Raw genomic sequence first — 56,479 nt, 5'->3', positions numbered from 1 at the left:
GGGGACCTCGGGGTCACCGTACTCGGCGATCCAGGACGAACCCGCGAGCAGCCGGTGGAAGCGGAGCATGTCCAGCAGCGGCACCTCGGCGACGACCGCGCCGAACAGTTCGGGACGGCGGTTGAGCATGACACCCATCAGCAGGCCGCCATTACTGCCGCCCGTGATACCGAGCCGGTCCGGCGTGGTGATGCCCCGCGCGGTCAGGTCCCGGGCGACGGCAGCGAAGTCGTCGAAGGCCCGGTCCCGGTCGGCGCCGAGCGCCGCGCGGTGCCAGGCGGGACCGTACTCGCCGCCGCCGCGGATGTTCGCCACCACGTAACAGCCGCCGCGCTGGAGCCAGGCCCTGCCGGTCACGGCGGAGTAGGACGGGGTGAGGGACACCTCGAACCCGCCGTACCCGTTCAGCAGCGTGGGGATCGGCCCCTCAGGCCGCTCCGGCCCGACGACGAAGTACGGGACCCGGGTGCCGTCCGCCGAGAGGGCGAAGTGCTGGCGTACGCGCAGGCCCTCGGCGGCGAAGCGGTCCGGCGCCTGCTTCAGCGTCTCCAGCTCGCCCGGCACGTCGGCCACCGCGCGGCGCAGGGTCGCAGGCTGGAGGAATCCGCTCACGTCGAACAGGACTTCTTCCGCGTTCTCGCCCTCCTCGGCCGGAGCTGTCGCTGCCACGGTCGCCGTGGACAGCGGCGGCACCTCGCCGAGCGGACTGCGCGACCAGCCGCCACCGGCGTTCGGGGTGAGCAGATGGAGGCGTGAGGAGACATCGGTGAGGGTCTCCAGGACGACGTGGCGGCGGGTGGTGGCACAGCTTTCGAGAACGGTGTTCGCGTCAGGTGTGAACAGCACATCGTGCGTCCGGTCGCCCCGCAGGAAGTCCTCGAAGGCGAAGGCCAGCAGCGCTCCGGCGGGCCGGTCCAGCCAGGGGGAGCGCAACTGGACCAGCAGCCACTCCCGGTGCACCGTGACCTCCGCGTCGTCGGGCACCTCGATCCGTACCGCCGCGCCATCCGGCCCGAGCAGAAAGTGTTCGCTGTGCCAGAAGTCCCGGTTCCGTACGGCCAGATCCCGCTCGAACCCGGGGGTCGGATCGTGCCAGGCGGCGACGGACACGTCCTCGTGCCGCCCCTCGAAGACGACCGGCGCCTCCGTGAGCGGCGTACCGCGCCGCCAGCGCCGCACCGTGCGGGGGTAGCCGGAGGCGGTGAGCGACCCGGGGCCGGTGTCGGTACCGACGAAAATGTGGTCCTCGTCGATCCAGCTGACGGAGCTCTTGGCCTCGGGCAGGCGGAAGCCGTCCTCGCCGTCCGCCACGAACGAGCGCCCTTCCACGTCGTACTCCCGTACGACGGTGGCATCCGCACCGTTCCGGGACAGCTCCACCAGCGCCCGCTTCAGGCCCGGCCGCAGCACCGAGGCGCCCGCCCACACCCAGGGCACGTCCTCCGCCGCGGCCAGCGCGTCGACGTCGAGCACCGTCTCCCAGCGCGGGCTCGGCCGCCGGTACTCCTCCAGGGTGGTGCGCCGCCACACCCCTCTGAGGTGGTCGGCATCGCGCCAGAAGTTGTACAGATGCGGGCCGCGCCGCACGACGTACGGAATCCGGGCGGGATCGCTCAGGACCTCCCGTACCTCCTGCCGCAGCGCCTCGAAGCCGGGGTCGGCGGTCAGCTCGGCCTCGGTCTCCGCGTTCCGCTCACGCACCCAGGCGAGCGCCGCCTCGCCCTCGGTCTCTTCCAGCCACAGATACGGGTCGTCCTCTTCCACCAGACGATTGTCCCCCGGACGGTTTCGCCCTGCGGCCCAGGGCCGGTCAGGCGCCGTCGCCGGGGTGGCGGGCGGTGACGACGTAGTAGTCGAGAAGGCCGTCGTGGTAGGCGGTCAGGAAGTTGCGGGGCCAGGTCACGGGCAGGTCGACGCCGGAGAGGTAGTGGTCGAACCCGGGCCAGACATGGGCGCCGATGGACTCGGCCCGTACGTCGGTCAGGCCGGCGTCGCGGAGGGCGGCGAGCAGGGTGCCGAGCGGGTGGGCGAGGTCGAGGCCGTCGGCGAAGCTGTCCAGCCGCGCGGCCAGGGCCTCGGCCGCTCCGTCCGCGCCGTCGGGCAGGAAGAAGCTGGTGACCGCCAGCTGCCCGCCGGGGCGCAGGACGCGGGCGCTCTCCCGGGCGAAGGCCGCCAGGTCGGCGAAGTGCTGTGCGGCCTCCACGGTGTAGAGCGCTTCGAACTCGCCGTCGGGGAACGGCATCCGTTCGGCGGCCCCCGGCACGAAGCGCAGCCGCTCCGGGGCGCGGGCCAGGATCCGCGCGTTGGCACGGCGGGCCCGCTCCAGCTGCTCGGGGTGGATGTCCATCCCGGTCACGGACTCGAAGCCGAATTCCTCCAGCGCCAGCGTGCCGCCCAGCCCCAGCCCGCAGCCCACCTCCACGGCACGGCTGCCTCCCGGCAGCGTCCGCAGCACCCGGCGGTAGAGAGCGCGCTCACTGCGCACCCGGTCCTCGGCGGTGAGGGGGCGGTCGAGCGGAATCCCCTCCCAGTAGCCGAAGTTGATGAACCCGCCGGAGAACGCCGGCACCGAGCTGAGGTCCTCCGGCCCGTAGACCGCCTGTACGCGGGGCGAGGCCCCAGGTGCCGTCCCGTCCGTCCCCGCATCCTCGTGAGTGGTCACGTGCGCAGGGTAGTTGAAGGGGTGCCGTGGGTCAGCAGGGCGACGGGCGAGGGCAGGCAGCGCCCGCCGCGACGCGCGGGCCGGGCCCGGCGCGGAGGCGGCGGGATGATCGGTGCGATCGTGGGTGATGGCCCGGCACATCCAGGACGCGAGCCAGTGGGAATCGGTCGACAGGGGAGTCGCGCGTGGAGGCGGAGCTGGTCGTCGTCGGTGCAGGACCGGCAGGTGTCGCGGCGGTGCTGATGGCGGCGAGCCTGGGCCTGCGCACCGTCCTGGTCGAGGCCGCCAGGGTCGGCGGCAGGACATGGGAGATCGGCGCACTGGAGAACGTCCCCGGAGGCTGGTTGGACGGCCCCCCCGCTCGCGGAAGCGCTGGCCGCGGACGTCGCCCGGCTGCGGGAGACCGACCGGTGCACGCTCGTCGGCGCGCGTGCCGTACGGGTGAGCGCGTACGAGGACCGCGCCGAGACGGTCCTGGACGACGGACGTACGCTCGCCGCGGGTGCCGTGGTGGTGGCCACCGGCGTCACGGCGCTGACGCCCGAGCACGTGACCTGGATCGACGCGCCGGAGGGCCTGTGCCCGCCGCCGCTGTGGCGCGCGCGGCCCCAGGACGTGGCTGGCGGGGACGCCGGGCATGCGGGTGTCGGGCGCGGGGCTCCGGCGGTGGTGCTCGGCGGGGACCGTCCGCTCGGCACCTGGCTGCGGGCCCACCCGGACGCTGCCGTACACCTCGATGTGCTGCACCCGCCGGGTGACGCCTACAAGACCGCGGAGTTGGCGGGCGACAGCAGAGTGCGGCTGTACGAGGTCGACCACGTCACCGTGACCCCGGAGGGAGACGGCTACCGCGTCGCGGGGCGGGGCTCCGGCGGAGGGGTCCACGAGGTGACGACGTCCGCGCTGTTCGGCAACATCGGCTCCCGCCCCGCCGTGCTCGACGGCGCCCTCGTGTCCGGGCCCGACGGCTACTGCCCGCCCGCCGCCCAGCGCCCCCGCGTCCTGGTCGCGGGCGACCTCCGCTCGGCACGCCACCAGCGCATCGTCACCGCCCAGGGCTCCGGCGCCGAGGCGGTGCTCACCCACTACTACGCGGCGCGGGGCCTGCGCGGCTGATCCCGTGGCCGGCTGGGAAATACCGTTCGCGGCGCGGTCCCCGGCGTTCCTAAGGTGGTGCCGTGGACGACGACGTGAACCGGGAAGCCGCCGAACCGACCCTCGCCGAGCGCGCGGAGCTGCTGCTGGGCGCGCCGCTGGGGCGGGACTTCCTCGGCACGTTCGTCGACTTCGACCTGGACGACACCCTGTTCGCCGCGCTCGGTCTCGGAACCGTGCCGGGGACGTTGACGTTCGTCGTCGAGGACGACGGGCCCGGCTCCGCTCCCCGTAGCCGTACCGTCCGGCGGCGCAAGCGCAGGGACTGGCGCGAGGTTCCCGCAGGGGAGGCGCGGGCCGTGCTGCGGGAGGTCGTCGGCCGGGGGGAGTGGCGCGGTCCGGGCGAGCTGCCCGAGGCCGAGCTGATGGACCGGCTGTCCGGGGTCACCGAGGGATTCGGTTTCGGCGGCGGCGACACGGAGGTGTGGGGTCTGACCGCGCTCGCGGCCGAGGAACTGCGGCCGGTCGCGGCGGCGCTCGTCGCGTCACCGGCCGCGTCCTGGTGGTGGGATCCGGTCGACCGGTCGGACCAGCGGCAGCTGGTCTGGGGCGGCCCGGATCAGGACAAGGGGCGCAGGCGCAAGCGGAAGAAGGCCGACAGGGCCGAGGACAGCGCCGGCGACAGTACCGACGTCGCCGCAGGTGGGCTGACCGGCGTGGCGGAGGCGATGCGGCGCGACATGGCGCAGGAGCGCGCCGCCAACAAGAGGGGCCTGCGTCGGCGTCCGCGGCGCGGCGAGCGCTCCCTCGGCGCCACCTGGTGGTCGGCCCCTGACTTCGCGGAAGGCACCTGGACCACCGGCCCCCGTGGCGGACTGCCCGCACTCGAACTCGGCCACTTCATCGACACGTTCACGCCCTTCGAGGAGGAGGCGACGGCGACTGTCGCCGTCCTCACGGTCGACGAACGGGCCCGAGTGGCCGAGATCCGCCGCCCGCACGACTGGCTGGACCTGGTGTCCCGCTTCCCCCGCGACGTATCGGGCACCCACGACGGGGAGTGGCGCGACTGGGGCGACGTCGACGGCCCCTGGTACCTGCCCGACTGGGAGGCCCTGGCCGAGCACTACGACGGGGTGCACGTCACCGTGGGCGGCTGTCTGTCGTCCTTCGGCCTGGCCCAGCCCGTTCACGACGGCTACACCATGCTCGCCGGCTGGCTGCCCGACGCGACGGTCTGGCTGCGGGACGTCGCCACCGACCACCGGCCCCTCGGCATATGGCGCGGCGACCCGCAGGAGGGCGGCGAGTGGGAGGACATCCTCGCCGGCTGGGAGCCCCACGCCCGGGAGTGACGCATTTCCGCGTCAGTGCCGCCCCAGCCTCGGCCCACGGCTCGCGCCCACGCCGAACAGCTCGACGGGGCCGAGGACTCGCTCCCGGCCGCGGTGGACGACGCCTTCTACGCCGTCGTGGACGACTTCACCGTCCGCGACTACTGAGTCCGCTGAGTCCGCCCGCCCGCACGCCGATCAACGGGCGCCCTGAGCAGGAGCCAGCGTTTCCTCGGGCGCCCGGCACAGGAGTCGGGTGCCCGGCTAGGCGAGAGAGATGAGCGCGATCGCTGCCGCCGCGCACACCAGACCCGTCCCCTGAGCCCGCGTGAGGCGCTCGCGGAGGACGGTGACGCCGAGCAGGACCGGGATCGCCGGGTAGAGCGCGGTCAGGACGACGGCGAGGGAGAGCAGCTGTTCCCGGGTGGCCAGTGTGTAGAGGGCGATCGCGAGCGTCCCCAGACCGCCGGCCCCCAGACAGCTCCAGCCGAGCCGAGGGGGCAGGCGCAGGCGGCCGGGATGGTGGGCGATCTGCGGCAGGAGCGTCAGTACGGAGGCGGCGCGGCTGGCGACCAGGGGCCACAGGCCGGCAGCCGCGTCGGCCTGGGCGAGGGCGATGAACTGCATTGCGAAGCCGGCGCCCGCGACGAGCCCGTCGTGGGCGCCCAACGCCGTTGTGCCGCCGCCGCGTTCGTCGTCGCCCCGCCCCGAGCGGGTGATCAGCCAGAGCGCGGCCGGGGCGGCGGCGATACCGCACCAGGCCGGCAGCGGAGGGCGGTCGCCCAGGAGTACGACGCCGGTCAGCACGGGCAGCGCGACGGCAGCCACATCGCTGAGCGGCACCACCACGCTGAAGCGTCCATTGCTCATTCCGCGGTAGAGGAAGGCCACGCCGATGCCGGTGCCGATGCCCGACAGGGCGCCCCAGCCCAGTGCGCTGCCGCTGACGTGGGGTGCGGCGAATAAGGGAGCGGCGAGCAGCACGAGGACGGTACCGCCGAGCTGACCGATCAGGGCGACGGTGGCACTGTCGAGGCGGCGTGCGAGGAGGCCGTTGAGGAAATGGGCGGTGCCGAAGAACAGAGCCGACACCAGCGCCAGGGCCTCACCCACCGTCCTGGTCCGCCCGAACCCGGCGCTCCGGCTCGGCGTGCTCCCGGTCGCGCTCGGCGTGCTCCCGGTCGGCCCGGCCCACCGGGCATATCGCGTCGTTGCGGACGCAGACCCCCCGGTCGCAGAGGCGGCAGAGCCGCTCGGCGTCGCCCGGCTGCCGGTAGAGGCCGGCCAGCAGCTTGCTCAGCAGCGCGTCCAGCTGGGCCTGTTCGTCCTCGTCCAAGTGGTGCAGTGCGCCGCGGAGGGTGTCGCCCCGTGAGGTCAGCAGGCTGCGCGCGGCCTGCTTGCCCGCGCTGGTGGGATGGATGGCCACCCAGCGCCCCCAGGTCGACTCCCTGCGAATCAGTCCCTGCTTCTCCAGGCCGTCGACCATGCGGGCCGCCGCCGACTGGGTCAGGCCGACCCGCCGCCCCAGCTCGGTCACGCTGAGCCCCGGGTCGGTGGAGAGCACCACCAGGGCAGCGGCACCGCTGCTGCTGGTGCCGGCCGCGGTGGTGACCCCGGCCAGCAGCAGGTCGCTCAGCGCGAGTGAGGCCGCACCGAGCAGGTTCGCTGTACGAATCTCATCATGCATGACTCATGCATAACGTGTGTGGGCTGATATGAAAACCCCTGCGGCTCCGTAAACTGTGCTCCCCGTACCGGCGTTGGACGTGTGCGCTCGCGCCCCCGTTAGGCTCCGGTTCATGACCACCACCACCGCCTCGCTGGCCGTCGCCCAGCGGTCCCTGGGTGATCCCGAGATCCGCTATCCGCTGTGGCCGCCGCTGACCCGCGGCTGCCCGCAGTCGAGTTCGGACACCATGACGTACCCGGTGGAGGTGGACTACGACTACGCGCGCGTGCCCGACGGCTTCCTGACCGCACCGGGCCCGCGCGGCACCGGCCTGGACCGCTGGGCGCCGTTGCTGCCGCCACTCGCCGCGCCGGGACTCGGCGAAGGCGGCACCCCGCTGGTGGAGATCGGCAGCGGTGTGTACGTCAAGGACGAGTCACGCAACCCCACATGGAGCCACAAGGACCGGCTCAACCGCTGCGGAGTCGGCGCCGCCGTGGCTGTCGGCGCACCCGGCATCGTGGTGGCGTCGTCCGGCAACCACGGCGCGTCCGCCGCGGCGTACGCGGCACGGGCCGGACTGCGCTGTGTGGTGCTCACCTCGACCGGGCTGCCGCCCGCCGTCGGCTCGTTCCTCACCGCGTACGGGGCCGTGGTGCTGCCCGTTCCGGTCGACGAGCGCTGGCCGCTGACCGAGCGGATCGCCGAGGAGTTCGGCTTCCACCCGGTCAGCAATCTGACCAGGTTCCACACGGGCCACGCGTTCGGTCCTGAGGGCTATAAGACGGTCGCGTACGAGATCGCGGCCGAACTCGGCGTACCGAGAGCCGTGTTCGTGCCCACCGGCTACGGCGAGCTGCTGTTCGGCGTATGGAAGGGCTTCGACGAGCTGCACCGGCTGGGCCTGACCGACCGCGTTCCGCGTCTGTTCGCGTGCGAGCCCGCGGCGGGCGGTCCGCTGACAGCGGCGCTGCGCGCGGACGTGCCCGCAACCCGCGTCGAGGTGGGCGGCACGGACGCGTACGGCATCGACTGCCGGGTGAACAGCTACCGGGGCGTCCTCGCCGTCAGAAACAGCAACGGCCGTGCCCTGCGCGTCGACGACACGGCAATGCGCCGTGCGCAGGCCGAACTCGCCGGGCAGGGAATGTGGGTGGAGCTCTCCGCGGCGGCCAGCCTCGCGGGACTGCGCACCCTGCCGGACCTCGCGGAGGACGAGGAAGTCGAGGGGCTTGACGGGCCGGTGGTGTGCATCACCACCTCCAGCGGCTTCAAGGACGCCCGTACGGGCACGGACGGACCGGCACCCGCAGACCCGTCCTGGGACGCGGTCAAGGCCGTACTGCGAACGGCGGGCATCGGGAGCTGAGTCCCTGTCCCCGCCCTCACTCGGGGCGGCCGAACCTGGACGCGGCCCAGCACAGCGCGGCGACTCCCACCGCCGCCAGCAGCCCCCATTCCAGCAGAACGGGAGGCCGCCAGCCCGCCCAGTCCAGGCCGCCGGGTGCCGCGACCCCTGGCACCTGACCGGCGATGCAGCGCCGCATCGCGTCGACGGCGTAGGACAGCGGATTCAGCGCGGCGGGGATGGTCATCCACTGCGGAAGCGCGGTGAGGGGGAAAAAGACCCCGGAGAGGAAGAGCAGCGGCATGGCCACCAGCCCGAGCAGCGTGTTGAAGGTCTCGACGCTGCGGATGTGCACCGCGAGCGCCAGGGTGAGCGTGGTGTAGGCGAAGGCGGTCAGCACCATGCCCACTGCCAGCAGGAGGAACAGCAGCGACTGGTAGGGCACGCCGACCGCGCCGGAGGCCAGCAGCAGCATGCACCCCTGGGCGGTGGCCATCAGCGTGCCGCCCAGGCAGTGTCCGCACAGCAGCGTCGAGCGGCGCACCGGGGCCATCAGCGTCTCCCGCAGATAGCCGCTCTCGCGGTCCATGATGAGGCGGATGCCGACGGACATGGCGGGAGCCTGCACCGTGATGGCGAGCATGCCGGGGAAGAGGAACGTCGTGTAGCCGCCGCCCACGGTGTCCGAGCGCACCAGGGCGGAGAGCCCGCTCCCGAGGGCCAGCAGATACAGCGCCGGCTCCAGCACGATGAGCACCGTATGGAGGCGCAGCGACAGCAGCCGCAGGCACTCCCGGTACACCAGGGCGTGCGCCGCACGCAGTTCGCGGCGCAGTGCCGAGCCGGGCAGCGGGTCCTGGACGGTGACAGACTCGACGGAGTCCCCGCCGGCCGGGGCGGGGGTGTGCGCAGCAGGCGTGCGGGCCACGGGCTCGGTGCTCATGGGCGCTCCTGACTTCCGACCGCAGCCGGTGCGTCCGCTGTGCCCACGCCGATGGTGCGGCCCGTGTGGTGGAAGAACACGTCGTCCAGCGTCGGCGGCGCCGAGGTGGCCGCGTACACGGTGACGCCGCGCCGGGCGAGGGATTCGCACAGCCGGGGGATCCAGGCACTCGCCTCACGGACGCGGAGGGTGACCCCCTCGCCGTCGGCCGGGCCGCCGAGACCGGTGCGCGCTTCGCAGGCGGTGCGGGCGTCGCGCAGCTCCGGGATTTCCCGCGCCACCGCCCACACCGCCGCGTCATCGCTGGTCCGCAGATGCAGGTGATCCTGCCCGATCGCGGCCTTCAGCCGGGCCGGAGCTCCCGAGACCACGATGCGGCCCTTGTCGATGATGGCGATGCGGTCGCAGTGCTCGGCTTCTTCGAGGTAGTGCGTGGTGACGAACAAGGTGGTGCGGTGGCGCACGCGCAGCGAGTTGAGGTGGTCCCAGATCTGGACGCGGGCGTGCGGGTCGAGTCCGACGGTGGGCTCGTCCAGGAACAGCACCCGGGGCCGGTGCAACAGCCCCCTCGCGATCTCCAGGCGCCGCCGCATGCCCCCGGAGTAGGTGCGTACGGGCTGCCGGGCCCGCTCCGCCACTCCGGCCAGCTCCAGCAGTTCGGCCACACGCTGCCGTGCGTACCGTCGGGAGAGCCCGTACAGACGCGCGTGCACATAGAGGTTCTGCCGCGCCGTCATACCGTCGTCCAGCGAGCTGGTTTGGAAGATGTAGCCCACTCGCTGCCGTACGAGCCGGGTCTCGGCCGCCACGTCGGCGCCGTGCACCCAGGCCCGGCCCGCCGTGGGGACGGCGAGGGCGCACAGCATGGCGATGGTGGTCGTCTTCCCCGCACCGTTGGGCCCCAGGAACGCGAAGGTCTCGCCGACGCCGACATCCAGGTCCACTCCGCGCACCGCCTCGACAGGCGTGCCGCCGCTGCCCCTGTCCGCGTACGTCTTCGCCAGCCCGCGAGCCTGCACGGCATACGAGCTGTCGCCCACCGTGCCCGTGCGAACCAGCTGCATCCCGTTCCCGCCTCCGCTTCCGTTCCCTGACGGAACGAGGACTGCCCGTGGAGGCCGGGGACATCCCAGCAGCCGTGCAAACGCACTCGTCATGGTCATACGGAAGTGACGTGTCGATGCACACGGCGCTCTTGCGACTGTCCTACTTCGCCTCCAGTCCACCCCGCACGCCTGCCTCGTGCTGTCTCGTCACCGGCGTGGCAGGGCACTTCCTTCGATACGGCCTGCCGGGCGGGTCCGCGGAAGCGGAGCCGCCGCGGCAGCGGCGCGACCCATCGACAACGAAAAGGGGAAGGAGGTGAGCGAGATGCGCCGTGCATACGAGCGCCCCACCCTGATGCTTGTCGGTTCCTTCCGGCGGGTCACCGGCGCCAAGTCCAAGGCATCGCCCGACTTGCTCGGGCAGCACAGCCTGCTGCGCTGACCGCGAGGCCACGCACGGCCGGGTGAACTCCGGCTTGAGTAAGGGGTGGTGGGCGGCGAGAACCGCCCGCCACCGTCCAGAGGCCGTCGTCGGCCGGCCGGAACGCGGAGCCGGACGGTCAGCCATGACGCGGGGCAGGAAGGGGAGGGGTGCAGATGGTTCGGGAGCCGGCCGGTTTCGCCGCGGCCCCGCTGTGGTTCGCGGTGCTTCCCGACTGCGCGTCGGCCGCTCCGGCCGCCGCACACCTGCGACGCTTCGCCGTTCGCTGCCTGCCTCATCCCTCGGGCCGCCCCCTGCTGTTGGGACGCTGGCCGGGCCCGCACGAGCCCAGCGCCGAGACGGTGCGCTCGGCACGGGCCGGTGAAACGGTGCTGGCGCTCGTCGGACAACACGCTGTCACCGCTGCCGTCTTGGACGACGCCGCGGCCCGCGTCCGCACCACCGAGGAGGCGGCGGCGTACGCGTCCGGTGTTCCCGGCAGCTTCCACCTGGTGGCTTCCGTGGCCGGGCGGGTGCGGGTACAGGGCACGCTGAGCGGGCTGCGCCGGGTGTACGAGGCGGAGGTGGAAGGCGTCACCATCGCCGCGGACCGGGCCGACGTCCTGGCGTATCTCACCGGTGCCGACCTCGACGCGGGTCACCTCGCCCTCCACCTCCTCTCCCCGGCGCTGCTTCCTCCACTGACCGACCGGCCGGTATGGCGCGGGGTGCGGTACGTCCCGCCGGGCCACTGCCTGCTGCACGACCAGCGGGGCCGCGCCCGCCAAGTGCGCTACTGGTCACCGCCCGACGCCCGCCTCCCGCTCCATGAGGGCGCCCCCGCGCTGCGCACCGCGCTGAGCGCCGCCGTCGCGGCCCGGACCACGGGGCGGACGGTGGTCAGCTCGGACCTCAGCGGCCTCGACTCGACGTCACTGTGCTGCCTGGCCGCCCAGCAGGCGGGAACACGCGTGGTGGCCGTCACCGCGGCTTCCCCCGACCCCCTCGACGACGACGTGATGTGGGCGTTCCGCACCGCGGCGGCCGTGCCCGGCATCGAGCACCACCTCGTACCGCACAAGGACATGCCGACGATCTACGAGGGACTGCCGGACATGCGGGAGCCGTTCGACGAGCCGTGTGCCGTCATCGCGGACCACGCCCGCTGGCTGTCGCTCACCCGCCGGGCCGCGGCAGCCGGTTCGGCCCTGCACCTGGCAGGCTTCGGAGGGGACGAGCTGCTCATCGCCAGCGCGGCCCATCTGCGCACCCTGCTGCGCCGCCGCCCATGGACAGCGACGCGAATGCTGCGCACCTACGCGGCCACCAACCGCTGGCGCCGCGGGCATGTACTGCGCCGGCTGTGTGCCCAGGACCCCTACCGCCGCTGGTTCGACTCGGTGGCCGGATCGCTCACCGATCCGCCGCCTCCCTCGGACCGGCCCCCGCTGAGCTGGGGCGAGCCACCACGCCTGGTCCCCTGGGCCACAGCGGACGCCGCCGACGCGGTACGCCGGCTGATCCACGACGCGGCACCCCAGGCGGAGCCGGTCGCGGCCAACCCCGGGGGCCACGACGATGTGACCGGCCTGCGCTACGCGGCACGCCCGCTCCGCCAGATCGGCCAGCTCGCGCTCCGCGAGGGGACGGCACTGGCCGCCCCGTACTGCGACGACGCCGTACTCGACGCCGTACTGGCGGTCCGGCCCGAACACAGACGGACTCCGGACAGCTACAAGCCGCTCCTGGTGGCAGCCGTCCGCGGCACCGTCCCCGACGAGAGCCTCATCGGGCGGACCAAATCGGTCACCAACAGCAACCCGGACGCGGCCCTCCGCGCCCATCGCGCCCAACTGGCCACCCTGTGGGAGGACTCCCGGTTGGCCCGCAGTGGGCTGATCGACACGGCGGCACTGCGCAAGATGTGCGCAGGCTCCCTCCGGCACCATCCCCACGATCTGCACGGCGGGCTCTACCAGACGCTGGCCTGCGAGCTGTGGCTGCGCTCCCTGGAACAGCGGCCCGCCACCCTCGACCAGCCATGGGGGCACCCCCTGCTCGAAGAGCTTGGGGGAACACCCGCCACCGATGAGGAAGCGAGCCACTGATGCTCAAGCTGCGATCCGGCGTGTCCTGCGCCGACACCGACGACGGCATCGCCCTTCTCGACGAGGACAGCGGCCAGTACTGGAATCTCAATCCCACCGCCGCCCTCGTCCTCCGCACCCTGCTGGACGGCGGCAGTCCGCAGCTCGCGGCACGGCGGCTGAGCGAGACGTACGAGGTGGACAGCGACACCGCGCACGAGGACGTACAAGAACTGGTCACGGCCCTCACCTCCACAGGACTGGCGGAGCGGTGACACCGCAACCGGCGGACACGACCCGGACCGACTCTCCGTCAGTGCCCTGGCGGCACCGCGCCCTCGCCCGCCTCGCGGTCCGCTGCGCTCTGCTGCTGGCCCGTATGCCCCCTCGCCGTATCCGCACCGTCCTCGACGTCGTACGGCGCGGCGCCCGGCCCGCCCGGTACGCCGAGACCCTGGCCGCGCGGAACGCGGTGAACGCCGTCAGCCGCGCCTGCGCCGGTCCGGAAGGCTGTCTGCCCCGCTCGCTGGCCACCGCGCTGCTGTGCCGGGTACAGGGTCGCTGGCCGGTCTGGTGCGTAGGGGCACGCCGACTGCCGCCCTTCGCTGCGCACGCCTGGGTGGAGGCGGAGGACTTGCCGGTCGGCGAGCACCATCCACCGGACTATTTCCGCACCTTCTTCACGGTCGGACTGGAGAAGTAACGCGAAGGAGCGGGTGGGAGGGTGTGTGCCTCCCACCCGCTCCTGTTCGCATGCGCGGGGGTGTGGTGCGCGTGTGTGGTGTCGCTGCCGGTCAGTAGGCGGAGTCGACGTTGTCCATGGTGCCGTAGCGGTCGGCGGCGTAGTTGCAGGCCGCGACGATGTTGGCCACCGGGTCGGTCAGCTCATCCGGGGTGCCCTCGACGTGGTAGGCGTCGAAGGTGGGCTGGATCACCTGGAGCAGGCCCTTGGAGGGCGTGCCCTTCTTGGCGTTGATGTCCCAGTCGTTGACCGCGTTGGGGTCACCGGCCGACTCACGGATGATGTTCCGCTTGATGCCCTCATACGAGCCGGGGATGTCGTGCTTGGCCATGATCGCGCGGGCCTCACGGATCCAGCCGTCCAGATTGTCCGCGTACTTCTGGCCACCGGCCTCGTCCTCGGCCTTGGCGGCCTGAGCCTTCTGAGCGTGCGCGGCCTGCGCGCTGACGTGCTGCGCGGTGGAGGCGGCGCTCTCGATGGCGGCGGGCTTGGCCGTCGGCTTGGCCGGGGCCTCGGCGTGGGCGGTGCCGGCCAGCGTGGTGGCGGCGATACCGGCGGTGCCGAGGACGGTCAGGGCGGTGGTGGTCAGGCGGCGGGTGGGCTTGAGGGTACGCAGGGCGTTACGCATGCGAGCGGAGAGCCTTTCGTGGGGGGACGTTCCGGCCACGCGCCCCCGGGGGCTGTGCCCCGGTCTCGTCGCGACCTGGCACCCACCCTGGAAACCGGCTCCCCGGCCCCGCAAATATGTGACGTACGATCCAGAATCGTCGCAAATCCCCGACGGGCCCGGCGACTCCCCGCCCCCGCTCAGGGGCAGGGCAATTCGGACATACGAAGCCGCCTCGTATGTGATCTGGACCCTATGGGCGCCCTCACAGCCGGCGCCTCCGCGCGCTGCTTGCCGGATACGTATCCGCACCGACTCCCTGCACAGGGTTACGGATTTTCGCGGCCTGCAGGCCTCTCGTCGCGAGTGGGCACCGGGGGCGGGATCGGGTCGGGGGCCGGTCCGGGTTCGGGCCCTGGCGTGGGGGGCTGCGGGTTCGGCGGCGGGGGATCGGGCTCGGGCCGCGGCGGTGCGGGCGGCACCGGGTCAGGCCCGGAAGGAGGTGCCGGTCCCGGCACGGGTCCCGGCCCTGGTCCCGGCGATCCCGGGCCAGGTCCCGGAGTGGGCGGCTCGGGTTCCTTGCCGGTCGGCTGGAGCGTTTCGAATGGGGCGGACATGGTGGTCTCGCAAGCAATCACTGAGCGGACACATAACGTGAACGGCCCCGGCCCGGAAATCCACTGTCCCGGCCGCGGGCCTGGGGAACAGCATCGATATCTCCTGTTCCTTTTCGGGTAGCCGGGGAGCCGTACGTGGAAACCGGCTCGCGTGCGGGCGCGCGTTCCGCCGGGGCATGTTCCTGCCCGGGGTGGTAACTCCGTGGGGCTGTCGAGGTCGCGCCGACGCGGGCCCGGGGGGATCGACAGGCCGGTCTGGAGGCCGCGATGGAGTATGTGCAGGAGCGCCCCTACCGCTTCCGGCTGGAGCCGCGGGACGGCATGCGGGCTCCCGGGGTGGTGTTCGCGTCCCCGGAGCTGGTGCGGGACGCCGAGAAGTCGCTGGAGCAGGTCGTCAACGTGGCGACACTCCCCGGCATCGTCGGCGCCTCCTACGCCATGCCGGACATCCACTGGGGCTATGGCTTCCCCATCGGCGGAGTGGCCGCCACCGACGTCGCCGACGGTGGGGTGATCTCACCCGGCGGCGTGGGCTTCGACATCTCCTGCGGAGTGCGGCTGCTGGCCGCCGACTGCGACCGGCAGACCCTCGAACCCGCGCTGCAAGCGGTCATGGACGGGCTGGGCCATGCGATCCCCCGGGGCGCGGGGCCTGGCGGAGTCTGGAAGCCCGACGGCCGGGCGGAACTGGAATCCGTGCTGGAGGGCGGCTCCCGGTACGCCGTGGAGCAGGGCCACGGCGACGAGCGGGACCTGTGGCGCTGCGAGGACGGCGGCGCTGTGGCCGACGCGGACATCGGCCAGGTCAGCGAGCGGGCCCACGAGCGCGGACTGGTGCAGGTCGGCAGCCTCGGTTCGGGCAATCACTTCCTGGAGGTCCAGCAGGTCGCCGAGGTCTACGACGAGCAGGTCGCCGCCGCGTTCGGACTGGCCCCGGACCAGGTGTGCGTGATGATCCACTGTGGTTCGCGCGGGCTCGGTCACCAGATCTGCACCGACCATGTGCGGGCGATGGACAACGTCATGGCCCGGTACGGCATCCAGGTTCCGGACCGGCAACTGGCCTGCGTTCCGGTCGACTCACCGGAGGGCCGCGACTACTTGGGAGCGATGGCCGCCGCGGCGAACTACGGTCGCGCCAACCGGCAGTTGCTGGCCCAGGCGGCGCGCCGGGTCTTCCGCCGTACGGCGGGCGCCGGTCTCAGCCTCGTCTACGACGTGTCGCACAACCTCGCCAAGATCGAGAAGCATGCCGTGGACGGTGAGGAGCGGCGGCTCTGCGTGCACCGCAAGGGCGCCACCCGGGCCTTTCCGCCCGGTCACCCGGAGCTTCCCGAGGATCTGCGCGGCGTCGGCCAGCCGGTGCTCATCCCCGGCACGATGGGCACCTCCTCCTACGTCCTCACCGGCGTCACCGAGGGCGACGCCTTCCACTCGACCTGCCACGGCGCGGGCCGCTCCCTCAGCCGGCACCAGGCCGCACGGACCATCGGCGGCAAAGAACTGCGGGCACGGTTGGAGGCGGACGGCATCGCGGTCCGCCCGCTGTCCCCCCGCAGCCTGGCCGAGGAGACGCCGGAGGCCTACAAGGACGTCGCCGCGGTGGTGGAGGCGAGCGAGGGCGCCGGGCTGTGCCGCAAGGTGGCCCGCCTGGTTCCGCTCGGCGTGGTCAAGGGGTGAGGGCTGGCCCGCAAGGCCATCAGGTCCGCAACGGTCGGTAACCCTGCTCATCGCCGACGGCGCCCGCCGACGCCCCCTCAGACGTCGACCGTCACCGCACACGACCACCCGGACGGACCGGGCTCCAGCTGAAGTTCGTTCCACGAGACGGCTTTCGGCGGCGCACCGGTGATCGGCACGGACGCCAGGTCCCTCACCGCCAGCCGAACCTCCACCTCGTTCCCACCGGATGCGGCCGCGGCCGAGGCACGGTCAGTAGGCGCCGTCTCGACAGTTTCCGTCTCGACGGCCACCGGCACCTCGCCGTGCACCTCCACCCGGAAGACGATCTCGTCCAGCAGCGTGGCCAGCAGATCCGCGTCACTGTTACCCGTCACGCGCAGGTGCCGCACCGAGTGCGCCTCGGCCTCGGAGAGGCCGGTCAGGTCCGCGAAGCACTCGACCATGCCGAGTACCGCCTCCGCCAGGCACTGTTCCCGGCTGCCGCCCCATGCCTCGATGCGTACATCGGCGGTGTGCGGCACCGTGCGATGACCGCGCTCCTCCCGCTGCGGGGACCGCGTGTCCTCACCCGTCTCGTCGGCCATGGGCATCGTCGTCCGTCCTCTCAGCGGCCGTGTCCGGCAGAAGGTTCTTGGCTGCCTGCGCGTCCCGTACCGATACCGCGATACGGGCGAACGGGGCCCGGCCGTACGTCTCGACGACCACGACCGGTTTCCAGGGATGCACCGCGACGAAGTCCTGCCCGTCCGCGTGCCGCCACACGCCGAGGTGCGACATGCCGGGAAGGTAACTGGTGCGCTTCGGCTCGCCCCGCAACGGCCGCCACCAGGAGCCCTCCGCGTCGACTCGGGCCACCGCGGACAGCGGCACCCGGATCTGCCGGTGCCCGGTGGCGAGCTTCTCCCACCAGGACGGCCGGACGATCAGGTCGTCCCCCTTGATCAGCAGCCGTGCCATCGCCTCGGTCCCGTCCCGTCCTCTGCCATGCGCCTGTGCGCCTCTTCGTGCGGGCTTCTCTCTCCAGGCTGAGCTCTGTGCGCCGGCTCCGCACTCCGTAGCCGGTCCGGAGCCGGACCGACGCCGGTCCGTAGCCGGTGGGGGAGCATTCGAGAGGCGCGATCAGGTGTAGGACCCCGCCCCGCTGGCAACGCACGGGGGGCGAAGACGGCCTTGTGGCGGCAGCACGCCGCCGCGCACCGTAGCGCAAGCAGTCAGGAGAAGATCATGGCCCAGCGAATCAGCGAGATCATGACGGCCGATCCGATCACCGTCACTCCGCAGACCGAGATCAGCGAGATAGCCCGTCTGATGCGGGACGAGGACTTCGGCGAGGTGCTGGTCAGCGAGCAGGACCACCTTCGTGGTGTGGTCACCGACCGGGACCTCGTCGTCCGCGCGATGGCCGACGACCGTGACGCACACTCCACCAGGGCGCAGGACGTGTGCAGCAGCGACGTGGTCACCTGCTCGCCGGACGCGGAGATCGACGAGGCCGTGCGGCTGATGCGCGAGAACGCGGTCCGCCGCCTGCCCATCGTGGACGGTGACGAACTCGTGGGCACGGTCTCCATCGGTGACATCGCCCTCGAGCGCGATCCCAACTCCGCGCTCGCCGATGTGAGCTCCGCCCAGCCGAACCGCTGACAGCGCACCGGTAGGCCGGGCCGTCTGCGGGGCTGCTGAGGACGGCCCTTAGAGTGCGGCGCCATGGACTCCCTCATGGTGCCGCAGAGGCTTCCCGGCCGGCTGTACGCCACCTTCCGCGCTGTCGGCCTGGAGTGGCCGGACCTACCACTGGAGCGGTACGCGGCCCTCGCGCGCACCGCACGGGAGGCCGCTTCCCGTACAGGGGACGAGATGGCGGCGCGCCATCTCGCCGCCCAGGTCCGGGTCCTGGAGACCTTCGTCCGGGTCATGACCGAGGCGGAGAACGCCTTCCATGAGGATCTGGAGGAGCTGACCGAGGAACTCGGCGGGCCGTTCGGCACCGCCAGGCACCGGGACGGCCCTCAGGTGGCCCAGGTGCGCGAACGCTGGCGCGAGCACGCCGCCGCGACCGCCCAGCATGCCGCTCGTGTGCGTACGGAGCATGTGCCGCTGGCCGTGGAGCTCCTGGAGCGCACGGGCGCGGTGCCGCTGGTGCCCGACTATGCGGACGCGGACGCCTGCTCCTGGCTTCCCCGCCTCGCGGCAGTGGACGCGCACGACGGTGTACTGCCCCTCACGGCAGGGCGGGTGCCCGCGGCGGAGGCTCTGCTGCGCTGGAGCGGGGATGTGTGCGGGCCTTCCGTCTGCGCGCTGACGGGCGCTTCGGGGGCGGGGAAGACGTATCTGCTGTCGTGGTTCACGGACTCCACCTCCAAGGAGTGGTCTTCCGCCATCGGGGGGTCGGCGCGTGCGGCTGCCGTCTCGGCCGCCGGTCGTGACGTGACCGAGTGCGCCCGTGTCCTGCGCGCCCAGTTCGCCGGGAACGGCCGCACCGGCGCCGGGCCCGAACCCGAGGGCACCGAGGACACCGAGGGCGCCGAGGGTGCCGACTGCCGGGCGCTGCTCGCCACGGCGGCCGGGCGCGGCGAGCCCCTCACGGTCACGGTCGCCGAACTGGACGCCTGCCCCGAACCCGCGCGGCTGGTCGAGGAGTTGATCCGCCCGCTCGCGCAGCTGCCCGAGATACGGGTGCTGGTGGAGACCCGTGACCCCGACCTCCTGGCACCGACCCGACACGCGGTCCTGGACCTGGACGATCCGCGCCTCACCGACCGCGCGTCCTTCACCGCTTGGTACGAGACGGAAGCCGCTGCCCTGCCCGGCACTTCGCCCTTCGCCCCCGCCGAGACGTACCCGAACGTGGGACTGGCCGCCATTGCCGCCCGGGCGCGGGGCTCCGCGGCCGGTGCCCCGTCCGCCGCCGTGGCTCAGCGGGTGTGCGCGGCGTGGCTCGACGGGCTCGGCGCACCGGCCCGTGGCGCTGCGGCCACACTCTCCCTCGCCCAGGGGCCGATGACCGGGTCCGTGTGGCGGCTGTTGCACTGCGGGCGGCATCCGGACGACCCCGAGGCGGCTTCCGCAGCGGTGGACACGGCTGCCGCAGCCCTGCCCACCGCGGAGCCGGGCATCCCGGCGTACGCACTGCGACCCGCCTGCCTCGCGGAAGCGGCGGCCGGAGCTCTGCCGGCACTTCCAGGTGGTGGCGCCGCGCACCACCGTGACGCCGTCGCCGTCATGGCGGGCTGGCCGGTGTCCGAACGGCTCGGACCGGCTGACTATGTGACGGAACATCTGCACACCCATGTGCGGCTCGCCGGGCTGACCGGCCCCGGCGACGTACCACCCCGGACGCCCTGTCATCCCCGGGTGCGGCTGACGCGCACAATGCTGGAGGAAGTCTTCGGCGAGGACGGACTGCTGAGACTCCCTCCCCATCTGCTCCACCCCCGGATGACGCACGGGCCGACCCGGCGCTTCCTGACCGAGGTGGGGATACCGGCCGGCGGCATGGACCCGCACTACTGGGAGGGCACACCGCTGCGCTGCCACATCCCGATCGCCGAGGATCCGTCCTGGGAGGAGACGGCAGCGGAACTGCGCACGGCCGAGGGCCTGCCGGGCCCGCTCGAAGACCTCTTCCACCTGGACTTCCTGGGGTACGGCGATCTGCTTCTCGACGGCCGTACGGGCATCGTGCACGAGGTCAACGAGTGGCACGAGGGAATGCTGCCGGCACATCGCGATCTGGAGTCGTACACATATCTGCTGTACGCACTCCACCGCGGCCTGCGCCGTTGGCGCGTCCATGCGAAGGACGCGCACCGGGACGCCCAGTACTGGGTCGCCGACGATCTCGTACTGGACCTTCGTACGTACGATCCACTGCCGTTCGCGGACCCGGAACGGGTCTGGGCGGGCCACTTCGACGATCTGGCCTCGGGTATCTGGAGTCCCGGGAAGTCGGGGTGAGCCGCTGCCCCGCGTGGGTCACCGGGGGCGAAGCCCCTCGGTGACCGAGCGGGTGGCGCTCTCGGCCGCGTCGCCCGCTGCCACGGCGAAGTCCCGCAGCATGCCGAAGAGCACTTGGTCGGGGGAGTGTTCGCCGATGATGTACCCGGCGCGGGTGAGCTGGGCCAGGCCGTGCATCTGGCTGAAGAGCTGCCGCGCCAGCAGGTCCGGATCCACGTTCCGGCGGAAGCGGTGCTCCTCGGCGCAGCGCTGGATGGCGTCACGCGGCAGCCGCAGCAGATAGGAGCCCATCCGCCGGTCCTCCTCGTCGAGTTCGAAGCGCGCCAGTGTCGAGGCGCCGAACATGACGGCGTACACATCCGGTTCGGCGCGTGCGAACTCCTGGTAGCCGCGGCACAGGCCGGCGAGCCAGCTGACCGGGTCGGGTCCCGGTTCGACGGCTTCGGCATGTGCGTAGAACCGCTGGAATCCTTCGCGGATCACCTCGCGTACGAGGCCGGGCATCGAACCGAAGTGGGTGTAGACAGCCATCGTGGAGGCACCCACCGCCTTGACCAGGCGCCGTGCACTGAGCGCGGCCGGGCCCTGTTCGGCCAGGACACGCGCTGCCTCGTCCAGGAGGAGCCGCCGCAGAGCGGTCGCCTCCTTCTTGTCGCGCCTCTCCGTCGGCACCGGCTTGTTTCCCGTCGGTACGGGCTTTCCGCTTGACACCGGCCCAGCATAACGCTGTTATCGTGCGTAGTGCTGCCGATAACGCTGTTATGGCGGTGCGGTGGACCGTCCCAGGGAGGCCAGTAGTGAGTGCGCAGTCAGCAGAGAAATCCCACTCCGCGACCGGAGATCCCGACTCCGCCACACCCGAACCCGCACGCCGGTCCGGCCGTTCGAAACGGCCGCCGAAACGACGCGGCCCCCGCACCCTCCGGCTACCGGCCGCAGCCGGCGACACCCACGGAACAGCGTCGGCCCCCGCACAAGACGGACCGCCGTTGCGGCTCGCCGTCATCGGCGACTCCCTCGCCGCCGGCGTCGGTACGACCAGCCACCACGAGGCACTCTCGGGCCAACTCGCCCAAGCCCTCTCCGGTATGACAGGGCGTCCCGTCTCCTGGCGGGTCGCCGCCAAACCCGGCGCCACCCTCACCTCGGTACGCCGCAGCCTCCTGTCGGGACTGACCGATCCGACCAGCCGTTGGCGCCCCGACATCGTTCTGGTGGCGGCGGGCTCGAACGACGCGCTGCGGATGCGCCGGCCCCGCGCCTTCCGGCAGGACGCCGACCGCCTGGTCCGCGACATCCGGTTGCGGCTGGGCGGGGACATCCCGCTCGCGTTCGTCGGCCTGCCGAGCCTGGACCGCGTCGAAGGACTGCCACGCCGCGTGAAGATCCCCGGGAACGTCTACATCCGCCTGCTGGAACGCCAGTTGAGAAGCTTGCCCTCCCGCCACCCCCAGGTCTTCCACCTGCCGACCGACGGTCCCCCACCCCTCCCCGGCGAGTGGTTCGCGGCGGACCGCTTCCACCCCTCGCCGGCCGGATACCGCGTGTGGGGCCGCGAACTGGCAGCGGGAATCGCCACCTTGACCGAACTCCCCGACCCGCTGCCCATGGCACGATGGACGTCATGACGACGTCGCGCACTGACTGGATCTCCGTCGCAGGCTACGAGAACGTGCGGGGCTGCCCCCGCCCGTTGGCGGCCGTGCGCGCTTGACTGCGCGACCGGGGCATCGACTGGATGCCCTTCGGCCAGGACGAGATCAGCTGGAGCCTCATCTGCGGAATCGGCCCTGACGGCCATTGGCACGGCTGGGTGGACGTGCGCGTCCACCCGGGCGCCCTGCGTCGACTGGGCCTCCACCCCGACCAGCCGACCTCCCTGATCACCACTCCCTCCCCACCCGCCTGGTGGCACGCCGCAGCCGAGCGCCGCCCCGCGTTCCCGCCTGACGCGGACCACCGGGAGTGACGTCCAGGTGGCCGGTCCCTGGCGCGGGGCACCGATGGCGTTGAGTGAGACGAGCCAACTCCGCCTGCCGGAGGCTGACGTGGCCGGACGCGGGCCGACGTGGTCGGGGATGCCGACGGCGTTGAGTGAGACGAACCAACTCCGGCTGCCGCAGGCTGATATGGCCGGACGTGGCCGGACGTGGCGCCTGGCGTGGCCGGACGTGGTCGGGGATGCGGACGGCGTTGAGCGAGACGAATCAACCACGCCTGCCGAAGGGTGGTGGCGTGGCCCGACGTAGGCGCCTGACGTGGGCCCGACGTCGCGCCCGGCCTGGTCGGGGATGCGGACGGCGAGGACGGGAGGGCTGAGGGGATGGCAGGGCTGCGGCCCCGGCTGGTCGTCGCGCACCGCGACTTGACCGCCGCCCGGCGCGGATCCGCCTATGCGGACCGGCGGTTCCGAGCCGGGCCCCTCGGCCTCGGACGTGGCCGAGGTCGCCGCGCCCGGAAGCACGCACCTGCCGCCTGCTCGTCTTCCCAGCTCCGCGTCGGCCGGACTGGACGGCCGAGCCGGGCGGATGTGAAGTTCCCCCCGGGAGGTAGGTCGACGCCAGGTTGTCCCCGTGTCGCTCCGAGCCCACCCTTCTGCGAGTCCCTGCAGCCCAGCCGGGGCTACGGGCGGCAGCCCGACTCCCATCGGCCGTCCGCAGGCCGAGCGCGCTCATCACAAGACGCGCGGACAGCGCAGCACGCACAGCGCGCGCCGTACTCACGGGCGTCCTGCCGCGCATGTCCGCCGGTGCGCGGCCCTTCCGGCGCGGTCAATGACGCCATGCGGGCCGCGAGTTGTCGTAGGACAGACCGACCGGGAGGTATGTACGGCGTCTCATTGCCGCTGCCCCCTGAGGTGCTGTCCACCCCGAGTCCCTGTGGCGGGCCGAGCGTTCGGAACGACCCCGGCCGCCCGGTGAATTGGCGCAGTGATCTGTCTACCGGTGGGTAGTGGAGGGACATACGCTGTCCGGCCATGACGGACGCACGGAGGCGCCATGGCAGGGCCGCGCTCGCCTTCAGCTTCTTCGCTCAGGGCGTCGCCTTCGCGCTGCTGGTGACCCGCATCCCGGCCGTACAGGACCGGTACCGGATATCGGATGCCTTGCTGCCCGTTTTTCTCGCGGCGGTACCGGTGCTCGCGGGGGCCGGGAGCGTGGCGGCGGAGTACCTCGTGAAGCGCGTACGGCCGAGCCTGGTACTCCGGTGGTCGCAACCGGTGGTGCTGTTGTCGCTGCTGGGCGTCGGTGCGGGCGACGGGGTGGTGCAACTCGCGGTCGCGCTCGGCGCCTTCGGGCTCGCCGTCGGTGCGCTGGACGCGTCGATGAACATGCTCGGGGTGAGCCTGCAGCACACGTACGGGCGCAGCATCATGCTGGGCTTCCACGCCGCGTACAGCCTGGGCGGGATCCTCGGGGCGACGCTGGCCTGGGTGGGAGCACACGGGCATCTGCCGCTCTTCGTGTCGTATCTGCCGGTGGCCGGGGTGCTGCTGCCCGCCGTGCTGGTGGGCAGCAGATGGTATGTGGACGCGGCGGCCCCGGGCCCGGCAGACGTGGGGGAGGGGGCGGCGAAGGCCGGGGAGGCGGCGGTGGGGTTCCGGTTGCTGCTGCCGCTGTGCCTGGTGATGACGTTCGCGTACATCGGGGACTCCACCGTCTCCAACTGGAGCGCGAAGTATCTCCAGGACGTACTGGGCAGTTCGGAGCAGCTGGCCACCGTTCCGTACAACGTCTATATGGCGACCACGCTGATCGGCCGCTCGCTGGGGGATCTGGGGGTACGACGGTTCGGCGCCGTGGCGGTCGTCCGGGCGGGAACCCTGCTGGCGGCCCTCGGGTTCGCCACGGTTGCGGCAGCCCCCGGGGCGTGGACCGGCATGCTCGGCTTCACCCTGCTCGGGCTCGGCCTCTGCGTTCTGGTACCGCAGACCTTCGCGGCGGCGGGCCGGCTCTTCCCGGGCGCCTCGGACGCCGCCGTCGCCCGGCTCAACATCTTCAACTACGTCGGTTTCCTCGTCGGATCACCGCTGGTGGGCGCGCTCGGCGACGCCTGGACCTACCGCGGCGCCATGCTGGTGCCGATGGCGTTGGTGCTGATCACCCTGGTGTACGCGCCCTCGTTCGCGCCCCGGCCGTCGGCCCCGACCGATTCCCGCCCGCGCCACGCCTGATCCGTCGCGTCAGCCGGCCTGGAGCGTTTCGGAGAACAGCGACAGCAGCCGGTCCCAGTGCCGTTCCAGCGCCGCCGGGTTGAACGCGGCGGTGTCGGCCATCGTGAAGCCGTGGACCGTACCCGGATAGACCTCGGACGTGTAGTCGACACCGCCCTCGTCCAGCGCCTTGTTCAGCGTGGTCACGTCTTCGCGCGTCATGGAGGCGTCGTTCTCGGCGTGCGCGAGGTACAGCGGGGCCGTGATCCGTGCGACGACGCGGTGCGGGCTGTCCGGCGCCTCGGTGACGAGGTGGCCCGCGTGGAAGCTGCCCACGGCGCCGACCCGGTCCGGGTACGCCGCGGCCGTACGCAGCGCGAGCATGCCGCCCATGCAGTAGCCGGTCACACCCGCCTTCCCGTCCCGCACCTGCGGCTGCCCGGCGAGAAAGTCCAGGTAGGCGCCGGCATCCCGGACGGTCTTCTCGGCCGTCTGGGATTCGAGCATGGGGAAGACCTGGCCCAGGAACGCCTCCCGGTCCTCGGTCCTGCTCAGGTCGGGCACCTCGACCACGGGGGCGCGGCCGTGCCGGTAGAAGACGTTGGGGGCCAGCACGTAATAGCCGTGCGAGGCCAGCTCGGTCACCATCGCCCTGATCACCGGCCGCAGTCCGATGATGTCCATGTAGAGGAGCACACCGGGGTAGGTCCCGTCTTTCTCCGGGCAGGCGGCGTAGGCGTCGGCCGTGCCGTCCGGGGTGGGGATGTCGACGGTCCGGAGATGCATGAGAGGCGGCCCTTCATCGGGGTGGACAGATCGGTGCCTTGAACAGTTGTCGTTTGCCGTCCTATCACCGCGGACCGAGAGTGCGCAGTTCAGGGTCGAGTTCGATAAGGAGAGCTCGGTTCCACCGGCTCCTGGGAGCTGGTGACGCAGATGTAGGCGTAGTCCTCGTTTCCCCGAGGGTCCTGTTGCGCTTGCCGCCGGGCTTCTTCCGCTTCGTCTTCGCAGCCTTCCGGTACGGCCGTGTCCTGGAACGCAGGCGAGGGCGACGACTGCCCGCCACGTGAGTCGCCGTCCGGCTCGGGGCTGGCGGGTTCGAGCACGAGCGTGGCTGTCCCACCTGCGACGACCAAGGCCAGCCAGATCCCACCGGCCCACTGCCACGCGCGCCGCTTCCGCGTCATACCCGATCCCCGCGCTCCCGATTCGAAACTTCGGGCGAAGTCTGCCATCACCGCGGCCAACTCACCGGAGAATCCCCGATCTTGATGCGTATGTCGCGGCTCGTCAGACGTCGGCCTGGTGTGCCTGGAGTTCCTGGTGCCGATAGTCGCTGGGGGTGATGCCGTAGGCGGCGCGGAAGGTGCGGGTGAAGTCCGCGGGCCGCGGGAACCCCCAGCGGGCCGCGATGGCGTGGATGGGTGTCCGGCGCTTTCGCGGATCGGCGAGGTCGTGGAGACAGCGTTCCAGGCGCTGGCCGCGGATCCACGCGCCGATGCTCGTCCCGTGCTGCTGGAACAGCCGGTGCAAGGAGCGGAGCGAGATGTGGTGGGCTGCCGCGACCTCGCCGGGCGTGAGGGCGGGGTCGCCCAGACGGTGCTGGACGAAAGCGGTGATGCGCAGATACAGGGCGCGTTGCCGGGAGTCCGGGTGGACGTCCGCGGCGCGGTCCAGCTGGTCCGCGAGGACAGCGGCGGCCAGGTCGAGGGCGACGGTGCCGAGCTGGGTCGCGTCCTGCTCCGTACGGTTGCCGCCTCCCGCGACAGAGGCCAGGAAGTCGGACAACAGCCGGGCCGTCCCCTGTCTGCCCGGGATGGGGCGGGAGATGACCGGGTCGAGCCGACGGGTGCGCAGGGGGAGCAGCCGACGGGGGAACTGGAGGAGAAGGGCCTCACCGTCGGCGTACGAGTCGAAGGGCCGCGAACTGTCGAACAGCAGCAACTCGCCCGGTCTGGCGGGGGCGTTGCGCCGGTTCTGTTCGATGACGTGCGGGCCGGACCGGACGAGGGCGAACTGGAGGCATTCCGGGTCCGAGACGCGGATCAGTTTCGGCGTCCGGATCGAGCAGAACGAGGAGTACGCCATGCCCGAGACCTGCACAGGACCCAGCGACGTCGTGGTGAGGGATCCGCTGAAGGTCTTGACGCCGACGAGCCGGAAGTCGGTCGGCATGACGGTGTCCCGGGTGGTCTCCGCCCATGCGGACAGCGCGTCTGCCTTCGGGAAGTCCTTGCTGTCGAAGACCTTCTCCACGGTCCCTCCGTCCCGCGCTCGTCCGATCGGATCCGGAACCATGCCCGGCTCGCCGCCTTCCGGCCTGGCCAAGGATCGGCCGGGCCCTCGTGCGGCGTCCAGCCTGGATGATCCCCGCGACGGCCGCGCTCCACTTTGCGTCCCGCAGCGCTTGTCCGGAACCGGTCAGCGCGGTGGCGCGATCCCAACGGATCGCAACGGACCCCAATGGATCCCAACGGATCGCAGCGGGTTCCAACGGGACGAAGTGACCGCCGGTGGTCGTGGGGCAGCCAGAGCCGACCGCCCGGGGGCGGTGATCCGGTCCTGAAGCTGTCAATTCCGTAAGGACTGCGGTCAATTGCGAAGCGGTATTGATCAATTCCCCTATGGTCTTGGCATGTTCCGCGGGAAAATGCCGGAACGCACACTACCCCGACAGGCATATGCGTAGTCTTAGGTTCACTGTCCGTGGCCGGGGTGGAGCCGGTGGCGATGCGGTGTGCCGCGCAGGGGAGGGGAGTGCAGCGTGCCCGGAATCGACGAGTGCCTCCTGGAGGCGATGCGATTGCCCGGTGCCCGCAGTGCCGCTGTCGTCGACTGGGTCAGCGGGCTGGCGTTGGGCGTCGCCGGAGACCCGCCCGGCGACGACCCCGAGGCGACTGCCTGTGAAACCGCCGAGCTGGCCAGGATGGTCGCCGAGTACCGCTCACTCGGCCCGCTCTCCGCAGCGGACGCCCCGGCCGGAGCCACGGCGACAGCAACGGACCGGCACGCCAGGACGGCACCGGGCGTCGAGGACATCATCGCCACCAACAGCGACAGCTACCACCTGCTGCGGTACGTGACCGGCGCACTCGACGGCACCCTCTTCCTGCACCTCTGGCTCGCCCGCGACGAGGGCAACCTCGCGCTGGCACGGATCCGGCTCGCGGAGATAGCGGGGCGGATGGTGCTCTGATGCGATACACCGCTCCCGTCCCCGGGGCCTCCGAGCGTCCGTTATCCGCCCCGCCCGAACCGCCACCACCCGGCACCGAGCGCCCCGCGCCGCACCGGGCCCCGTCGATGCTGCACCGGCTGGCCGCGGAGCGTGCCACCGGCGCCTTCACCCGGGCAGGCGGCACCCTCTTCCTCGTCGACGGCCGCATCGTGCACGCGGAGAGCCCGGCGGCGACGGACCTGGAGCTGTTGCTGACCCGCGGTTGCGCACTGTCGCAGGCGTGCTGGGACGCCGCGGTGACACAGGCGGGGCGGGACGGATGTGTGGCGCGGCATCTCGTGGCATCCGGCCAGGTGCCCGTGGGGATGCTGGAACTGTGCCGACGCACAGCCCTGTACGACGCGGCGTTCTTCGTCCTGGCACCCGGTGGTGGAGCGGGCCGCTTCCGGCGAAAGGTGCGGGACTGGCTGGGCGCCCCCGGGGGCGTCACACCGACCGCCGTGGAAGCTGAGACAGTTCGCCGCCTGGCCCTGTTGGACCGTATCTGGCCGGACGCCCGCCTCGATGTGCTGCCCCCGGCGCCGGCAGCACCCTGCGGTCGGGAGCCGACGATGCCGACGGTGCCGGAGAGGCAACTGCGGCTCCTGGAGCTGGCCGACGGGACGCGTACCGCCACCGACATCGCCAGGACACTGGGCCGGCCCGCCTTCCACACCCTTGTCGAACTGCGCCGGCTGGCGGCAGCCGGACTGGTCGTCCCGGCACAGCCCGCCCGCCCGGCGGCGGACGCGGCGGAGGCCACCGAGGGCGGACCGCCCCACGCGGGGCCGGCGGGACATGAGTTCGCGGATCCGGACGTCGCCCTGCTGCGCCGGCTCAGGGACGCGCTGGAGGCGCTGTGATCAGAGGATTCCGTCAGCGTGCCGAGAGGAGAGTACTGATGGCCGCGGAGACGGGTGTGGTCGAGGAACTGCGCGGGTTACGGGCCAGGGTTCCGCAGATCGGCGGGGCGTTGGCGGCGACCGTCGACGGGCTGGTCCTGGCCGAGGACATTCCACCGACGCAGGCCGGGCAGCAGCGGCAGCGGCCGGAGGCCGAGCCGCTGGCCGCCCTCACCGCCGCCGCGCTCGGGCTCGCTTTCCGGATGAACGAGGCGACGGGGCGCGGCGCCTTCCGTGAACTGCTGATCCACGGGGAGCTGGGCTACGTCGCCACCTACGCGGCCGGCCCGGCCGCCGTGCTCACGCTGCTCGCGGACGACCGCATCAACGTCGGCCGACTGCACCTGGAGGGGCGCCGTACGGCCGGTCGTATCGGCGAACTCGTGGCCGAGGCCCAGCGCTCCGCGACTTCGCACCCCGCTCCCGAGGTTCCGCCGCCCGAGCGCAGGCCCCCGCTGGAACGCCGCCGGCTGCCGCTCGAACGGCGCCGCCGCGGCTCACCCGCTCCGGAGTGAGCCGGTCGGCCCCGAGGCGAGCTCGCCGCCCGCAGCAACGGTCACCGCACGACGCACACGAGGCCGAACAACGCACCGACGAAAGGACGCACGCCACCATGTCGAACACCGACGCCTCCCTCAAAGAAGCAATGAGCAGCATCGACGGCACGATCGGGGTCGCCCTGGTCGACTACACCAGCGGTATGGCGCTGGGGACGCTCGGCGGCGGCAAGGATTTCGATCTGGAGGTCGCCGCAGCAGGGAACACCGACGTCGTACGGGCCAAGCTGCGCACCATGGAGCACCTGGGCATCAAGGACGAGATCGAGGACATCCTGATCACCCTGGGCAGGCAGTACCACCTGATCCGCCTGCTGCGCGCCAAGAGCGGCAACGGCCTGTTCCTCTACATCGCGTTGGACTCCACCAAGGCGAACCTCGCCATGGCACGGCACCAACTGCGCCGGATCGAGGCGAACCTGGAAGTCTGAGACCGGCCGGCCGGGCCGTGCGGCGCGTCGCCCGACGGCCCCGGGTCGCCGGGCGACGCGCCCTCGTACCGCGGCTACTCCGACACCACGCCCACCGTCTCCAGAATCCCGTAGACGCCGACGCCGAGGATGGCGATGCTGCTGAGGACCAGCGCGGCGGTCAGCCAGGGGTTGCCGCGGAAGCGCTTCGGTACGCCCGTGTAGCGCAGCCGCCAGACGGCGACGACGACGGCGAGCAGGAAGACGCCACCGCCGATACCGCCGATCTGCACCATCAGTACGGGCGACTGGACCCACAGGAAGAAGCAGGTCCACACCAGCGGCAGAGTCCAGGTGAGGATGCGGATCGTGCGGGTGCGGGAGCGTACGTCGGACCAGTCGATCACGCCGAGCAGTCCGAGGGTGTTGGTCCACAGCCGCGGTACGGAGGCGGTGGAGCCGATGAGAGTGGAGAAGAGGACGGCGAAGGCGCCTATGAGGAAGAGGTATTCGGCCCAGGGGCCCATGGTGTCGGTGTAGATCCGCGACAGCGTCGTGATCATCTGGTTGCCCTCGGGGACTAGGTCCTGCGGGTGCAGCACGGCCGCGCCGATGACGTAGAAGGACAGGGTGCACAGTACGCACACGGCCAGCCCGGTCAGCGCGTCCATCCGCATCACCTTGATCCAGCCGGTGGCCCGCCGGGCACGCTCCTCGCTGCCGTCGTCGGGGCCGGTCCAGCGGGCGTAGCCCTTCTCCAGGCACCAGTAGGTGTAGGTCGTCATCTCGTCAGCGCCGACGCCGGTGATACCGAAGACGGCGAGGGCGATACCGACGGTGCCGGCCGGGATCTCGAAGCTGAAGCCACTGCCGAGGTCCCCCGCGCCGTAGCCGAACTCCGTGCCGGGCAGGCCGACCGCGAGGCCGACCGTGACCACGGTGAAGATGATGACGGAGACCACACAGGCGCGTTCGACGAGGCTGTACTTGCCGGACTGGAGCAGGCCGATGGCGATGAGGGTGACGACGAAGGCCCACAGCGTGAGGGAGGCGGTGCCGAGCGGTTCCCCGACGACCGGCCACAGCACCGAACACACCGCGGCCGTACCACCGATGATGCCGCCGCGCTGGAACATCTTGGCGAAGTCCATACCGATCCAGAGCCAGTTGATCCAGCCCAGACGGCCGATACGGGGGCCGACCTCGCGATAACCCTCCAGCGCCGTAAGCCCGTTGAGGATGGTCCAGCGGGCGAGCTCCATCTGCACCCAGACCTTGACCGCGGTCGACACCACCACCAGCCAGAGCAGCGCGAAGCCGGCCTTGGCGCCGAGCGAGGTGGTGGTGATCAGTTCGCCGGAGCCGACGACGGCGGCGGACAGCACGAATCCGGGGCCGAGATGGCGTAGCCGGCCGCCGAGGGTGGTGGGCGCGGGCCGGGCGTCCTCGGCGCGCAGGGCGTACGGATCGGCCTGCGTGGGCGCCGCTGCGGGCGCGGGAGCGGTGGTGGACAAGGCGTTGTTCCTTTGCTGGATCCGGCGCCGTCGCCGGAGCGGAAGGGAAACGAGGGGGAGGTGGGGAGAGGGGGACGAGGAGGAGAGGCGGGGTGGAATGGGGCAGAGGGTGCGGGATCAGCCGGCCGCGTGGTGCGGAGGCTCACCGTCGAGGACCCGGAGGATGTCCTCGGCGATCATCAGCCCCATCGCGTGGTTGGCCTCCGGGGTGCAGGCGGCCATATGGGAGGTGAGGGTCACATGGGGTGCCGTGCGCAGGGGGTGTCCCGCCGGGAGCGGCTCGATCGCGAAGGCGTCGAGCGCGGCGGCGGCCGGCCGGCCGGAGCGCAGTGCCCCGGCCAGCGCGTCGTCGTCGACGAGACCGCCGCGCGCGGCGTTGACCAGGACCGCGCCGGGCTTCATGGCGGCCAGCCGTGCGGCGCCCAGCAAGGGCTCGGGCGCGGGCGGGAGATGCAGCGTGACGACATCGGCGCGGGGGAGCAGCGCGTCGAGCGGGGCCGGTTCGGCGCCTGCCGCACGGACCGCGTCGTCGGCCACGTAGGGGTCGTGCGCGAGCACCCGCATGCCGAACGCCTGCGCGTAGCCGGCGACGAGGCGGCCGATCCGCCCGAAGCCGACGACGCCGAGCGTCCTGCCGTGCAGCTCCGGGCCGAAGAGCTTGGGCCAGCGGCCCTCGGCGACCGCGGTGTGCGAGGCGGTGATCCGCCGGGTGGCGTCGAGGATGAGACCGAAGGTGTACTCGGCCACGGCACGGGAGTTGGAGCCGGGCGCGCAGACGACGGGGATGCCCCGGTCACGCGCTGCGGCGAGGTCGATGGTGTCGGTGCCCACGCCGTGCTTGGCGATGACCTTCAGCCGCGGAGCCGCGTCCATCACCTCGGCGGTGACCGGGTCCATCCCGGCGATCAGCGCGTCGGCGCCGGATATCCGCTCCAGCAGCTCCGCGTACGGCAGCGCTCCGTCGTCGTACGGCCGGACGGGGCCCGCTCCGCGCTCGGCGAGCAGGGCCCATGGCGCCGGCGAGTGCCGGGCGAAGGTCGGCGTGGTGATGAGGGTGGTGAAGCCCGGCGCGCTCATGTGCCGCTGCTCCGCGCTGCGGCGAGGTGCGCGGCGGCGGCCTGCTGGAGGTGGACCACATCCGACGAGACGGTGGCGAAGGTGAAGCCCTCGCCGAGGCGGCGGGCTGCGCTCGCGCCGTCGGCGTTGTGGATCCCGGCGGCGATCCCCGCGGCCTCGGCGGCCTTGCGGATCCGCGCGAGTGCCGCCTCGAACTCCGCGGCGACATCCGGGTCGGTCGAGGTCCGGCCGCCGATGGCCAGCCGCAGGTCGGAGGGGCCGACGTAGATGCCGTCGAGGCCGGGGGTGGCACAGATCTCCTCGACGCAGGCGAGCGCGTCGGCGGTTTCGATCATGGCGAGAACCGCGGTCTGCGCATGGGTGTCGGCCGGATCGGGGCCGATGCGCAGCTGCGCCCGCATCGGCCCGTACGAGCGGCGGCCGTGCGGCGGATACCGTACGGCGGCGACCGCGTCGGCGGCGTCCTGCGCGGTGTTGACGAGCGGCACGATGACGGCGGCGGCACCGGCGTCCAGGGCGCGCCCTATACAGGTGAGGTCGTTGGCCTCGACGCGGACGATGGCGACCGCGGTGGAGCCCCGGGTGTCGGTGGCGATCAGATTGTTGAGCAGCCCCTGGTAGCCGAAGAGGCCGTGCTGGGCGTCGAAGGCGAGATAGTCGTACCCGACCCGGGCCAGGCGCTCGGCGGCGACGGGGGAGTCGAGCAACGACCAGTAGCCGATGAGGCGCTGGCGGTTGCGCAGGGCGGTGGTGAACTGCGCGGCGGTGGTCATGGCGGAGTCTCCGGACGGAAGAGGAAAGCCTTGGGGCCCTGGATCAGCGGTTGTACGCGGGCATCGGTCCGCGCAGCGCGGCGCCGACGGCGTCGCAGGCGGCGGTCACATCGGCGGGCAGCGGACCGGCCTGCGCGGCGGCGATGTTGGCCCGCAGCTGCTCGGGCTTGGAGCCGCCGAGCAGCAGCGCATCGGTGGAGGGCCGGTCCAGCAGCCAGCGCAGGGCGAGTTCGGTGAGCGGGATACCGGCCTCGTCGGCGACGGCGATGAGCTGCGCGACGGCGGCGAACAGCTCCTCGTTCCAGTAGCGCTGCTTGTACATCGCCGCCAGGTTCGAGTCGCCGAAGCGGCCGGTGGCGGGGTCCGTGCCGAAGCGGTGCCGGCCGGTGAGGAGTCCGCCGCCCAGGGGGTTGTAGACCATGGTGCGCAGACCGCTGACGGCCGCGTACTCGACGTACTCCTCCTCGATCCGGCGGGCGAGCAGATTGTGCAGCTGCTGTGCGACGACCGGCCGCGGGGCGCCGACCTCGTCGGCGGTACGGGTCAGCTCCGCGATCTGCCAGGCGGCGAAGTTGGAGACACCCAGCGCGCGGATCTTCCCCTCGGCGACGAACTCCGCGACGGTCGCCAGGGTTTCGGCCAGTGGCGTACCGCGGTCCGGCTGGTGGAGATAGAAGAGGTCCACGTGATCGGTGCCCAGCCGCTTGAGGCTGCCGTCGAGCGCCGCGCGCAGTCCAGCGGGGGAGAGGGGAGCGTGTTCGCCCTGGTCGGGGTGGGGGATGCCGGCCTTGGTGGCGAGCACGATCCGGTCCCGCCGCCCTGGCAGCAGCTCGGCGAGTATCCGCTCGCTCTCCCCGCCCGCGTACCCGTTGGCGGTGTCGACGCCGGTGATACCGGCGTCGAGGGCGGCGTCCAGCATTCCGGCCGCACCGGCGCGGTCGACGGTGTCGCCGAACGTCATGGTGCCCAGGACCAGTCGGGACAGCGGTACGGGGACGGAGGGGAGGGCGATCTCCTGCCGGCCGGGGCGGGGGCCGGGGCCGGGGTCAGAGCCGGGGCTGGTGCCGGTGCTCACGAGCGGTTCCTTCCGATACGGGCCGATGCGGGGCCGTGCCGTGCGCCGCCCGTATCCGGGGTGGTTGGCGACGGCCGTTGTCGCGTGGAGGGCACGCTCGCACGCCTGCGCGTTTCACGCAAGAGTCTCGCGCGAATCGCGCACACTGTGCCATTATCGACGCGCACGGCGCAGTTGACCCCAGGCTTTCTGCGTGCGGTGCGCACATCCCGTGCGGAGCTGTGAAGGAGGTTCCCGTGTGCCGTTGGACTGGCGAGGCGTCGGTCGTGGCGCTCGCCGACGACCTGTCAGGGGCGGCCGAGGTGGCCGCGCTGCTCCGGCTGCCCGCACGGCTGGTCCTCGACCCGTCGGGCATCCGCGCACCCGAGGGCGGCCGCGCCGCAGTGGTCGCGGACCTCGACTCGCGGCAGGCGGAGAGCGGCACCGCGGCACGGGCCGTACAGACGGCGCTGGCCGGGGCACGCGCTGCCCGCACGCCCCGGCACGGGCAGACCCTCTGGTACAAGAAATCCGACTCGCTGCTGCGCGGAAACCCGGGAGCCGAGGCCGTCGCCTTCGCAGAGGGGGCCGAGGCCGTGGTGGTGGCCATGGCGCTGCCCGGCGCCGGACGGGTGGTGCGCGAAGGCGTGCTGTACGTCGACGGCGTACCGCTGCACGAGAGCGGCGCCTGGCGTGCCGAAGGGCGCACACCACCCCGGTCCGTCACCGAGGCATTCGCACCGCTGCCCACCGCCCAAGTACCGGTCGACGCCGTACGGCAGGGAGCCGGCGGCCTCGCCGTCCGGCTGGAAGCCGTGGCCGCGGACGGCCTGCACCCCCTGTGCGACGCCGAGACTGAAGCAGACCTGGCAGCGATCACCGAAGCCGCGTTGTCACTCGGACCGGGCTACCGGCTGCTGGGCAGCGGCGGACTGGCGGCAGCCCTCGGCAGGCACCTCGGAACCGGGGGGCCAGGACAGCAGGCCGGAGCAGGGCTCGGGCCTCTGACCGGGGCGGACGCCGGAGGTGCCGCCGGAGGTGCCGCCGGAGGTGCCGTCGGACAGCAGGAGCGCGCCCCGGCCACTCCTGGCCCGCTCCTTGTCGTCGCCGGGAGTGCGGAGCCCGTGGTGGGTACGCAGATCGCCCGGCTGGTGGCGGCCGGGGCACGGCATCTGCCGCTGGCGCTCCGGGCGCTGGCAGCCGGTGGGCCCGTACCGCTGCCGCCGCTCTCGTCCGGCGCCGTCACCGTCGTCTCCGTCGACGGGTCCCGCGGAGTCCGGCCCGACCAGGCGCGGTTGCTGGTGGCCGGGCTGGCGCGTACGGTCGCGGCGCTTCCCGGCCGGCCGGATCTGGTGCTGACCGGGGGAGAGACCGCCCGCCGGGTGCTCGATGCCGTGGGTGTCACGGCATTGCGGCCGGTCGGCGAGATCCACCACGGCGCCGTCCACTCCCGGACCGACGACGGGCGGTCGGTCGTCACCCGGCCCGGCAGCTTCGGCGGCCCCGACTCCCTCCACCGGATCGCCGCCGCGCTCCGCCCCCGGCTCCTGTCCCCGCCCGGGCCACCACCCTCACCGTCCCCGTCCGCACCGATGCCCAGCCCCTCGGCCGCACCGCCCCGTCAAGGAGTTACCCAGTGAACGCGCAGCAGCCCCTCCCTCTGATCGGCCTCACCATGGGTGACGGCGCCGGCGTCGGACCCGAGGTGATCGTGCCGGCGGCGCTGGACACCGGGACACTGCGCCGGTGCCGGCCCGTGGTGATCGGCGATGCCGTACGGCTGCGGGAGGCGGCCGGGATCCTCGGCGCCGACTGCGAGATCGTGGCCGTACGGACCCCGGCCGAGGCCGAGTTCACGCCGGGCCGGATCAACGTCGTCGACCTCGGGCTGCTGCCCGCGGGCCTGCCATGGGGCAGGCTCTCCGCCGAGGCGGGCCATGCCGCGTACGAGTACGTCAAGTGCGCCGCCGAACTCGCGGTCGCCGGCGAGATCGACGGTATCTGCACCGCGCCGCTCAACAAGGAGGCCCTGCACGCCGCCGGGCACCTCTACCCCGGGCACACCGAGCTGCTGGCCGAGCTCACCGGGGTGGAGGAGGTGTCGATGATGCTCTCCACCGAGAAGGTGAAGGTCATCCACGTCACCACCCATATCGGCCTGCTCGACGCGGTGCGCCGCATCGAACCGGGGCTGGTCGAGCGGACCGTACGCCGCGGTCACCAGGCACTGGTCCGGGCCGGCCGGGCGAACCCCGTCATCGGCGTCTGCGGTATCAACCCGCACGCCGGTGAGAACGGGCTGTTCGGCTACGGCGAGGAGGAGGAGAAGATCGTGCCCGCGCTGGAGAAGGTGCGCGAAGCCGGCATCGACGCGCGCGGCCCACTTCCCGCCGACACCGCCTTCTTCCTGGCCGCACGCGGCGACTACCACCTCATCGTGGCGATGTACCACGACCAGGGCCACGGACCGGTGAAGGTGCTCGGCATCGAGGCGGGGGTCAACCTCACCGTCGGTCTCCCGGTCATCCGCACCTCGGTGGACCACGGCACCGCGTTCGACATCGCCGGTACGGGCAAGGCCGAGGCCGGTAGCATGATCGAGGCCCTGCGGCAGGCCGCCGAGATGTCCACCGCTCGCTGAAACGGCCTACGACACAAGCTAGTTGACCCGGCGTCACGCCGACAACGACGGCTGTCACGCCGACAACGACGGCGTCACGCCGCCGACGACCCCCCCCAACCGCCGCCGCAACCGACGTACCGCGAAGGACACCCGATGCCGTCCAACGGATCCCAGGCCCGCCGCGAGGAGATCCTGCGACTCGCCACGACCACGGGGCTGGCCAGCGTCGAGGAGCTGTCGCAGCACTTCGGCGTGACCGCCTCCACCATCCGCCGTGACCTCGCCAGGCTCACCGCCGACGGCCGGCTCGCCCGTACGTACGGCGGGGCGATGGCGCTGACCGCCCACCCGGAGACCTCGCTCCGGCAGCGGACGGGCGAGGCCTACGGACAGAAGCGGGCCATCGCCAGGTGGGCGGCCGCGCAGGTGCAGCCGGGCGAGTCCGTGCTGCTGGACGCCGGGTCGACGGTGGGGGCGCTGGCGCACGAACTGCGCACGGTCAAGGACCTCACCGTGGCCACGACCGGGCTGACGGCGCTGCACGAGCTGGCGGATGTCGAGACCGTCCATGTGGAGTGCCTGGGCGGAACGTTGCGGCCGGTCAGCCAGGCGTTCGTGGGCCCGCTGACCGAAGCGGCACTGGAACGGATGACGTTCGACCGGGTCTTCCTGTCCGCGGACGGAGTCACGGCGGACAACGGGATCTGCGAGGCCGAGCTGCGGCAGACCCGGCTGAAGGAGCTGATGGCGCGCCGGGCCACGCACATCTACGTACTCGCCCACGCGGCGAAACTGGGCCGGGCTCCGTTCCACGCGTGGGCCGCTCTGCCGTCCGGCTGGACGCTCGTCACGGACGGGGCGGCAAGCCCCGCGGAGGTGGAGAAGTTCACCGCGCGTGGCGTACGCGTGGTGCGCGCTGAGCCGGTCGAAGAGCTGGGCCCGGAGTCGGCCGCGGCCCGCTGATGCCTCGTACGCGCAGCAGCGGGCCACGGTTCCGGTCCCGGTCCGGCCGCTGCCTCAGGCGTTGGGGTCGAAGGGTATGCCGTCCGGTTTCGCCTCCGACAGATGGCTGTTGAAGGCGCCGTCCTTGATGCCCAGCGTGGCGCTGCCGAAGTCGGCTCCGGCCAGCTTGTCGCGCAGGCCCTCGGGGTAGCCGTCCCAGCCGACGAGGGAGGGGTACTGCCAGGCGCCCCGGTGGTTCTCGGGCGGCTCGTCACCGCCGTCGTTCTTCGCCGCGCGGAAGCAGTGGGTGCTCACCCCGTCCTTGTGGTACACGACCTTGGGGTGAGTGCCCTCGAAGGGCAGCGCGTCCTTGCTGTGCACGGTGAATCCGCCGTGGTTGGACGTCGAGACGTACTCGACCTGGTCGTTGTGCACCCAGACCACGACGTGCTCCCAGTCGTGCCGGTGCCCCGCGCTGCCGCCGCCCAGCGCGGCCTGGTCCTTCTCGAAGTAGGAGGCGTAGACGACGGCGCACCAGTCGTTGTTGCACTTGGTGCGGGAGTACCCGTTCGTGTTCTCCAGGTCGGACTCGTCGTGGCAGTTGCCGTTGACGTCACCGCCGATCTTCAGACCCGGAGCGATGGTGCCGTCCGGGCCGATGGCGGGTGTCGCGTAGCAGCCGTCCGTGTCGTAGTCGTAGGCGGGCTGGAACTTCTTCTCCAGCTCGGACGCGTTTCCGGGCAGCGCCTGTGGCGGGTCGGCCAGCGCCGTACCCGGCAGCCCGACGACCAGAGCAAAGGCCCCGACCACGACGGCCGGGGCCTTCTTGCCCCATCCTCCGGCCCGGCGGGGCCGACCGGCAGGGGCGTCTTGCGGGGTTTTCGCCTCTCTCATGTGCGCACTCCATGGTGGGGGGTGAGTTGCTCGACTCACGCTGCCGCGAGTTGGCGCACCTGCCAAGAGGGCCGAACACGTTGCCAGTTACCGCTGTCCGCGTGCCCCTGCCGAAAGTCAGGGGTGCTGCTGTCTTTCGTGGGTGCTGGGCGCCGGGCGCCACTTCCTACGCTTCCGAGCATGATCCGTACACATCGGGCGGCGGCCGCTCTGCTGGCCGTCGCCGCGCTCACCACGACAGCCTCGGCCTGCGCTTCCGCGGAGGGGGCGGCTGCGGAGAACCGTCCCGCTGCCTCCAAGGCGGCGGCCGCGAAAAGCAGTACACGACTGGCCGTTCCGAAGCCGACGGGGGACTGGGCCGTCGGGAGGGACACCCTGCATCTGACGGACAAGGAACGCCGCGATCCCTGGGTGCCGTCGGCGGGCGCCCGCCGGCTGATGGCGTCGGTCTTCTACCCCGCCCGGCGCGACGGCGGCCACGGCGCACGCGCGCCGTACATCTCCAGCAAGGAGGCCGAACTGCTGCTCAAAGGCATCAAGTTGGACAAGCGGTTCGAGCCGGGGCTGCTCAGCTCCGTCCGTACGAACGCCCGCACCGGCGCCCGCCCTGCCCCGGGCAGGCATCCGCTTATCGTGCTCTCACCGGGCTTCACCCTGCACCGCGCCACCCTGACGACGCTCGCGGAGGAGCTGGCTTCGCACGGCTACGTCGTCGCGCTGCTGGACCACGCCTACGAGTCCTTCGGTACGACCTTCACCGGTGAGGGCCGCACACCTGGGGCGGGCGGCGGAGCCGCGCGCACCCTGACCTGTGTCGCGTGCGAGACGATCGAGGGCGCGCCGAACGACGAGGCGGAGAGGAAGCTGCTGGCCAGGGCGGCGCGGAACCGGGCGGCCGACATCTCCTTCGTCGTCGACGAGTTGACCACCCCGGCGAAGGACGGACGGCAGCGGTCCCACCGCTACGCGGAGCTCATCGACCCCCGTCGTATCGGTGCCGCGGGCCACTCGCTCGGCGGCAACGCGGCGGCGGTGGCCGCGGGCACCGACCGCCGCATCCGGGCCGCCGTCAACGCGGACGGCACCTTCTTCGCGCCCGTACCGCAGGCGGGCACCCGGCGTCCGATACTGATGCTCGGCACCAGGGAAGGGCACAACCCGCGGGCGGACGACGCGACATGGCCGCGCACCTGGCAGCGCCTGCACGGCTGGAAGCGGTGGCTCACGGTGGCCGACTCCGGACACTTCACCTTCATCGACCTGCCGATCCTGGGCGGGCAGGCCGGTTACACCGACCCCTCGGCGCCGCTGTCCGGCAAGCGCTCGGGGGAGATCACCACCCGCTATACGACGGCGTTCTTCGACCGCCACCTACGCGGTCTTCCCCGGCCACTGCTGGACGGTCCCTCGAAGGAGAACCCGGAGGTGGCCTTCCACACGCCGTGACGGCGGCGCACGGCGCGGCTGCCGCCGGTGCGCCGCCTGTGCCAGGGGTGTGTCCGGCGGATCTTGCTTGGCCCTCTGCGTTGTTCCGGGAAGGGGGTGCCCCTGTCCGACGCTTGCGGGCTGCGGCTACGTCGTGGCTTGTGGGGGCACCTCCCGGCCGGAGGCTGGGGGAGCAGTTCCCCGCGCCCCTTACGGGGCGCTGTACTGCCGGGTGAGCCTGCGGTGCAGGCCGCGGGTGAGGCGTACCCGGTCCACGCGGAGGGTGAGCTGGGGGTCGTCCAGCGGCTTGGCGTACATCTGGACAGCTCCGCGGCGCCAGCGTGCCGCACCCTGCGGCAGGGCGGGCGGACACACGGGGAGGGTGTGGCGCCAATTGGCCGCGGCGATCTGCAGCGTGGCCGTCCACCGCCCGGGCGGCAGGGTGTCGAGGGGCAGTTCTGCCGAGAACCGGCCGTCGTCCTGGAGGAGTACGGGGAAGTCGGCGTCGGCAAAGCTGTCTGCGTCGGCGGACGCCAGCCGGACGAAGGCGATTCCCGGCGGCCGGCCGAGGACGTTCGTCCGGCCGCCGATGCGCAGGGCCGAGCCGTGCCACTCGGCAACGTCCGTTTCCAGGGACAGTTCCTTGCTGAGGCGAGCGGCGGGAAGGTGCTCGAGCCGCAGGGTGAGGTTACCGAAGGGGGTGGCGTAGATCCGGGCTGTCCGTATTCCTCCGGCGCCGTCGTCGGTCAGGCAGGTGAAAGGGCACACCCCGGCTTCCGGGTCGCGTTGATTGCCCAGCCGTATCGTCTTGGCGAGTCCGTTCACGGTGAGGCGCAGATGCAGGTCCCAGAATCCGTCCGGCAGCGCTGCTTCGCTTCCCTTGCCGTCGAGGAGATCCAGCTCCGCCTCGAAAGCATCTCCGTCGAGGCGGACTTCGGCGTGCTGCGTCCGGGCGTCCTTTCCACGGTGCTGGAGGAACACATCGACTGTCTTTCCGGTGTGCTCCGTCTGCTGCAATGCCGCACGACCGCTCAGCCGCAACCGGGTCCCGGTGAAAGAGAAAGCGGATACGTGGTGGATGAGGTCGAGATGCTCCGTCACATCGAACAATGCGGTGGGGCTCTTGGAACGGGCTTCGCGCTCCGCCGGATAGTGCGCGAGCGCCCGCCCCTGAGAGATATGGATACGGAACGGCATGTGGCTGTTTCCCGGCCGCGCGTGGGCCAGCAGTTCTTCCAGGGCGCCGTGCCGGGCGAGATGGCAGCGCAGCCGCTGGATGGGACGCAGCCGGGGCCAGAAGGAGTCGCAGTCGTGTTCCGCGACAAGTCTGTGCATACGGGCGAACTCGCGGTGCCGGACCGCTTCTTCTGTTTCTCTGCTCAGGAAAAGAAAGGCGCCTTGCAGCTCCACCGCGAAGTGCCGCAACAGGAGTGCATCGCGTCCCGGCCCGGGCTCCAGCTCGGTCCGTAGCAGCTCACACACCCGGTCGAGGGAGTCGAGAACCGGCTCGGTCCTGTTCGTCTGGGTCAGATGCTGGCCGTCGGGGCGCCGCACAAGGTAGTAGCAGTCGTAGTCGGCGACCACGGAGATGCGGCGTGCGCGCAGGTAGGCGAGCGCGGTGAAGGGCTGGTCCTCGCCGACCCGCAACCCGGTGTCGAAGCGCAGCTGGAGCCCGTCGAGCAACTCCTTGCGGAAGAGCTTCTGGACGGAGAGCGCCCAGTAGACACGCGAGGCGAACAGATCGGCTTCGGGCTGGTTCGCGCGGAACATGGAGCGCGGCACCCGGCGTCCCACCGAGGCGATCTTGCCGAGTACGACATCGGACCTGTTCTCCTCCGCCATGGTGGTGAGCCGCTGCAGCGCTTCGGGGGCGAGGTAGTCGTCCGCGTCGAGGAAGAACACGTACCGCCCACTGGCCAGGTCCAGGGCCCGATTGCGCGGGGCGGAGGGACCGCCGGAGTTCTCCTGATGGATCACCCGCAGCAGCCCGGGATGCCGCGCGGCCATGAGATCCAGTTCGTCCGCGGTGCCATCGGTGGAGCCGTCGTTCACGACGATCATCTCGATGCGACCGGGGTCGAGAGACTGCTGCGCGACAGAGGCGACGCAGCGCTTCAGATAGGGGAGCGCATTGTAAGCAGGAGTTATGACGCTTACGAGATTTTTCGAGTCATCCATGGACAGAAGGTGCCCATTCGGGCGTACCTCTGCCATGGGGACGCGGCGTTCGGGTGAATCCGACCCCGAGACCGACAATTTCGGCACGGAGTGTGGGACGCCGCCAACTCAACGTGACGTGGGCGTGCTGTCCAGACGGTACGACGCGGAGCGGCCGACCGAGGGCGCCGCTGCCGCGGCGCCGGGCGTGCACAACGCGGCGGCTGCCCCGTCACCGGATGGTGAGGGGCAGCCGCCGCGTTGCGGGGTCGTCGGCTCAGTACGGGCCGTTGACGTTGTCGATCGAACCGTAGCGGTTGGCTGCGTAGTTGCAGGCCGCGACGATGTTGGCGACCGGGTCGCGCTGGTCGTAGGCGGTGCCCTCGACGTGGAAGGAGTCGAAGGTCGGCTTGATCACCTGGAGCAGACCGATGGACGGGGTGCCGTTCTGGGCGTTGATGTCCCAGTTGTTGATGGCGTTGGGGTTGCCACCGGACTCCCGGATGATGTTGCGGTGGATGCCCTGGTAGGTGCCCGGGATGCCGTGCTGCTTCATGATGGTCAGCGCTTCCTTGATCCAGCCGTCCAGGTTGGTCGACTGGGTCTTGTGCACGGTGCTGCCGGTCCGCTCGGCCGAGCTGCGGTCGGCCCGCTTGGGCGCGCTGCTCCGCTCGGCGGGGGCCGAGGAGGCGTCCAGGGTCAGCTTCTGGCCGGGACGGATCAGGTCCGGGTCGCTGCCGACGGTCTGCTTGTTGGCCTTGTAAAGGGTGGACCAGCCGCCCTTGATGTCGTGGTCCACGGCGATGTGGTGCAGCGTGTCGCCGGGGACAACGGTGTAGGAGTCGGCCTTCTGCTCGGTCTTCGCCTGCGCGGCGGCACCGGCCTGGGTGGACTGGGCCTGCTTCTGCTGGGCCTTCGCCGGCGCGGAGGCGTGCGCGCTGCCCGCGGTCAGCAGGGGAGCGGCGATCGCAGCGCCACCCGCGACCAGGGCGAGCGAGAGCTGGGAAATACGGCGGGTACTGCGCGATTTACGGGCATGACGGCCACGTGGCATGGGGGTGTCCTCTCCTGGCGCCTGCGAGGTGAGCTGTCGGATTCGGGCTGGAGTGGCCCGGCCATTCCAATGCGCGAGGCGCATTGGGCATGACTTCACCCCTAGCCGGGCCGCTGGATGCGGCACGGCACGTACTTGGGTCCCCCGCTCCTGCCGAGCGGTCTGGTGCGAATTTCCCTCGCCGGGCGGCAGGATTCGGCGCCCCGGCAGTGGGAGCTCCAGCCGGTTACGGAGGCCGGAGCGAGGACACAGAAACACAAGGCATTGTTCCGAGCAAGGAGCTCGAATCGAATGCGGAGTATCCCCGGTAAATGATCTCGGAATTCTTCAACGCTATGCTGTGGATCATTTTCTGAGCGTGAAAGGCCGAACCGAGGGGTATTTCGAAAAGCGCGCAGCAAAAGGTTTCTTGACGTGCAGTCAGAAGATCTTGCCCATGTCCCGGGTGTGCTGGTGTGTTTCCTGACACAGCGAATACGAAGGAAGGGTAAGTCCTTTATTTCCGGATATTGCTGCCTGAAGAGGGGTTAATGCGTGCGGTTCTCGGGCCGTTCCGCCGCGCCTCGTGGGCTCATGGTCAGGGCACCTCCGGCAGGCCGGGCCCTGCGCAGCGCACGTCGGCGCGGGGCACTCGTCCTCCGACGAGGTAGGCCGCCGCGGTGCCGTCGACGCAGGCGTTGCCCCGGCTGGCGAAGACGCCGTGCGAGTAGTCGTTGTCGAGGGTGACCAGCCGGGAGCCGGGCAGCAGCCGTCGTAGCCCACGTGCACCCTCGATCGGCGTTACGGGGTCGTGTGCGGAGGCGACCAGCAGGAGCGGCGGCGCGTCGGCGCTGCCGAGCGGAGTGCGGTGCGCCGGCCTGTGGTGCCAGTAGGCGCAGGTGGACGCCTCCATGCCGGTCAGCACGGGCTGAGGGTCGAGGTGGCGGGTGCGGCGGATGTCCGCCAGGATGTCCCGCGGGCCGGGCGCCGGACCGTCGGCGCACTTGACGACCCTGTTCGCGGCCTCGTAGTTCCGGGACGACGGACTGTCGAACGGGGAGTCCGGCACGAGCGCGCCGAGAGTGCCCTCCCGCAGATAGCCGCGCAGTCCGTCGGCGAGCCCGGCCCAGCGTTCGGTGCGGCCCAGTGCGCGGTAGACGGCGCGATCGAACTCCGCCGGGCCGAAGCCGTCCACCGGCTCCCCGGCGAGTCCCCGCCGTACGTGCAGATAGGCGCGGCGCACCGCTCCGGCGCTGTCGCCCAGGCCGAAGCGGTCCTGGTGGGCGGCCGTCCAGGAGAAGAAAGTGTCGCGCTGGCGCAGTAGCGCCCGGCTCTGGACGACGTCGAAGTCGTACCAGTCCCACGGGCCGACCACGCTGTCCAGCACCATGCGCCCGACACGGTGGGGGAAGCGTGCGGCGTAGGCGGCGCCGAGGTAGCTGCCGTAGGAGACGCCGAGAAAGTTCGTCTTCCGTTCGCCGAGCGCGGCGCGGATCGCGTCCATGTCGTGCGCTGTCTGCTCGGTGGACATATGGGGCAGCGCGCCGCCCGCACCCGCGGCGCAGTCGTCGGCCAACGCTCGCAGCGAGGTGAGATAGCCGCGTTCCGTCGCGGCGTCGGTCGGTACGGGATCTGCGCCGGGCTTGGTGAAGAGTCCGCCCATCGGACCGCAGTCGACGGGTGTGCTGGCGCCGACGCCGCGGGAGTCGAAGCCGATGACGTCGTACGCGCGGCGCACGCTCTCGGGGAGCTTGGCCCGCTTGGTGGTGGCGTAGGAGAGGCCGGAGCCTCCCGGTCCGCCGGGATTCACCAGCAGTGCGCCGCGCCGCTCGCCCGGGGCGCCGGACGCGCGTATTCGCGAGACCGCGACCTCGATGCGCTTCCCGCGTGGACGGTCCCAGTCGAGCGGCACGCTCAGCCGTGCGCACTCGACGCGGTCCGGCGCCGACGGCCGCGGTACGGAGTCCGGGCAGGTGCCGAAGTGGAGTGCCGGGGCCGGGCTCTCCGCCCGGACGGGACCGGACGGGGCAAGGGTGGCGGCGGAGAGCAGGGCGCACAGCAGGGCGACGCGGTGCGGGGGAGTGGCCACGGTGATTCCTCGGAGCTCGACCAGCGGGTGACAATGAAAATGATTATCGTTACGGTTGCTCTGCGCAACCCGCCGCCCTGCCCTGCGGGGCGGCTCCGGGGCCGTTGCGTCCGTTCTGCATGAAAAGGGGAGTTGTGGCTCATCTGCTGATGGTCGAGAGCTGGGTCGGATCGATGAGCAGGCTGCTGCCGCAGGCGATCCGCGAGAGCGGGCACGAGTTCACCTTCCTCACCCGTGACCTGCACCACTACCTGCGCTCGGCCTCCGAGGGCACGGCTCATCCACTGCTGGGCGCCCGCAACCTGCTCACGGCCGAAACCAACGACACCGAAGGGCTGTTGCCGCACATCGAGCGGCTGCACCAGGTCCTCGGCTTCGACGGTGTACTCACGTCCTGCGACTACTACCTGTCCACGGTGGCGCGGATTGCCGAACACCTCGGTCTGCCGGGGCCGGGGGCCGAGGCCGTGGAGGGCGCCTGCCGCAAGGACGTCACGCGCCGCCTCCTGGCCGACGCCGGAGTGCCCGGGCCGCGCTTCGCCGTCCACCGGGAACGGGCCGACCTCGTGCGTGCCGCCCGGGAGATCGGCTTTCCGCTGGTCGTCAAGCCCGTCGACCTGTGCGCCGGAATGTACGTACGCCGGGTGGCGGACGAGGCCGAACTCGCGGCGGCCTGCCAGGCGCTGGCCGACTTCCCCGTCAACGCGCGCGGCCAACACCGGGCGCCCCAGGTGCTGCTCGAAGAGTTGCTGGACGGCCCGGAGGTCAGCGTCGAGACCGTCTCGTACGCCGGGTCGGTCCATGTGGTCGGGGTGACCGACAAGAGCGTCGGCGGCGCCCCCGCCTTCATCGAGACCGGTCACATGTTCCCCGCCGCGCTGAGCCCCGCGGAGACCGAGGCCGCCGAGCACACCGCGCTGGACGCCCTCAAGGCGCTGGGACTGACCGACGGCGTGGTGGCACACACCGAGATCAAACTGACCTCCGCGGGCCCGCGCGTGGTCGAGGTCAACCCGCGGCCCGCCGGTAACCGCATCACCGAGCTGATCCGCCATGTGACCGGCATCGATCTGGCGGCGGCCTTCGTCGAGGTCGCGCTGGGACGGGAACCCGATCTGCGGGTCACCCCGACCGGACTGCGCAGCGCCGCCATCGGCTTCTTGGTGCCGCAGACCACCGGCACGCTCGAAGTGCTGGACGGCAGTGCCACGCGGGAGGCGCCGGATGTGCTGGAGGTGCAACTCGCCGCACCCGGCAAGGCGGTGCGGTCGGCCGGCAGCAACAACGAGTACCTGGGGCACGTCATGGCCGGCGACGCCGCCGGGCCCGGAGCCCGCGAGCGCGTCGAGGGACTGCTCGCCGAGCTGCGGGAGGGGCTGGTGATCCGATGACCGCCGCCACCGGTACGCGCGCTGCATACGCGGCACCGCACCACGAGACGTATGCGCAGCTCGTGGACCGGGTGCGGGAGGGAGCGCTGGGCCCCGATCCGAGCGCACAGCGCATAGCCGTGGCCTTCACCACCCGGCAGGCCGTACGGCACGACGGGCGCGGCACCGGCTACCGCAACGAGGTGCTCAGCCTGCGCCTGGCCGGGGCCGTCGGCTCGTGCGCGGTCGAGCCCGGTGCGCTGCCCGAGAGCGCCCTGGACGACTGCGTGGGCGCCGACGTGCGCCGACTCCTGGACCACCCGCTGCTGCCGGTGCGCGTGGCGGCCCTGGACGCCTATCTGATGCACGTCACCCCGCACACCCCGGATCACGGGGCACGCCCGTACCCGCTGCCCCGCGGCTCCTCGCTGGTCAAGTCGCGGGCCAGGGCCGAGGCCGTCGTCGAGCTGCTGGACCTGCCGCCGGGCGCCGAGGTGCTGGTGGTCGGCGTCGTCAACTCCCTCCTGGAGGCGCTGCGGTCCCGTGGGCTCGGCTACGTCCCGTGCGATCTCAAGGGCGGGGTCACGGAGTGGGGTGAGCCCGTCGTCACGGACGCGCTCGCCGCGGCGGACAGGTGCGACGCGCTGCTCGTCTCCGGTATGACGCTGGGCAACGGCACCTTCGAACCCCTGCGGCAGCACGCGCAGCGGTACGGCAAGCAACTGGTCACCTTCGCCCAGACCGGAAGCGCCGTACTCCCCCGGTTCCTCGGCCGGGGGGTCAGCGCGGTCTGCGCGGAGCCGTACCCCTTCTTCTGGCTCGACGGCGGCCCCGGAGTCGTCCACCGGTACCGCACGTCCGACGCCGCCCCCGGCGACGGTACGTGTCCGGGAGGCGACCGATGACCGCGACCGCCGTCCGCGCCACCGTCCGCCAGGAACTCCTCAGCCTCGTCGGCCGTACCCCGCTGGCCCGGATCACCGCGGAGCTGCCCGGGCCCCACCCCGGTTTCTGGGCCAAACTCGAAGGGCTCGCGGCCGGCGGGATGAAGGCCCGCGCCGCCGTCTCCATGCTCCTGGGAGCCCGGGAACGCGGCGAACTGCGGCCCGGAGCCCCGGTGGTGGAGTCCACCTCCGGCACGCTCGGACTCGGCCTGGCCTTCGCCGGGCAGGCGCTCGGCCACCCCATCGTGCTGGTCGGTGACAGCGAACTGGAGCCGTCCATGCGCCAGTTGCTGCGCGCCCACGGCGTCCGTCTCGAACTGGTCGACCGCCCGGCACCCGAGGGCGGCTGGCAGGCCGCCCGCCTCGCCAGGCTCCGGGAGCTGCTGGCTGTCCTGCCCGACGCCTACTGGCCCGACCAGTACAACAACGCCGACAACACCGCCGGTTACGCCTCGCTGGCCGCCGAACTCGCCGCACAGCTCGACCACCTCGACATCCTGGTGTGCAGCGTCGGCACCGGCGGCCACAGCGCGGGCGTCATCGGTCCGCTGCGCCGGCACTGGCCCGGGCTGCGGCTGATCGGCGTCGACGCCACCGGCTCGACCATCTTCGGGCAGCCCGCGCGGCCCCGGCTGATGCGCGGCCTCGGCAGCAGCATCCATCCGCGCAACGTCGCCTACGACGCTTTCGACGAGGTCCACTGGGTCGGGCCCGTCGAGGCGGTGGACAGCTGTCGCCGGCTCGCCCGCTCCAGCTTCGTCAGCGGCGGCTGGAGCACCGGCGCCGTCGCCCGCGTCGCCGCCTGGGCAGCGCGGGTCCACCCCGGCGCCATCGTCGCCACCGTCTTCCCCGACGGGCCGCACCGCTACCTCGGGACGGTCTACGACGACGACTTCACCACCGCACACGGACTCGACCCGGCAGCGGCGGCCGGCCGGCCCGTGGAGATCCCGTACCCGTACGCGGCGGAGGCCACCGGCTGGGTGCGGTGCACACGAGTCACCGACCCGGTCAAGACCCCCGCCGGCCCGCATCCCTCGGAAGAGAACCTGTGAAGGCAACCCAGCGCACCGTCCGCCTCGAACTCACCGAACCGCTGCGCATCTCCCGCTCCACCATGGCGGCACGCGACGCCGTGTGGCTGACCCTCGAACACGACGGGCAGACCGGCCACGGCGAAGCCGTCACCAGCGTCTACTTCGGCCTCGACACCGACACCCTCGCCCGGCACATCGCGGCGCTGGGCGCGTACGCCGTCCGCTTCAGCACGCCGGAGAACGCCCTGGAGGCCCTGTGGGCCGGAGAGCCGGCCGGCCAGGACATACCACCGGCCGTGACCGCGGCCGTCGAGGCCGCGCTCCTCGACCTCGTGGGCAAGCGCGCGGACCGGCCCGTGCACCGCCTGCTCGGCGCCCCCGCCGCACCGGTGGCCGCCACCGCCCGCACCATCGGCATCACCACCCCCCTGCGCGCCGCGGCCCAGGCCCGCTGCCTGGCCGCCGACGGCTTCACACTCCTCAAGGTCAAGGTGGGCGCCGCCGATCCGCAGGACGACGTGGAGCGCGTCCGCGTCATCCGCGACGCGGCACCACGCGCCCGGCTGCTCATCGACCCCAACGGCGCCTGGACCGTCCCGCAGGCCCGGGCCCTGCTGCCACGCTTCGCACAGCTCGGCGTCGAAGCCGCCGAACAGCCCACAGCGCCGGGCGACCCGGAAGCCCTGTGCGCCCTCGCCCGGCGCGCCGAACTGCCCGTCATCGCCGACGAGGACGCCGTCGACCTGGCCGGTGTCCGCCGGCTCGCGGGGCGGGTGCAGGGCGTCAACGTCAAGCTCGCCAAATGCGGGGGAGTGCAGGCGGCGCTGCGTATCGCCGAACTGCTCGACGGCAGCGGTACGGAGCTGATGCTCGGCTGTCTGACCGCCAGCAGCCTGGGCCTCGCGCCCGCCGTCCACCTCGCCGACCGCGCCCGCTGGGCCGACCTGGACGGGCACCTGCTGCTCGCCCACGACCCGTGGACCGGCATCGGAGGGCACGACGGTCACGTACGCGCCGGCGACGCGCCCGGACTGGGAGTGCGCCTCGTGCACGCGGGGGAGGTGCGGCGTGAAGACGTGGCGTGAGGTCTGCGGCTTCCCGGTCGCGGTCCGCCTGCTGCTGGTCAACCAACTCGGCGTCAACATCGGCTTCTACCTGCTCATCCCCTACCTCGCCACCCATCTCGGCCAGAACCTGGGGATGTCGGCCGCAGTCGTCGGCATCGTCCTCGGCGTGCGCAACCTCAGCCAGCAGGGCCTGTTCCTCATCGGCGGCTCCGCCGCCGACCGGCTGGGCGCCCGCGGCGTGATCATCGCCGGCTGCGTCCTGCGCACCCTCGGGTTCGCGCTGTTCGCGCTCGGCGACAACCTGCCCGTGCTGCTGGCGGCCTCCGTGCTCAGCGGGCTCGCCGGAGCCCTGTTCAACCCCGCCGTCCGCGCCTACCTAGCCCAGGAGGCGGGAGAGCGCAAGGCCGAGGCGTTCGCCCTGTTCAACGTCTTCGCCACCACCGGCGCACTGGTCGGCCCGCTGCTCGGCAGCGCGTTGCTGCTCGTCGACTTCCGGGCGTCCGCGCTGACGGCCGCGGGCATCTTCGCCGTCCTCACCGTCGCGCAGGCCCTGGTGCTCCCGGCCCGCGAGGTGGCACCTGGCAAGGGCGGCGTACTCGCCGACTGGCGCGAGGTGCTGGGCAACCGCGCCTTTCTGGCGTTCGCCCTCGCCATGGTCGGCATGTTCACCCTGGAGAACCAGCTCTACCTGCTGCTACCCGACGGAGCACGGCAGGCCACCGGCTGGGACGGGGCGGCCGGCATCGTCTTCCTCACCGGAACCGTCGCCAACCTCGCCCTCCAGCTCCGTCTCACCCGCGCCCTCAAACACCGCGGCCACCGGGCACGCTGGATCGCGGCCGGACTCGCCCTGATGGCGCTGGCGTTCCTGCCGCCCATGGCCGTCGCGGGGTCGCCCGGCAGCCCCGACGGCGCGGCCGAGGTGGTGCTGCGCACCCTGCCCGTGCTGTTGGGGGCGCTGCTGCTGTACCTCGGCATCATGATCGCCCAGCCGTTCGTGATGGAGCTGATCCCCGGTTTCGGACGGCCGGAGCTGACCGGCACCTACTACGGGATCTTCTACGTCGTCTCCGGCGTCGCGGCAGCGGTCGGTAACACCGTCGTCGGCTGGGCCATGGACACCGGTGAACAGGGCGGCGGTTGGCTCCCCTGGGCGTGCTGCGCCCTCTTCGGGCTCGCCTCCGTACTCGGCGTGGCCTGGCTGCACCGGCTCGACGCCCTGCCGACCCCGAAAACCGCCGTGACCACGGCCGCCTGAGAAAGCGACAGCAGTCATGACGAGATCCCCCGCGCTCACGCGCCCGCAGCCACCGAACCTGCTCACCGACAACCCGGAGCTGTACGAGGCCCGCTTCCCCGACCCGGACCGGCTCGCCGCACGCTGGACGGAGGACTGCCTGCGGCGGCACGGCGCCGGCCCGCGCGTCCTCGACCTGGGCTGCGGCACCGGCCGCGACGCCGCCCACCTGCACGGCGCCGGCCGCACCGTCACCGGCGCCGACCTCTCCACGGCGATGCTCGCCCACGCCCGGGCCCACCACCCCGGCCCCACGTACGTCACCGCCGATCTGCGCGGCTTCGACCTGGGGCGGGACGCCTTCGACGCGGTGGTGTGTCTCGACAGCGCACTGCTGTACTGCCACACCAACGAGCAGCTGGAGGGCTTTCTGTCCTCCTGCCGGAACGCGCTCGCCCCCGGCGGGCTGCTCGTCGCCGAAATGCGCAACGGTGCCTACTTCCTGGGCCGCACCGACCTGCTCGACGCGCCCGCCGAGAACGAGTTCGGATGGCAGGGCGCCGTCCACCGCTCCATCACCACCCTCACGGTGGACCGTACGGCCCAACTGCTGCGCCGTACCCGGGTGTGGACCACGGACGACGGTTCGCCGCCCGTCGAGCAGCACTCCGCATGGCGGCTGCTCTTCCCGCAGGAGCTGCGCCACCTCCTGGCCACGCACGGCTTCGACGTGCTCGACCTCCACGACGGGCCAGGACCGCGCACCGAACCCCCATGGCGCGAGGGCCTGCCACTGGGCACGGCGGCCGACGCGGACCGGCTGCACGTGGTGGCGCGACTCAGGGAGCCTCCCGGCTGCTGAGGGCCGCACCCCCCTGATCGCGCCACGCCGCCCGTGCGCCGGCCCGATGCCGCCTCTCAACCCGCCCGATGCCGCCTCTCACCCCGCCCCGCCGTGGGCGACGACACCCCAAGGAATGCGTATGCAGTCAGAACCCAACCGCCGCCGGCCCGCTGTGGACCCGCACCGCTTCCCCGGCCTGCACCGCCGTGGCTTCCTCGCCGCCACCGGCGCCGCCTCGCTCGGTGCCGTCGCCCTCACCGGCTGCGGCGGCTCCGGCTCCGGTGCCGGGGACGACGGGGGGAAGCCCAAGCGCGGCGGCCGACTGCGCGCCGCGTTCGCAGGCGGCGGCGCCAGCGAGACGCTCGACCCGCATCTGGCCAACCTCTTCGCCGACGTGGCCCGGGCCAAGGCCCTCTTCGACAAGCTGGCCGACTACGGATCCGATCTGTCCGCGCGCCCACGCCTCGCCGAGAAGTGGGAGGCCAACAAGGCCATGGACCGCTGGCAGGTCACCCTGCGCAAGGCCGCCTTCCACGACGGGAAGCCGGTGACGGCCGACGACGTGCTCTACAGCTACCGCCGGATCGCCGACCCGAAGAAAGCGTTCCGCGCCAAGGCGTCCCTGGAACCCATCGACCTGGACGCCAGCCGCGCCACCGGAAAGCGGAGCATCGAGTTCGTCCTCAAGCGCCCCACCGCCGAGTTCCCCAACATCCTGGCCGCGTTCGGCGCCTACATCGTGCCGAAGGACTCCGGCTCCGGCGGCTCGGCGTCCTTCGACAAGAAGCCGGTCGGCTCAGGCCCGTTCCGCTTCGTCTCCTTCAAGCCGGGCCGCTCCGCCGTCTTCCGCCGCAACGACGACTACTGGGACGGTGCCCCGCACCTGGACGAGCTGGAGATCCTCGTCGCCAACGAGGAGTCCGCGCGGGTCAACGCGCTCCTCGGCAAGCAGGTCGAGTACGCACACGAACTCAACCCCACCACAGCCCGCGGACACGAGGGCAAGGGACAGATCGAGATCGTACGGCTGCGCAACAGCGCCATGCAGGCCTTCGCGATGAAGACCGACCGGCCGCCCTTCGACGACAAGCGGGTACGCCAGGCGTTCTTCCTCATCGCCGACCGCAAGGAACTCCTCAAGGGAGCCCTCTCGGGCATGGGGGAGATCGGCAACGACCTGTTCGGCAAGGGCTACGAGTACTACGCCGACGATCTGCCGCAGCGCGAGCAGGATCTCGACCGCGCCCGCGCCCTGCTCAAGAAAGCCGGAGCCGAGAAGCTCGAAGTCACCCTCGACACCTCGTCGGTCGCGGCCGGATTCACCGAAGCGGCCAGCATCTTCCGCGACCAGGCGAAGAAGGCCGGAGTCACCGTCAAGGTGAAGATGGGCAGCAAGGACTCCTACTGGGCGGACATCATCGACAAAGGCACACTCTGCTGCTACCGCTCCGGCGCCATCCCCATCGAGTCACACATCTCCCAGCGGCTACTCACCAACTCCTCCACCAACGCCACCCAGTGGCACCACAAGGACTTCGACGAGCTCTACCAGCAGGCCCAGTCCACCCGGGACAAGAAGGAGCGCGCCGCCGTCTACACGCGCATGCAACGACGCCTGTACAAGGAGGGCGGCTTCCTCGTGTGGGGCTTCGCCGACTGGATCCTCGGTACGGCACGCAACATGCGGGGAGTGCAGCGGGACGCGCCCGCCAACACCCTCGACTGGGCCCGCTTCGACAAGGTGTGGCTCGCGTGAGCGGACTGCGCTCCTTCGTCGCCCGGCGGCTGCTGCTCGGTGCCACCCAGATCGTGGCCGTGGTGCTGCTGGTCTTCGCGCTCACCGAGGCGCTGCCGGGCGACGCGGCGGTCGCACTCGCCGGGGACCAGCCCGACCCGGCTCGCATCCAGGCCATCCGGGAGACGATGGACCTGGACCGGCCCGCGCTGGTGCGGCTGGTGGACTGGGCCGCGGGTCTGCCACGGGGAGACTTCGGCACCTCCCTGACCTCCGGCAGACCGGTCGCCCAGTACATCGCCGACGGCTTCGGCCCCACCCTGCTGCTGGCCGTACTCACCGTGCTGCTGCTCGTCCCGGCCGGACTCGGGCTCGGCGTGCTGGCGGCCCGGCACGCGGGGCGGGCCGTCGACAAGCTGGTCAGCTCCGTGACGCTCGCCGTGTACGCCGTCCCCGAGTTCGCGCTCGGCGTGCTCCTGGTGACCGTCTTCGCGCTGAAGCTGGGCTGGGTTCCGCCGACAGCCGTCGGCCGGAGCACCGACCTGCTCACCCACCCCGCCACCCTGGTGCTGCCCGTCCTGGTCCTGCTCTCCCGGCCGGTGTGCTCGGTGGCCCGCCTGGTGCGCGCCGGCATGGTCGAGGCGCTGGCCTCCCCGTACGCGGAACACGCCCGCCGCTACGGCGTCCCCGACCGTCGTGTCCGCTACGCCCACGCCCTGCCCAACGCCGTCGCCCCCGCCGTCCAGCACCTCGCGCGCACCATCGACTGGCTGCTGAGCGGCGTCATCGTCGTCGAGGCCCTCTTTGTGATCCCCGGGCTGGGAACCGTCCTGCTCACGGCCGTCGCCGAGCGCGACGTTCCCGTGGTGCAGGGCCTCGCCGTGGTGTTCGGCGTGCTGACCGTCCTGCTCAACCTCGGCGCGGATGTGGTCACTCACCGCCTCGCCCCGCGTTCGGAGGTGGCCGCATGACACCCTCGGCACCGCCCACCGCACCCCGACCGGACGCGGACCCGGCTCCCCGCCAACGTGCGGACCGGGCACCCCGACAGCGCCGGGTGCACCCCGTACGGCGCCACCTGGGACGCTACGCGCTCGGACTGACCGTCATCGCCGTACCCCTCGTCCTCGCCGTCCTCGGACCGGTCTTCGCGGGCGGTACGGGAGAGCGCGGCGCATCCTTCACCGTCGGGGACGGCCACTGGCTCGGCACCGACTTCGTGGGCCGCGACGTATGGCAGCAGGCGCTGCACGGGGGCCGTCCCGTGCTGCTCACCGCGCTCGCCGCGACCTTCCTCACCTACCTGGTGGCGCTGCCTGCGGGGCTCATCAGCGCCCTCACCCGTCGCCGCTGGCTGGAAGAGCTGCTGATGCGGCCGCTGGATGTGCTGCTCGCCGTCCCGTCCCTGCTGCTGATCCTGCTGGTGGCCTCGGTCCTCACCCCCGGAGCCGCCGGACTCGCCCTGCTGGTCGCGCTGGTCAACGTCCCGGATGCCGCCCGTATCGTGCGGGCCGCCTGCGCCGAGGCCGCCGCCCGCCCCGCGGTGGAAGCGCTGCGCATGCAGGGCGAGACATGGTGGCGGATGGCCGTCGGCTATGTGGGCCGCAGCGTGCTGCGCACTCTGGTCGCCGACCTCGGCACCCGGCTGACGGGCGTGCTGTATCTGGTGGCCACGGCCGCGTTCCTGGGCGTCGGCGTCGCGCCGGATGCCGCCGACTGGGCGGTCATGGTCGACCGCAACCGCACCGGACTGTTCGTACAGCCCTGGGCGGTGGTGGTGCCCGCACTGTTGATCGTCGCCCTGACGATGGGCAGCAACCTGCTCTTCGACGCGGCACTGAAAGCGCCCGGGCGGAGCCGGGGAGAAAGGAAGCGACGGCTGTGACCCACCCGCACGAGACGGGCGGCCCCGCGGGCCCGGCGACATCGACGGGCCGGACGGGCCCGGCCCGCCCCGATGGCTCGACCCGCCCCTCCGGGCGGGAGCCCGGCCCGTCCGACCCGCTCCCCGAACTGCCCGGCCCGCCCTCCGGTCCGGCTGACCCCGCTGGCCCCGGGGAGCGGGGATCCGTCGCGGACAGCGTGCCCGGGCCCGGCACGGACGACATGTCGCGGGCTGCCGGCGACGACGTGCCGCGGCTCGCCGCCGACGTTTCGCCGCCCGCCGCCGACGGCGTGCCCGGGCCCGCCGCGGAGATCAGCGGCCTGCGCGTGGAGATCGGCGGCAGGGCGATCTTGGACGGAGTGCACCTGCGGGCACTGCCCGGCAAGGTGACCGCGCTCATCGGCGCCTCCGGCAGCGGCAAGACCACCACGGGCCTCGCCCTGCTCGGCGTGCACCCGCCCGGCGCCCGGGTCACCGGCGAGGTACGGCTGGCCGACGGCGGACCGGTCGGCTATGTGCCCCAGCAACCGTCCTCCGTCCTCAACCCCGCCCGGCGCGTCGGCACGCTGCTGAACGACGTCGCCCGTGCCCAGGTACGCGGCCTGCCGCGCGGTCGGCGCAGGGCGGCAGTACGCGAACGCGTTCTGCGAGCCCTGGCCGAAGCCCACCTCACCGACCCCGAAGCGCTGCTGCGGCGCTACCCGCACCAGCTGTCGGGAGGCCAGCAGCAACGCGTCGTACTCGCCCAGGCGCTGCTGCACGGCGCCCGCGTCGTCGTCGCCGACGAACCCACCACCGGCCAGGACACGGTGACCAAGAGCCGGATCGTCGAACAGCTCGCGGCCGTAGCGCGCCGTGGCATCGCCGTCGTCCTGCTCAGCCACGATCTCGACGTCGTACGCGCGCTCGCCGACGAGGTCCTGGTCATGCGAGCCGGACGGGTCGTCGAGTCGGGCCCGGCCGACCGGCTGTGGCACGCTCCCCGCCACGCGTGGACCCGCCAACTGCTGGCGGAGCAGCAGCCTCCCGCCCGCCACGAACAGCCGCGGACGGGCGAGGGCCAGCCCCTGCTGCACGTACGCGACCTGGTGGCCCGGCACCGTGACGGCGGCCGTGGCGGCACGGTGGTGCTGCGCGCACCCGAACTCACCCTGCGCCCCGGCGAGTCGCTGGCCGTCGTCGGCCGGTCGGGCAGCGGCAAGACGACACTGGCCCGCTGTCTTGCGGGGCTCCACCGTGACCACGGCGGGGAGATCCGCTTCGAGGGCACCGTGCTGCCGCGCAGCCTGCGGCAGCGGAACCGTGCCCAACTCGCAGCGGTGCAGTACG

The 56,479-nt window shown here is 72.1% G+C and carries 52 protein-coding genes and 1 riboswitch (2 of these 53 cut by a window edge); of the genes, 32 read left to right on the top strand and 20 right to left on the bottom strand.

The genetic code is table 11. The annotated features are described in order from the left end of the window. Both ACQEU8_RS02175 and ACQEU8_RS02170 read right to left on the bottom strand, forming a co-directional pair. Positions 1-1,764: the 5' portion of a prolyl oligopeptidase family serine peptidase gene (locus ACQEU8_RS02175; RefSeq protein ID WP_433096170.1), read on the bottom strand. Its footprint begins 273 nt before the window's first position; only the first 1,764 of its 2,037 coding nucleotides appear in the window; it begins with the start codon at positions 1,762-1,764; the stop codon falls past the left edge of the window. A 46-nt stretch (positions 1,765-1,810) separates the two neighbouring features. After that, positions 1,811-2,662 (bottom strand): class I SAM-dependent methyltransferase, encoded by an 852-nt coding sequence (locus ACQEU8_RS02170; protein WP_433096168.1) that lies wholly within the window; start codon positions 2,660-2,662, stop codon positions 1,811-1,813. 441 nt (positions 2,663-3,103) lie between these two features. Here ACQEU8_RS02170 and ACQEU8_RS02165 point away from each other — a divergent pair, with 441 nt between their 5' ends. The 3 genes from ACQEU8_RS02165 (at position 3,104) to ACQEU8_RS02155 (ending at position 5,259) form a co-directional block, all read left to right on the top strand. Further along, positions 3,104-3,778 (top strand): oxidoreductase, encoded by a 675-nt coding sequence (locus tag ACQEU8_RS02165; RefSeq protein WP_433096166.1) that lies wholly within the window; start codon positions 3,104-3,106, stop codon positions 3,776-3,778. Positions 3,779-3,840: 62 nt separating this feature from the next. Further along, on the top strand, positions 3,841-5,112 hold the full coding sequence (locus tag ACQEU8_RS02160; RefSeq protein WP_433096164.1) for a hypothetical protein: 1,272 nt from the start codon (positions 3,841-3,843) through the stop codon (positions 5,110-5,112). Positions 5,113-5,127: 15 nt separating this feature from the next. After that, the gene (locus ACQEU8_RS02155) at positions 5,128-5,259 is read left to right on the top strand and encodes a hypothetical protein (protein ID WP_433096162.1); all 132 of its coding nucleotides are present in this window, start codon (positions 5,128-5,130) and stop codon (positions 5,257-5,259) included. A gap of 96 nt (positions 5,260-5,355) precedes the next feature. Here ACQEU8_RS02155 and ACQEU8_RS02150 read toward each other — a convergent pair whose 3' ends face one another. Then, positions 5,356-6,204, bottom strand: coding sequence for an EamA family transporter (locus ACQEU8_RS02150; RefSeq protein WP_433096160.1), 849 nt, complete (start codon positions 6,202-6,204; stop codon positions 5,356-5,358). Beyond that, entirely contained in the window at positions 6,197-6,778 is a 582-nt protein-coding gene (locus ACQEU8_RS02145; RefSeq protein WP_433096158.1) for a MarR family winged helix-turn-helix transcriptional regulator, read from the bottom strand. The genes ACQEU8_RS02150 and ACQEU8_RS02145 overlap by 8 nt, the downstream gene beginning before the upstream one ends. 112 nt (positions 6,779-6,890) lie before the next feature. Between ACQEU8_RS02145 and ACQEU8_RS02140 the strand changes: the two genes are divergently transcribed. Further along, entirely contained in the window at positions 6,891-8,129 is a 1,239-nt protein-coding gene (locus ACQEU8_RS02140) for a threonine synthase (protein ID WP_433096156.1), read from the top strand. A 16-nt stretch (positions 8,130-8,145) separates the two neighbouring features. On the opposite strand, the gene ACQEU8_RS02135 is transcribed toward ACQEU8_RS02140, so the two are convergent. Continuing rightward, positions 8,146-9,051 carry an ABC transporter permease gene (locus ACQEU8_RS02135; protein WP_433096154.1) on the bottom strand — a complete coding sequence of 302 codons (906 nt, stop codon included), beginning with the start codon at positions 9,049-9,051 and terminating at the stop codon, positions 8,146-8,148. Then, positions 9,048-10,115 (bottom strand): ATP-binding cassette domain-containing protein, encoded by a 1,068-nt coding sequence (locus ACQEU8_RS02130; RefSeq protein WP_433096152.1) that lies wholly within the window; start codon positions 10,113-10,115, stop codon positions 9,048-9,050. Before ACQEU8_RS02130 ends, ACQEU8_RS02135 begins: the two co-directional genes overlap by 4 nt. 307 nt (positions 10,116-10,422) lie before the next feature. On the opposite strand from ACQEU8_RS02130, the gene ACQEU8_RS02125 reads away from it, so the two are divergent. The 4 genes from ACQEU8_RS02125 to ACQEU8_RS02110 all read left to right on the top strand — a co-directional run bounded on the left by ACQEU8_RS02125 (position 10,423) and on the right by ACQEU8_RS02110 (position 13,308). Continuing rightward, positions 10,423-10,539: a keywimysin-related RiPP gene (locus ACQEU8_RS02125; RefSeq protein WP_433096150.1), complete on the top strand. Its 117-nt coding sequence runs from the start codon at positions 10,423-10,425 to the stop codon at positions 10,537-10,539. 155 nt (positions 10,540-10,694) lie between these two features. Then, entirely contained in the window at positions 10,695-12,626 is a 1,932-nt protein-coding gene (locus ACQEU8_RS02120; RefSeq protein ID WP_433096148.1) for an asparagine synthase-related protein, read from the top strand. Beyond that, positions 12,626-12,880, top strand: a complete 255-nt coding sequence (locus ACQEU8_RS02115) for a lasso peptide biosynthesis PqqD family chaperone (RefSeq protein ID WP_433096146.1) — start codon at positions 12,626-12,628, stop codon at positions 12,878-12,880. Before ACQEU8_RS02120 ends, ACQEU8_RS02115 begins: the two co-directional genes overlap by 1 nt. A gap of 41 nt (positions 12,881-12,921) precedes the next feature. After that, positions 12,922-13,308, top strand: coding sequence for a lasso peptide biosynthesis B2 protein (locus tag ACQEU8_RS02110; RefSeq protein ID WP_433096144.1), 387 nt, complete (start codon positions 12,922-12,924; stop codon positions 13,306-13,308). 91 nt (positions 13,309-13,399) lie between these two features. Here ACQEU8_RS02110 and ACQEU8_RS02105 read toward each other — a convergent pair whose 3' ends face one another. Beyond that, on the bottom strand, positions 13,400-13,975 hold the full coding sequence (locus ACQEU8_RS02105; RefSeq protein WP_433096142.1) for a transglycosylase SLT domain-containing protein: 576 nt from the start codon (positions 13,973-13,975) through the stop codon (positions 13,400-13,402). An 863-nt stretch (positions 13,976-14,838) separates the two neighbouring features. On the opposite strand from ACQEU8_RS02105, the gene ACQEU8_RS02100 reads away from it, so the two are divergent. Then, a complete protein-coding gene (locus ACQEU8_RS02100; RefSeq protein WP_433096140.1) occupies positions 14,839-16,251 on the top strand; it encodes an RtcB family protein in 1,413 nt (470 codons plus the stop codon). A 77-nt stretch (positions 16,252-16,328) separates the two neighbouring features. On the opposite strand, the gene ACQEU8_RS02095 is transcribed toward ACQEU8_RS02100, so the two are convergent. Continuing rightward, the gene (locus tag ACQEU8_RS02095; RefSeq protein ID WP_433102091.1) at positions 16,329-16,838 is read right to left on the bottom strand and encodes an archease; all 510 of its coding nucleotides are present in this window, start codon (positions 16,836-16,838) and stop codon (positions 16,329-16,331) included. Beyond that, entirely contained in the window at positions 16,819-17,211 is a 393-nt protein-coding gene (locus ACQEU8_RS02090; RefSeq protein WP_433096138.1) for a hypothetical protein, read from the bottom strand. Before ACQEU8_RS02090 ends, ACQEU8_RS02095 begins: the two co-directional genes overlap by 20 nt. A 267-nt stretch (positions 17,212-17,478) precedes the next feature. Here ACQEU8_RS02090 and ACQEU8_RS02085 point away from each other — a divergent pair, with 267 nt between their 5' ends. Further along, complete coding sequence (locus ACQEU8_RS02085; protein ID WP_433096136.1) at positions 17,479-17,898, top strand: CBS domain-containing protein; 420 nt, start codon at positions 17,479-17,481, stop codon at positions 17,896-17,898. Positions 17,899-17,961: 63 nt separating this feature from the next. Further along, entirely contained in the window at positions 17,962-20,211 is a 2,250-nt protein-coding gene (locus ACQEU8_RS02080) for an SUKH-4 family immunity protein (protein WP_433096134.1), read from the top strand. Between the two features lie 18 nt (positions 20,212-20,229). On the opposite strand, the gene ACQEU8_RS02075 is transcribed toward ACQEU8_RS02080, so the two are convergent. After that, positions 20,230-20,922 carry a TetR/AcrR family transcriptional regulator gene (locus ACQEU8_RS02075; protein WP_433096132.1) on the bottom strand — a complete coding sequence of 231 codons (693 nt, stop codon included), beginning with the start codon at positions 20,920-20,922 and terminating at the stop codon, positions 20,230-20,232. Between the two features lie 278 nt (positions 20,923-21,200). On the opposite strand from ACQEU8_RS02075, the gene ACQEU8_RS02070 reads away from it, so the two are divergent. The 3 genes from ACQEU8_RS02070 (at position 21,201) to ACQEU8_RS02060 (ending at position 24,385) form a co-directional block, all read left to right on the top strand. After that, complete coding sequence (locus ACQEU8_RS02070) at positions 21,201-21,839, top strand: SGNH/GDSL hydrolase family protein (RefSeq protein ID WP_433096130.1); 639 nt, start codon at positions 21,201-21,203, stop codon at positions 21,837-21,839. 110 nt (positions 21,840-21,949) lie between these two features. After that, entirely contained in the window at positions 21,950-22,180 is a 231-nt protein-coding gene (locus tag ACQEU8_RS02065) for a hypothetical protein (RefSeq protein WP_433096128.1), read from the top strand. Positions 22,181-23,188: 1,008 nt separating this feature from the next. Continuing rightward, positions 23,189-24,385: an MFS transporter gene (locus tag ACQEU8_RS02060; protein ID WP_433096126.1), complete on the top strand. Its 1,197-nt coding sequence runs from the start codon at positions 23,189-23,191 to the stop codon at positions 24,383-24,385. Positions 24,386-24,394: 9 nt separating this feature from the next. Here the strand turns inward: ACQEU8_RS02060 and ACQEU8_RS02055 are convergent, their stop codons facing one another. Together ACQEU8_RS02055 and ACQEU8_RS02050 are read right to left on the bottom strand one after the other, a co-directional pair. Continuing rightward, positions 24,395-25,150 carry a dienelactone hydrolase family protein gene (locus ACQEU8_RS02055; protein WP_433096124.1) on the bottom strand — a complete coding sequence of 252 codons (756 nt, stop codon included), beginning with the start codon at positions 25,148-25,150 and terminating at the stop codon, positions 24,395-24,397. 504 nt (positions 25,151-25,654) lie between these two features. After that, positions 25,655-26,662, bottom strand: coding sequence for a helix-turn-helix domain-containing protein (locus ACQEU8_RS02050; RefSeq protein ID WP_433096122.1), 1,008 nt, complete (start codon positions 26,660-26,662; stop codon positions 25,655-25,657). A 466-nt stretch (positions 26,663-27,128) separates the two neighbouring features. Here ACQEU8_RS02050 and ACQEU8_RS02045 point away from each other — a divergent pair, with 466 nt between their 5' ends. The 4 genes from ACQEU8_RS02045 (at position 27,129) to ACQEU8_RS02030 (ending at position 29,471) form a co-directional block, all read left to right on the top strand. Next, positions 27,129-27,560 carry a hypothetical protein gene (locus ACQEU8_RS02045; protein WP_433096120.1) on the top strand — a complete coding sequence of 144 codons (432 nt, stop codon included), beginning with the start codon at positions 27,129-27,131 and terminating at the stop codon, positions 27,558-27,560. Continuing rightward, positions 27,560-28,444: a transcriptional regulator gene (locus ACQEU8_RS02040; RefSeq protein WP_433096118.1), complete on the top strand. Its 885-nt coding sequence runs from the start codon at positions 27,560-27,562 to the stop codon at positions 28,442-28,444. Before ACQEU8_RS02045 ends, ACQEU8_RS02040 begins: the two co-directional genes overlap by 1 nt. 38 nt (positions 28,445-28,482) lie before the next feature. After that, on the top strand, positions 28,483-28,998 hold the full coding sequence (locus ACQEU8_RS02035) for a roadblock/LC7 domain-containing protein (protein WP_433096116.1): 516 nt from the start codon (positions 28,483-28,485) through the stop codon (positions 28,996-28,998). A 98-nt stretch (positions 28,999-29,096) separates the two neighbouring features. Beyond that, a complete protein-coding gene (locus ACQEU8_RS02030) occupies positions 29,097-29,471 on the top strand; it encodes a hypothetical protein (RefSeq protein WP_433096114.1) in 375 nt (124 codons plus the stop codon). A 74-nt stretch (positions 29,472-29,545) separates the two neighbouring features. On the opposite strand, the gene ACQEU8_RS02025 is transcribed toward ACQEU8_RS02030, so the two are convergent. From ACQEU8_RS02025 to ACQEU8_RS02010, 4 genes are all read right to left on the bottom strand, one after another. Then, on the bottom strand, positions 29,546-30,964 hold the full coding sequence (locus ACQEU8_RS02025) for an Nramp family divalent metal transporter (protein WP_433096112.1): 1,419 nt from the start codon (positions 30,962-30,964) through the stop codon (positions 29,546-29,548). A 117-nt stretch (positions 30,965-31,081) separates the two neighbouring features. After that, positions 31,082-32,041, bottom strand: a complete 960-nt coding sequence (locus tag ACQEU8_RS02020) for a phosphoglycerate dehydrogenase (protein ID WP_433096110.1) — start codon at positions 32,039-32,041, stop codon at positions 31,082-31,084. Then, positions 32,038-32,814, bottom strand: a complete 777-nt coding sequence (locus tag ACQEU8_RS02015) for an HpcH/HpaI aldolase family protein (protein WP_433096108.1) — start codon at positions 32,812-32,814, stop codon at positions 32,038-32,040. The genes ACQEU8_RS02020 and ACQEU8_RS02015 overlap by 4 nt, the downstream gene beginning before the upstream one ends. Before the next feature lie 43 nt (positions 32,815-32,857). Further along, positions 32,858-33,889: an aldo/keto reductase gene (locus ACQEU8_RS02010; protein WP_433096106.1), complete on the bottom strand. Its 1,032-nt coding sequence runs from the start codon at positions 33,887-33,889 to the stop codon at positions 32,858-32,860. 236 nt (positions 33,890-34,125) lie between these two features. On the opposite strand from ACQEU8_RS02010, the gene ACQEU8_RS02005 reads away from it, so the two are divergent. From ACQEU8_RS02005 to ACQEU8_RS01995, 3 genes are all read left to right on the top strand, one after another. Then, the gene (locus tag ACQEU8_RS02005) at positions 34,126-35,508 is read left to right on the top strand and encodes a four-carbon acid sugar kinase family protein (protein ID WP_433096104.1); all 1,383 of its coding nucleotides are present in this window, start codon (positions 34,126-34,128) and stop codon (positions 35,506-35,508) included. Beyond that, on the top strand, positions 35,505-36,509 hold the full coding sequence (pdxA, locus tag ACQEU8_RS02000; RefSeq protein ID WP_433096102.1) for a 4-hydroxythreonine-4-phosphate dehydrogenase PdxA: 1,005 nt from the start codon (positions 35,505-35,507) through the stop codon (positions 36,507-36,509). Before ACQEU8_RS02005 ends, pdxA begins: the two co-directional genes overlap by 4 nt. Before the next feature lie 135 nt (positions 36,510-36,644). After that, the gene (locus tag ACQEU8_RS01995) at positions 36,645-37,454 is read left to right on the top strand and encodes a DeoR/GlpR family DNA-binding transcription regulator (RefSeq protein WP_433096100.1); all 810 of its coding nucleotides are present in this window, start codon (positions 36,645-36,647) and stop codon (positions 37,452-37,454) included. A 54-nt stretch (positions 37,455-37,508) separates the two neighbouring features. Here the strand turns inward: ACQEU8_RS01995 and ACQEU8_RS01990 are convergent, their stop codons facing one another. Beyond that, complete coding sequence (locus ACQEU8_RS01990; RefSeq protein WP_433096098.1) at positions 37,509-38,327, bottom strand: NPP1 family protein; 819 nt, start codon at positions 38,325-38,327, stop codon at positions 37,509-37,511. 180 nt (positions 38,328-38,507) lie between these two features. On the opposite strand from ACQEU8_RS01990, the gene ACQEU8_RS01985 reads away from it, so the two are divergent. Further along, positions 38,508-39,773 carry an alpha/beta hydrolase family protein gene (locus ACQEU8_RS01985; RefSeq protein WP_433096096.1) on the top strand — a complete coding sequence of 422 codons (1,266 nt, stop codon included), beginning with the start codon at positions 38,508-38,510 and terminating at the stop codon, positions 39,771-39,773. Between the two features lie 189 nt (positions 39,774-39,962). On the opposite strand, the gene ACQEU8_RS01980 is transcribed toward ACQEU8_RS01985, so the two are convergent. The 3 genes from ACQEU8_RS01980 to ACQEU8_RS01970 all read right to left on the bottom strand — a co-directional run bounded on the left by ACQEU8_RS01980 (position 39,963) and on the right by ACQEU8_RS01970 (position 45,031). Then, positions 39,963-41,930, bottom strand: coding sequence for a glycosyltransferase family 2 protein (locus tag ACQEU8_RS01980; protein WP_433096094.1), 1,968 nt, complete (start codon positions 41,928-41,930; stop codon positions 39,963-39,965). A 256-nt stretch (positions 41,931-42,186) separates the two neighbouring features. Continuing rightward, positions 42,187-42,963, bottom strand: coding sequence for a transglycosylase SLT domain-containing protein (locus ACQEU8_RS01975; protein WP_433096092.1), 777 nt, complete (start codon positions 42,961-42,963; stop codon positions 42,187-42,189). A gap of 4 nt (positions 42,964-42,967) precedes the next feature. Continuing rightward, a riboswitch (cyclic di-AMP (ydaO/yuaA leader) is annotated at positions 42,968-43,141 on the bottom strand. Positions 43,142-43,540: 399 nt separating this feature from the next. Next, entirely contained in the window at positions 43,541-45,031 is a 1,491-nt protein-coding gene (locus tag ACQEU8_RS01970; RefSeq protein ID WP_433096090.1) for an alpha/beta fold hydrolase, read from the bottom strand. Positions 45,032-45,165: 134 nt separating this feature from the next. Here ACQEU8_RS01970 and ACQEU8_RS01965 point away from each other — a divergent pair, with 134 nt between their 5' ends. From ACQEU8_RS01965 to ACQEU8_RS01920, 10 genes are all read left to right on the top strand, one after another. After that, the gene (locus ACQEU8_RS01965) at positions 45,166-46,422 is read left to right on the top strand and encodes an ATP-grasp domain-containing protein (RefSeq protein ID WP_433096088.1); all 1,257 of its coding nucleotides are present in this window, start codon (positions 45,166-45,168) and stop codon (positions 46,420-46,422) included. Continuing rightward, complete coding sequence (locus ACQEU8_RS01960) at positions 46,419-47,306, top strand: Rossmann-like domain-containing protein (protein WP_433096086.1); 888 nt, start codon at positions 46,419-46,421, stop codon at positions 47,304-47,306. The genes ACQEU8_RS01965 and ACQEU8_RS01960 overlap by 4 nt, the downstream gene beginning before the upstream one ends. Further along, the gene (locus tag ACQEU8_RS01955) at positions 47,303-48,400 is read left to right on the top strand and encodes a PLP-dependent cysteine synthase family protein (protein WP_433096084.1); all 1,098 of its coding nucleotides are present in this window, start codon (positions 47,303-47,305) and stop codon (positions 48,398-48,400) included. Before ACQEU8_RS01960 ends, ACQEU8_RS01955 begins: the two co-directional genes overlap by 4 nt. Continuing rightward, positions 48,397-49,467 carry a mandelate racemase/muconate lactonizing enzyme family protein gene (locus ACQEU8_RS01950; RefSeq protein WP_433096082.1) on the top strand — a complete coding sequence of 357 codons (1,071 nt, stop codon included), beginning with the start codon at positions 48,397-48,399 and terminating at the stop codon, positions 49,465-49,467. The genes ACQEU8_RS01955 and ACQEU8_RS01950 overlap by 4 nt, the downstream gene beginning before the upstream one ends. Beyond that, the gene (locus ACQEU8_RS01945) at positions 49,451-50,707 is read left to right on the top strand and encodes an MFS transporter (protein WP_433096080.1); all 1,257 of its coding nucleotides are present in this window, start codon (positions 49,451-49,453) and stop codon (positions 50,705-50,707) included. Before ACQEU8_RS01950 ends, ACQEU8_RS01945 begins: the two co-directional genes overlap by 17 nt. 16 nt (positions 50,708-50,723) lie before the next feature. Continuing rightward, entirely contained in the window at positions 50,724-51,548 is an 825-nt protein-coding gene (locus tag ACQEU8_RS01940) for a class I SAM-dependent DNA methyltransferase (RefSeq protein ID WP_433096078.1), read from the top strand. 121 nt (positions 51,549-51,669) lie between these two features. Further along, positions 51,670-53,286: an ABC transporter substrate-binding protein gene (locus ACQEU8_RS01935; protein ID WP_433096076.1), complete on the top strand. Its 1,617-nt coding sequence runs from the start codon at positions 51,670-51,672 to the stop codon at positions 53,284-53,286. Further along, positions 53,283-54,236 (top strand): ABC transporter permease, encoded by a 954-nt coding sequence (locus tag ACQEU8_RS01930; protein WP_433096074.1) that lies wholly within the window; start codon positions 53,283-53,285, stop codon positions 54,234-54,236. The genes ACQEU8_RS01935 and ACQEU8_RS01930 overlap by 4 nt, the downstream gene beginning before the upstream one ends. Next, complete coding sequence (locus ACQEU8_RS01925; protein WP_433096072.1) at positions 54,233-55,150, top strand: ABC transporter permease; 918 nt, start codon at positions 54,233-54,235, stop codon at positions 55,148-55,150. Before ACQEU8_RS01930 ends, ACQEU8_RS01925 begins: the two co-directional genes overlap by 4 nt. 221 nt (positions 55,151-55,371) lie before the next feature. After that, a protein-coding gene (locus ACQEU8_RS01920; RefSeq protein WP_433102089.1) for an ABC transporter ATP-binding protein crosses the window boundary here: on the top strand, positions 55,372-56,479 show its 5' portion. Its footprint extends 485 nt past the window's final position; only the first 1,108 of its 1,593 coding nucleotides appear in the window; the start codon lies at positions 55,372-55,374; the stop codon falls past the right edge of the window.

The sequence above is a fragment of the Streptomyces sp. CA-250714 genome, from assembly GCF_050936705.1.
Taxonomy (GTDB): domain Bacteria; phylum Actinomycetota; class Actinomycetes; order Streptomycetales; family Streptomycetaceae; genus Streptomyces.
This window is presented reverse-complemented; position numbering and strand designations above follow the sequence as displayed.

Bases quoted from the DNA above. Each gene is read 5' to 3' on its own strand.
- ACQEU8_RS02145 (WP_433096158.1), bottom strand. From the start codon at position 6,778: ATGCATGATGAGATTCGTACAGCGAACCTGCTCGGTGCGGCCTCACTC.
- ACQEU8_RS02140 (WP_433096156.1), top strand. From the start codon at position 6,891: ATGACCACCACCACCGCCTCGCTGGCCGTCGCCCAGCGGTCCCTGGGT.
- ACQEU8_RS02135 (WP_433096154.1), bottom strand. From the start codon at position 9,051: ATGAGCACCGAGCCCGTGGCCCGCACGCCTGCTGCGCACACCCCCGCC.
- ACQEU8_RS02130 (WP_433096152.1), bottom strand. From the start codon at position 10,115: ATGCAGCTGGTTCGCACGGGCACGGTGGGCGACAGCTCGTATGCCGTG.
- ACQEU8_RS02125 (WP_433096150.1), top strand. From the start codon at position 10,423: ATGCGCCGTGCATACGAGCGCCCCACCCTGATGCTTGTCGGTTCCTTC.
- ACQEU8_RS02120 (WP_433096148.1), top strand. From the start codon at position 10,695: ATGGTTCGGGAGCCGGCCGGTTTCGCCGCGGCCCCGCTGTGGTTCGCG.
- ACQEU8_RS02115 (WP_433096146.1), top strand. From the start codon at position 12,626: ATGCTCAAGCTGCGATCCGGCGTGTCCTGCGCCGACACCGACGACGGC.
- ACQEU8_RS02105 (WP_433096142.1), bottom strand. From the start codon at position 13,975: ATGCGTAACGCCCTGCGTACCCTCAAGCCCACCCGCCGCCTGACCACC.
- ACQEU8_RS02100 (WP_433096140.1), top strand. From the start codon at position 14,839: ATGGAGTATGTGCAGGAGCGCCCCTACCGCTTCCGGCTGGAGCCGCGG.
- ACQEU8_RS02095 (WP_433102091.1), bottom strand. From the start codon at position 16,838: ATGGCCGACGAGACGGGTGAGGACACGCGGTCCCCGCAGCGGGAGGAG.
- ACQEU8_RS02090 (WP_433096138.1), bottom strand. From the start codon at position 17,211: ATGGCACGGCTGCTGATCAAGGGGGACGACCTGATCGTCCGGCCGTCC.
- ACQEU8_RS02085 (WP_433096136.1), top strand. From the start codon at position 17,479: ATGGCCCAGCGAATCAGCGAGATCATGACGGCCGATCCGATCACCGTC.
- ACQEU8_RS02080 (WP_433096134.1), top strand. From the start codon at position 17,962: ATGGACTCCCTCATGGTGCCGCAGAGGCTTCCCGGCCGGCTGTACGCC.
- ACQEU8_RS02065 (WP_433096128.1), top strand. From the start codon at position 21,950: ATGCCCTTCGGCCAGGACGAGATCAGCTGGAGCCTCATCTGCGGAATC.
- ACQEU8_RS02060 (WP_433096126.1), top strand. From the start codon at position 23,189: ATGACGGACGCACGGAGGCGCCATGGCAGGGCCGCGCTCGCCTTCAGC.
- ACQEU8_RS02055 (WP_433096124.1), bottom strand. From the start codon at position 25,150: ATGCATCTCCGGACCGTCGACATCCCCACCCCGGACGGCACGGCCGAC.
- ACQEU8_RS02050 (WP_433096122.1), bottom strand. From the start codon at position 26,662: ATGGTTCCGGATCCGATCGGACGAGCGCGGGACGGAGGGACCGTGGAG.
- ACQEU8_RS02040 (WP_433096118.1), top strand. From the start codon at position 27,560: ATGCGATACACCGCTCCCGTCCCCGGGGCCTCCGAGCGTCCGTTATCC.
- ACQEU8_RS02035 (WP_433096116.1), top strand. From the start codon at position 28,483: ATGGCCGCGGAGACGGGTGTGGTCGAGGAACTGCGCGGGTTACGGGCC.
- ACQEU8_RS02030 (WP_433096114.1), top strand. From the start codon at position 29,097: ATGTCGAACACCGACGCCTCCCTCAAAGAAGCAATGAGCAGCATCGAC.
- ACQEU8_RS02020 (WP_433096110.1), bottom strand. From the start codon at position 32,041: ATGAGCGCGCCGGGCTTCACCACCCTCATCACCACGCCGACCTTCGCC.
- ACQEU8_RS02015 (WP_433096108.1), bottom strand. From the start codon at position 32,814: ATGACCACCGCCGCGCAGTTCACCACCGCCCTGCGCAACCGCCAGCGC.
- ACQEU8_RS01995 (WP_433096100.1), top strand. From the start codon at position 36,645: ATGCCGTCCAACGGATCCCAGGCCCGCCGCGAGGAGATCCTGCGACTC.
- ACQEU8_RS01990 (WP_433096098.1), bottom strand. From the start codon at position 38,327: ATGAGAGAGGCGAAAACCCCGCAAGACGCCCCTGCCGGTCGGCCCCGC.
- ACQEU8_RS01985 (WP_433096096.1), top strand. From the start codon at position 38,508: ATGATCCGTACACATCGGGCGGCGGCCGCTCTGCTGGCCGTCGCCGCG.
- ACQEU8_RS01980 (WP_433096094.1), bottom strand. From the start codon at position 41,930: ATGGATGACTCGAAAAATCTCGTAAGCGTCATAACTCCTGCTTACAAT.
- ACQEU8_RS01975 (WP_433096092.1), bottom strand. From the start codon at position 42,963: ATGCCACGTGGCCGTCATGCCCGTAAATCGCGCAGTACCCGCCGTATT.
- ACQEU8_RS01960 (WP_433096086.1), top strand. From the start codon at position 46,419: ATGACCGCCGCCACCGGTACGCGCGCTGCATACGCGGCACCGCACCAC.
- ACQEU8_RS01955 (WP_433096084.1), top strand. From the start codon at position 47,303: ATGACCGCGACCGCCGTCCGCGCCACCGTCCGCCAGGAACTCCTCAGC.
- ACQEU8_RS01940 (WP_433096078.1), top strand. From the start codon at position 50,724: ATGACGAGATCCCCCGCGCTCACGCGCCCGCAGCCACCGAACCTGCTC.
- ACQEU8_RS01935 (WP_433096076.1), top strand. From the start codon at position 51,670: ATGCAGTCAGAACCCAACCGCCGCCGGCCCGCTGTGGACCCGCACCGC.
- ACQEU8_RS01925 (WP_433096072.1), top strand. From the start codon at position 54,233: ATGACACCCTCGGCACCGCCCACCGCACCCCGACCGGACGCGGACCCG.